Annotated in this window: 47 protein-coding genes, 1 tRNA gene, 3 pseudogenes and 1 riboswitch (2 of these 52 running past the window's edge); of the genes and pseudogenes, 38 read left to right on the top strand and 13 right to left on the bottom strand. The window is 39.4% G+C overall.

Annotated elements, in window-relative coordinates:
- The 12 genes and pseudogenes from ACMX2I_RS17155 to thiC form a co-directional block, all read left to right on the top strand.
- Positions 1–4846 carry the 3' portion of an SDR family NAD(P)-dependent oxidoreductase gene (locus ACMX2I_RS17155; protein ID WP_414957627.1) on the top strand. The gene continues 3818 nt to the left of window position 1, outside the view, so only the last 4846 of its 8664 coding nucleotides appear in the window; the start codon falls outside the window, past its left edge; its stop codon occupies positions 4844–4846.
- Positions 4839–6677: pseudogene (locus ACMX2I_RS17150) on the top strand (beta-ketoacyl reductase); the annotation flags it as partial. The gene ACMX2I_RS17155 and the pseudogene ACMX2I_RS17150, both read left to right, overlap by 8 nt.
- 129 nt (positions 6678–6806) lie before the next feature.
- Positions 6807–8285, top strand: a pseudogene (locus ACMX2I_RS17145) (type I polyketide synthase); the annotation flags it as partial.
- A gap of 36 nt (positions 8286–8321) precedes the next feature.
- Positions 8322–13547, top strand: a complete 5226-nt coding sequence (locus tag ACMX2I_RS17140) for an alpha/beta fold hydrolase (RefSeq protein ID WP_414958349.1) — start codon at positions 8322–8324, stop codon at positions 13545–13547.
- 476 nt (positions 13548–14023) lie between these two features.
- Positions 14024–14878: an ABC transporter ATP-binding protein gene (locus ACMX2I_RS17135; RefSeq protein WP_394716896.1), complete on the top strand. Its 855-nt coding sequence runs from the start codon at positions 14024–14026 to the stop codon at positions 14876–14878.
- Positions 14875–15582: a hypothetical protein gene (locus tag ACMX2I_RS17130; protein ID WP_394716897.1), complete on the top strand. Its 708-nt coding sequence runs from the start codon at positions 14875–14877 to the stop codon at positions 15580–15582. Before ACMX2I_RS17135 ends, ACMX2I_RS17130 begins: the two co-directional genes overlap by 4 nt.
- Positions 15579–16301 carry an ABC transporter permease gene (locus tag ACMX2I_RS17125; protein ID WP_394716898.1) on the top strand — a complete coding sequence of 241 codons (723 nt, stop codon included), beginning with the start codon at positions 15579–15581 and terminating at the stop codon, positions 16299–16301. Before ACMX2I_RS17130 ends, ACMX2I_RS17125 begins: the two co-directional genes overlap by 4 nt.
- 1042 nt (positions 16302–17343) lie before the next feature.
- Positions 17344–18885 (top strand): DHA2 family efflux MFS transporter permease subunit, encoded by a 1542-nt coding sequence (locus tag ACMX2I_RS17120; RefSeq protein ID WP_414957625.1) that lies wholly within the window; start codon positions 17344–17346, stop codon positions 18883–18885.
- Positions 18886–19216: 331 nt separating this feature from the next.
- A protein-coding gene (locus tag ACMX2I_RS17115; RefSeq protein WP_414957623.1) for an IS3 family transposase occupies positions 19217–20565 on the top strand; the annotation gives its coding sequence in 2 pieces (ribosomal slippage) (positions 19217–19661 and positions 19661–20565; 1350 coding nt in all).
- A 274-nt stretch (positions 20566–20839) separates the two neighbouring features.
- Positions 20840–21043 carry a hypothetical protein gene (locus ACMX2I_RS17110; RefSeq protein ID WP_333518390.1) on the top strand — a complete coding sequence of 68 codons (204 nt, stop codon included), beginning with the start codon at positions 20840–20842 and terminating at the stop codon, positions 21041–21043.
- A gap of 293 nt (positions 21044–21336) precedes the next feature.
- Positions 21337–22038 carry a Type 1 glutamine amidotransferase-like domain-containing protein gene (locus tag ACMX2I_RS17105; RefSeq protein WP_414957621.1) on the top strand — a complete coding sequence of 234 codons (702 nt, stop codon included), beginning with the start codon at positions 21337–21339 and terminating at the stop codon, positions 22036–22038.
- Between the two features lie 59 nt (positions 22039–22097).
- Positions 22098–22205: riboswitch (TPP riboswitch) on the top strand.
- 131 nt (positions 22206–22336) lie between these two features.
- The gene (gene thiC / locus ACMX2I_RS17100) at positions 22337–24109 is read left to right on the top strand and encodes a phosphomethylpyrimidine synthase ThiC (RefSeq protein ID WP_394716902.1); all 1773 of its coding nucleotides are present in this window, start codon (positions 22337–22339) and stop codon (positions 24107–24109) included.
- A 238-nt stretch (positions 24110–24347) separates the two neighbouring features.
- Here thiC and katA read toward each other — a convergent pair whose 3' ends face one another.
- On the bottom strand, positions 24348–25799 hold the full coding sequence (gene katA, locus ACMX2I_RS17095; RefSeq protein ID WP_414957619.1) for a catalase KatA: 1452 nt from the start codon (positions 25797–25799) through the stop codon (positions 24348–24350).
- A 428-nt stretch (positions 25800–26227) separates the two neighbouring features.
- On the opposite strand from katA, the gene ACMX2I_RS17090 reads away from it, so the two are divergent.
- A complete protein-coding gene (locus ACMX2I_RS17090; protein ID WP_414958348.1) occupies positions 26228–26764 on the top strand; it encodes a hypothetical protein in 537 nt (178 codons plus the stop codon).
- Between the two features lie 113 nt (positions 26765–26877).
- The gene (rpsN, locus tag ACMX2I_RS17085) at positions 26878–27147 is read left to right on the top strand and encodes a 30S ribosomal protein S14 (RefSeq protein ID WP_061188229.1); all 270 of its coding nucleotides are present in this window, start codon (positions 26878–26880) and stop codon (positions 27145–27147) included.
- Between the two features lie 17 nt (positions 27148–27164).
- Here the strand turns inward: rpsN and ACMX2I_RS17080 are convergent, their stop codons facing one another.
- The gene (locus tag ACMX2I_RS17080) at positions 27165–27638 is read right to left on the bottom strand and encodes a hypothetical protein (protein ID WP_087993702.1); all 474 of its coding nucleotides are present in this window, start codon (positions 27636–27638) and stop codon (positions 27165–27167) included.
- A 1-nt stretch (position 27639) separates the two neighbouring features.
- Entirely contained in the window at positions 27640–27840 is a 201-nt protein-coding gene (locus tag ACMX2I_RS17075) for a helix-turn-helix transcriptional regulator (protein ID WP_087993737.1), read from the bottom strand.
- Positions 27841–28033: 193 nt separating this feature from the next.
- Here ACMX2I_RS17075 and ACMX2I_RS17070 point away from each other — a divergent pair.
- Positions 28034–28107: transfer RNA gene (locus ACMX2I_RS17070), tRNA-Gly, on the top strand.
- A 90-nt stretch (positions 28108–28197) separates the two neighbouring features.
- On the opposite strand, the gene ACMX2I_RS17065 is transcribed toward ACMX2I_RS17070, so the two are convergent.
- On the bottom strand, positions 28198–28821 hold the full coding sequence (locus ACMX2I_RS17065; RefSeq protein ID WP_414957617.1) for a hypothetical protein: 624 nt from the start codon (positions 28819–28821) through the stop codon (positions 28198–28200).
- Between the two features lie 82 nt (positions 28822–28903).
- On the opposite strand from ACMX2I_RS17065, the gene queG reads away from it, so the two are divergent.
- The 14 genes and pseudogenes from queG to ACMX2I_RS16995 all read left to right on the top strand — a co-directional run.
- Complete coding sequence (gene queG, locus ACMX2I_RS17060) at positions 28904–30064, top strand: tRNA epoxyqueuosine(34) reductase QueG (RefSeq protein WP_414957615.1); 1161 nt, start codon at positions 28904–28906, stop codon at positions 30062–30064.
- A gap of 67 nt (positions 30065–30131) precedes the next feature.
- Complete coding sequence (locus ACMX2I_RS17055) at positions 30132–31061, top strand: amidase domain-containing protein (RefSeq protein ID WP_414957614.1); 930 nt, start codon at positions 30132–30134, stop codon at positions 31059–31061.
- Between the two features lie 37 nt (positions 31062–31098).
- On the top strand, positions 31099–31581 hold the full coding sequence (gene trmL / locus ACMX2I_RS17050; RefSeq protein ID WP_087993706.1) for a tRNA (uridine(34)/cytosine(34)/5-carboxymethylaminomethyluridine(34)-2'-O)-methyltransferase TrmL: 483 nt from the start codon (positions 31099–31101) through the stop codon (positions 31579–31581).
- 118 nt (positions 31582–31699) lie between these two features.
- Entirely contained in the window at positions 31700–32341 is a 642-nt protein-coding gene (locus tag ACMX2I_RS17045; RefSeq protein WP_414957612.1) for a YhbD family protein, read from the top strand.
- Positions 32332–33045, top strand: coding sequence for a bactofilin family protein (locus tag ACMX2I_RS17040; RefSeq protein WP_414957611.1), 714 nt, complete (start codon positions 32332–32334; stop codon positions 33043–33045). The genes ACMX2I_RS17045 and ACMX2I_RS17040 overlap by 10 nt, the downstream gene beginning before the upstream one ends.
- 34 nt (positions 33046–33079) lie before the next feature.
- Complete coding sequence (locus ACMX2I_RS17035) at positions 33080–33244, top strand: hypothetical protein (RefSeq protein ID WP_414957609.1); 165 nt, start codon at positions 33080–33082, stop codon at positions 33242–33244.
- 353 nt (positions 33245–33597) lie between these two features.
- A complete protein-coding gene (gene prkA, locus ACMX2I_RS17030) occupies positions 33598–35493 on the top strand; it encodes a serine/threonine protein kinase PrkA (RefSeq protein WP_148964361.1) in 1896 nt (631 codons plus the stop codon).
- 178 nt (positions 35494–35671) lie between these two features.
- Complete coding sequence (gene yhbH, locus ACMX2I_RS17025) at positions 35672–36850, top strand: sporulation protein YhbH (protein ID WP_289346754.1); 1179 nt, start codon at positions 35672–35674, stop codon at positions 36848–36850.
- Positions 36851–37009: 159 nt separating this feature from the next.
- On the top strand, positions 37010–37447 hold the full coding sequence (locus ACMX2I_RS17020) for a MarR family transcriptional regulator (protein ID WP_414957607.1): 438 nt from the start codon (positions 37010–37012) through the stop codon (positions 37445–37447).
- A gap of 39 nt (positions 37448–37486) precedes the next feature.
- Positions 37487–38152: an HlyD family secretion protein gene (locus ACMX2I_RS17015; RefSeq protein ID WP_148964363.1), complete on the top strand. Its 666-nt coding sequence runs from the start codon at positions 37487–37489 to the stop codon at positions 38150–38152.
- 40 nt (positions 38153–38192) lie between these two features.
- Entirely contained in the window at positions 38193–39791 is a 1599-nt protein-coding gene (locus ACMX2I_RS17010; RefSeq protein WP_414957605.1) for an MFS transporter, read from the top strand.
- 22 nt (positions 39792–39813) lie between these two features.
- Positions 39814–40344 (top strand): NAD(P)H-dependent oxidoreductase, encoded by a 531-nt coding sequence (locus ACMX2I_RS17005; RefSeq protein WP_087993714.1) that lies wholly within the window; start codon positions 39814–39816, stop codon positions 40342–40344.
- A 13-nt stretch (positions 40345–40357) separates the two neighbouring features.
- Entirely contained in the window at positions 40358–40732 is a 375-nt protein-coding gene (locus tag ACMX2I_RS17000; protein ID WP_414957604.1) for a hypothetical protein, read from the top strand.
- Between the two features lie 166 nt (positions 40733–40898).
- Positions 40899–41327, top strand: a pseudogene (locus ACMX2I_RS16995) (transposase); the annotation flags it as partial.
- Between the two features lie 882 nt (positions 41328–42209).
- Here ACMX2I_RS16995 and ACMX2I_RS16990 read toward each other — a convergent pair.
- The 4 genes from ACMX2I_RS16990 to ACMX2I_RS16975 form a co-directional block, all read right to left on the bottom strand.
- Positions 42210–43385, bottom strand: coding sequence for a transglutaminase-like domain-containing protein (locus tag ACMX2I_RS16990; RefSeq protein WP_414957602.1), 1176 nt, complete (start codon positions 43383–43385; stop codon positions 42210–42212).
- 46 nt (positions 43386–43431) lie between these two features.
- Positions 43432–44367 carry an HTTM domain-containing protein gene (locus ACMX2I_RS16985; protein WP_414957601.1) on the bottom strand — a complete coding sequence of 312 codons (936 nt, stop codon included), beginning with the start codon at positions 44365–44367 and terminating at the stop codon, positions 43432–43434.
- 18 nt (positions 44368–44385) lie between these two features.
- Complete coding sequence (locus ACMX2I_RS16980) at positions 44386–45018, bottom strand: DUF5819 family protein (RefSeq protein WP_148964370.1); 633 nt, start codon at positions 45016–45018, stop codon at positions 44386–44388.
- A gap of 65 nt (positions 45019–45083) precedes the next feature.
- Positions 45084–45431, bottom strand: coding sequence for a hypothetical protein (locus ACMX2I_RS16975; protein WP_148964371.1), 348 nt, complete (start codon positions 45429–45431; stop codon positions 45084–45086).
- Between the two features lie 1093 nt (positions 45432–46524).
- Here ACMX2I_RS16975 and ACMX2I_RS16970 point away from each other — a divergent pair.
- Genes ACMX2I_RS16970 through ACMX2I_RS16950 form a run of 5 tightly spaced genes read left to right on the top strand, consistent with a single transcriptional unit; the run spans position 46525 to position 50227 of the window.
- Positions 46525–47286 (top strand): hypothetical protein, encoded by a 762-nt coding sequence (locus ACMX2I_RS16970; protein ID WP_414957600.1) that lies wholly within the window; start codon positions 46525–46527, stop codon positions 47284–47286.
- Between the two features lie 2 nt (positions 47287–47288).
- Positions 47289–47654, top strand: coding sequence for a GntR family transcriptional regulator (locus ACMX2I_RS16965; RefSeq protein WP_087993717.1), 366 nt, complete (start codon positions 47289–47291; stop codon positions 47652–47654).
- 1 nt (position 47655) lies between these two features.
- Positions 47656–48354, top strand: a complete 699-nt coding sequence (locus ACMX2I_RS16960; RefSeq protein ID WP_414957599.1) for an ABC transporter ATP-binding protein — start codon at positions 47656–47658, stop codon at positions 48352–48354.
- A gap of 21 nt (positions 48355–48375) precedes the next feature.
- Positions 48376–49293, top strand: coding sequence for an ABC transporter ATP-binding protein (locus ACMX2I_RS16955; RefSeq protein ID WP_087993719.1), 918 nt, complete (start codon positions 48376–48378; stop codon positions 49291–49293).
- Positions 49286–50227 carry an ABC transporter permease gene (locus ACMX2I_RS16950; RefSeq protein WP_253268965.1) on the top strand — a complete coding sequence of 314 codons (942 nt, stop codon included), beginning with the start codon at positions 49286–49288 and terminating at the stop codon, positions 50225–50227. Before ACMX2I_RS16955 ends, ACMX2I_RS16950 begins: the two co-directional genes overlap by 8 nt.
- 89 nt (positions 50228–50316) lie before the next feature.
- On the opposite strand, the gene cspB is transcribed toward ACMX2I_RS16950, so the two are convergent.
- Entirely contained in the window at positions 50317–50520 is a 204-nt protein-coding gene (gene cspB / locus ACMX2I_RS16945) for a cold shock-like protein CspB (RefSeq protein ID WP_087993721.1), read from the bottom strand.
- Between the two features lie 433 nt (positions 50521–50953).
- On the opposite strand from cspB, the gene ACMX2I_RS16940 reads away from it, so the two are divergent.
- Positions 50954–51784: a MetQ/NlpA family ABC transporter substrate-binding protein gene (locus ACMX2I_RS16940; RefSeq protein WP_394716917.1), complete on the top strand. Its 831-nt coding sequence runs from the start codon at positions 50954–50956 to the stop codon at positions 51782–51784.
- Positions 51785–51786: 2 nt separating this feature from the next.
- On the opposite strand, the gene ACMX2I_RS16935 is transcribed toward ACMX2I_RS16940, so the two are convergent.
- Positions 51787–52866 (bottom strand): GGDEF domain-containing protein, encoded by a 1080-nt coding sequence (locus ACMX2I_RS16935; RefSeq protein ID WP_394716918.1) that lies wholly within the window; start codon positions 52864–52866, stop codon positions 51787–51789.
- A gap of 171 nt (positions 52867–53037) precedes the next feature.
- Between ACMX2I_RS16935 and tcyP the strand changes: the two genes are divergently transcribed.
- The gene (tcyP, locus tag ACMX2I_RS16930) at positions 53038–54429 is read left to right on the top strand and encodes an L-cystine transporter TcyP (protein WP_087993724.1); all 1392 of its coding nucleotides are present in this window, start codon (positions 53038–53040) and stop codon (positions 54427–54429) included.
- Positions 54430–54677: 248 nt separating this feature from the next.
- Here tcyP and ACMX2I_RS16925 read toward each other — a convergent pair whose 3' ends face one another.
- From ACMX2I_RS16925 to ACMX2I_RS16915, 3 genes are all read right to left on the bottom strand, one after another.
- Entirely contained in the window at positions 54678–55247 is a 570-nt protein-coding gene (locus ACMX2I_RS16925) for a DUF2812 domain-containing protein (RefSeq protein WP_414957597.1), read from the bottom strand.
- Complete coding sequence (locus ACMX2I_RS16920; RefSeq protein WP_289346766.1) at positions 55222–55551, bottom strand: PadR family transcriptional regulator; 330 nt, start codon at positions 55549–55551, stop codon at positions 55222–55224. The genes ACMX2I_RS16925 and ACMX2I_RS16920 overlap by 26 nt, the downstream gene beginning before the upstream one ends.
- A 608-nt stretch (positions 55552–56159) precedes the next feature.
- The gene (locus ACMX2I_RS16915; protein ID WP_394716922.1) at positions 56160–56600 is read right to left on the bottom strand and encodes a hypothetical protein; all 441 of its coding nucleotides are present in this window, start codon (positions 56598–56600) and stop codon (positions 56160–56162) included.
- A 149-nt stretch (positions 56601–56749) separates the two neighbouring features.
- Between ACMX2I_RS16915 and ACMX2I_RS16910 the strand changes: the two genes are divergently transcribed.
- Positions 56750–57328: a YhcN/YlaJ family sporulation lipoprotein gene (locus tag ACMX2I_RS16910; RefSeq protein ID WP_394716923.1), complete on the top strand. Its 579-nt coding sequence runs from the start codon at positions 56750–56752 to the stop codon at positions 57326–57328.
- Positions 57329–57450: 122 nt separating this feature from the next.
- Positions 57451–57671: the 5' end (the start) of a hypothetical protein gene (locus ACMX2I_RS16905; RefSeq protein WP_414957595.1), read on the top strand. 748 nt of this gene lie beyond the right edge of the window; only the first 221 of its 969 coding nucleotides appear in the window; it begins with the start codon at positions 57451–57453; the stop codon falls past the right edge of the window.

Raw genomic sequence — 57671 nt, 5'->3', positions numbered from 1 at the left:
CTTTGATGTTGATCTTTTGGATGACAGGGGCCAGGTGTTGGTTCGTGTGAGGAATCTTACAGCTAGGAGATATGTCTTTGATGAAAAGAACAGTCAACCTCAACCTCACCCTCTATATTTTAGAAAGGTCTGGGAGCCTGCACCGCTAAGTTTTGAAAAGAACACTTTACTAGGTAATTTATTAATCTTTGATGATAAAGAAGAGGTTTGGCAAGCGGTAAAATCTCACCCAAGTTTATCACAGGCAATATTAGTTAGACCTGGCGTGGCATTTCGAGAGGTTGAAAATAACGTATATGAGATTAGTTCAAATAAGTATAGTGATTATGTTCAACTGTTAAGCGTTCTTAAACAGAAAGGTATAACTCCAACTCAGATTTTATTTCTATTGGCTCACAGGGAGACTGCTGATACAAGTGACGATGTGTACAAACAACTCAGCTATGGAATTTATGCCGTATTTTACTTGAGTCAGGCGTTTAATAAACTTTGGACTTCACATCCACTACAGTTACTGTATGTCTATCAGTTAACTAATGGACTCTATGGACAATCGCTACATAAAGCGTTTGAGGCATTTGCCAAATCGATTAGCCTTGAACAGAAAAAATACTTGTATCGATCATTGGCCATGGAATCCATAACTCCTGAAACGGTTCTAGCAACAGCATTGCCTGAATTACAAAGCGCTTCAAAGCAGTTAGATGTTCGATATATGAAGGGACAGCGCTTAGTTAAGCAAATGAGGGAGTTTGCTTTAAATACAGTTGAAGATGGAAATTCTCCTTGGAGGAAACATGGTGTTTATCTAATTACTGGTGGACTAGGAGGAATAGGGTTTATTTTTGCCAAGTATCTCGCAAAAGAATACAAGGCCAATCTTCTACTGACTGGGCGTTCACCTTTAACAGAAAAAGATAAATTGAAAATCGAAGAGATTCGTACTTTTGGATCAGAGGTTACCTATTATCAATCTGATGTTTCTAATCGTCAACAAGTAGAACAGTTGATGGTAGATATTAAAGAAGAAAGAGATTCTATACACGGTATTTTACACTGTGCTGGTGTAATAAAAGACGACAAATTAACGAATAAGACAAGTGATCAAATTGAACAAGTACTTGCTCCTAAAATATTTGGTACTGTATGGCTCGATAAATTAACTAAACAGGAAAACTTAGATTTGTTTGTACTCTTTTCTTCAACTGCTTCTGTTACAGGTAATATAGGACAAAGTGATTATGCTTATGGTAATTCTTTTATGGACCATTTTTCTGATCATCGTGAACAGTTACGTAAAGCTGGACAACGTAATGGAAAAACGTTGTCTATTAACTGGCCGTTATGGAAGGAAGGCGGTATGAAAGTAGAGCAGCAAATTGAAACAATGATGACAAAGACATTAGGTATGGAGCCACTAGAAACGAAGACTGGTATCCAGACAGTCGTAGCCGGTATAGGACAACAGAACAATCATTTTGCCGTCCTTGTAGGAAAACGGGAAAAAATGAAAGCGTTAATCGGTGATATAAACGAAACTAAGCAAGCTGATGAAACTGTATCAACAAAAGGAGATACGAATTTTGAATTAGATACAGATTCACTAAGGCAGTATTTCGAGGATGATGTATTGGGAATTGTTGCTAATCTATTAAGAATAGATAAGGAGCATATATTTCTAGATGAAAATTTTAGTGAATTTGGATTTGATTCTTTAACTTTAACAGATTTGAGTAATCAATTAAATGATAGATTTCAGCTAGAGCTAATGCCCTCGATCTTTTTTGAACATCAAACGTTAAGTTCAGTTGTCGACTTTATATTGGAACACCATAATGATTCAGTATTAGAAATGTACCAGGAAAAAATAGATAAACCTACTTTGTCAATTGATAGTGGACAAAATATCTCTGAAGCTCCAGATTCATTACTAGCTAATCAGGATGATGGTGATTGGTTACCGGGAGAAGTGAATCCTGAGAAGACCCAACGCAAAAGATACTCTTTGACGAATGAACCAGTTGCAATAATAGGGATGAGTGGAAAAATGCCCCAGTCGCATGATTTAGATGATTTTTGGAAACACATTGAAGAAGGGAAGGATCTTATTACTGAAATCCCTGAAGATCGATGGGATTGGAAAGAAATTTATGGTGATCCCGCTACTCAATCTAATAAAACGAATATTAAGTGGGGGGGATTTATGAAAGACGTCGATAAATTTGATAGCCTATTTTTTGGTATTTCTCCGAAAGAGGCAGAACTGATGGATCCTCAGCAAAGAATTTTAATGGAAACAGTGTGGAAAACAATTGAGGATGCAGGGTACAAGGCATCGGATTTATCTGGAACAAAGACGGGCGTTTTTGTCGGAGTTGCAAGTACGGATTATGGTTATTTACAGGAAAACAGTGAAATACAGGCTCAAACGTCAACAGGGATGTCCCATTCAATATTAACAAATAGAATTTCTTACTATCTTAACCTACATGGCCCAAGTGAACCAATTGATACAGCTTGTTCCAGTTCATTAGTTGCCATTCATCGAGCTGTTGAACAAATCCAGAGTGGACAATGCGATTTAGCTATCGCTGGTGGCATAAACGTGATGGTAAGTCCAAAATTATATATATCCTTTAACAAAGCTGGTATGCTCTGTGAAGATGGTAAATGTAAAACTTTTGATAAAGATGCTAACGGTTATGTCAGAGGCGAGGGTGTAGCGACACTATTATTGAAACCTTTAAGCAAAGCTGAAGATGACGGTGATCATATTTATGGTGTAATTAAAGGAAGTGCAGTAAATCACGGTGGCAGAGCCAATTCTTTAACTGCGCCGAACCCAAATGCACAATCCGATCTGATAGTTCAAGCATGGGGAGAATCAAATTTAGATCCATCGACAGTGTCTTACATTGAAGCACATGGTACAGGAACACCATTAGGGGATCCAGTTGAAATTAATGGACTAAAAAAAGCATTTGATCAACTATACAAGGACTGGGGAAAAAGGATGCCTGAAAAACCTTACTGTGGACTGGGTTCTGTCAAAACTAATATCGGTCACCTTGAAACAGCAGCAGGAATAGCAGGTGTGTGCAAAGTACTACTAGCCATGAAAAATAATGTCTTACCTGCTTCCATAAATTTTAACCATTTAAATCCATACATTAAATTGGATGACAGTCCATTTTACATTACCGCCCAAAAGGCTAATTGGGAAAGGATGAAAGATGAATATCAACAACCGATTCCTAGACGTGCGGGGATAAGTTCTTTTGGATTTGGGGGGGGAAATGCGCATGTCGTCATAGAGGAATATCAACCGAAATCGTCAAGACATTTAAACGGAGATAATGAGGGCCAGATCATTATTTTATCAGCTCAGAATGAAGATTGTTTGAAAGAATATGCGGCTAACCTGGCAAATAAATTAAGTGAAAGTGGCAATTTGAGAGAAATTGCTTATACGCTACAAATTGGGAGAGAAGAGATGGACGTACGTCTTGCCTTAGTTGTTGATAGTATTGCAGAGCTGAAGGAGAGATTGAATCGATTCTGTACGGAAAGAGAATCTGTTGACCAATTAAATTACGGAATTGTTACCGCTCAACAGACCAAACACTTATCGGCATCAAAGGAAATTAAACAAGATGAATTTCTAAGGCTGATGAAAGAAAAACAGTATGACAAACTGGCCAAACTTTGGATTGCAGGGGAAAAAATTGATTGGAAACAATTGCATGAAGGACACCAATTATATCGTGTTTCATTACCTACTTATCCTTTTGAGAGAAAACGTCATTGGCTGCCAACACCGGTTTCCGTAAACTCTCAAAACAAGAATTATCCGAACGATATAGCAAGTCTACATCCTCTTATTGATCGAAACGAATCGACTATTTCAGCAATAAAGTTTGTCAAGCATTTAAGGGGAAGTGAGTTTGTAGTCTCCGACCATGCACTTAATCAACAAAAAGTTCTTCCTGGTGTAGCCACTTTAGAGATGGCTTTATTTACTGGTAATAAGGCCTTGGAGAATAAGATTGACAAGATAACCAATATTGTTTGGTTACATCCGGTTACAGTGTCTGAAAACCAAATTCAGGACATATTTGTATATATTCACGGGAAGAACGATAAGTGTGAATTTGAAATATGTATGAAAGGCAAAGAAGGCCAAGAAATCCTCCACTCCCAAGGAGAGCTACCCATAAAAACTGATTCTTCAGTTCCCGCTACTGAATGGATAGACTTGGAGGATATTAAACAAAGGTTATCCTATTCAATGACTCGTGAACAATGCTATGAAGCTTTTAAGGAAGTAGGATTAACCTATGGACCAAGTTTTCAAGGAATTCAAAAACTATCCTATAATGAGTCGGAATCTTTAGCCTTAATTGAATTGCCAGACGAACTCCGGAGTAATTTTGGCAAGTTTGTTTTACATCCTTCTCTTATGGATGCAGCTGTCCAATCCGTTATTGGAATTTTAGGGCTCGCCCAGACTAAAGCAATGTCTGTTCCGTATGCACTGGAAGAAGTGCAAATAATCAGTGAACCAACTCAGAAGTGTTACGCTTATGTGAAATATGCAAGTGAACAGTCGACCAAGAATCATCATACGTTTGACATATGGATTCTTGACCAGAGCGGGCAACTACTGGTTAAATTAATAAACCTTTCCGTACGTTCCTATCAACAAGAAATAATTGCTACGACTCAAGGTCAAAGGGGCAATGTTGACAATCACGTTGTAATTAAAGAATTGCTAAAACAATTGGAACTTGGACAAATAGATGCTGATGAAGCCAATAAAATAATGGAGGAGATATCGTATGAGTAACGCTATTGCTAATCGGAAAGAGATACTTAAAATGATACAGAATAAAGAATTGTCAGCAGCTGAAGGCTTCGAGCTATTGACTCAAAGTAAGCAAACAATCCAGCCTAATGATAATCTTTATTTCGAATCGATTTGGAAAAAATCAACTGTTGGGCCAGAAGAGGACATGCTTCAATCAAGAGCAGAAAACATTTTAGTTTTTGATTCAATTGGTAACCTATCAGAAATGGTGATATCTCAATGTGCAAAAAAAGATGTTGATGTATCGGTTACGGTAGTGAAACCCGGAGAAAGTTATCATCAGCAAGCAGAAAATATTTATATTATTAATCCAGGAAAAGAAGAAGATTATCACCAATTGTTTCAGGACATAGTTAAACAAAAAATGATGCCAAGTACGATCCTTCATCATTGGTCCGATGAGGGAAATTTCACCGAGAAGACAGATATTAGTAGACAATTGGAACAGAGCATTTATTCGATGCTATACCTTAGTAAAGTTCTGATGAAACACTCACCCATGAGGAATATCAATGTATTGTATGCTTATCAATTTAGCCAGGATCACTTAAAGCCACAATATGCTGCAGTCAGTGGTTTTGCAAGAGCAGTAAATAAGGAAAATCCCCATATCTTTATGAAAGTAGTTGCGATAGATTCAGCAGATAAGGAAGAATATACGAATAACATTATTCAGGAACTTGGTATGGCGGATTATTCTACAGATATTAAGTATGTAGCAAATCAGAGATTTGTTAGACATTTAAATGAGTATACACCTAAGCAAAAGGAACGAGAACAGTTGCTACTGCAAGAAAAAGGTGTATATGTCATAACTGGTGGCACAGGCGGACTTGGAATGTTGTTTGCTAAATATCTGGCACGGTTAGTACAAGCAAGGCTTGTACTAACCGGTCGATCAGCATTAACTCCAGATAAGCAAAAGAAATTGGAAGAACTTAAAGAGTTAGGTGCAGAAGTAGTATATATTCAAGCTGATATTTCTAACAAAATAGAAGTCGATGCTTTGATCAAGGAAACAAAATCTTTATTTCATAGTATTAATGGTATTATTCATTGCGCAGGGGTTACACGGGATTCTCTAATTATTAATAAGAGCAAAGAAGAGATGGATGAAGTACTGGCAGCTAAAGTATATGGCACGATTTGGTTAGATGAAGTGATTCAATCTCAAAACCTTGATCTGTTTATTATGTTTTCTTCTGTTACTGCTGAGTTTGGAAACGAAGGACAAGCTGATTACTCTTATGGAAATTGCTTTATGGATGGCTTTGCAGAACAGCGCCAAAGGATGGGAGTTGCGGGGAAGCGCTTTGGTAAAACTATTTCAATTAATTGGCCGTATTGGAAAGAAGGTGGAATGAGGGCTAACGAACAATCACAAGAATGGTTGGAGGAAGGGATGGGACTCGTTCCATTAGAGACTGAGCAAGGATATCAAGCATTTGAACACATCATAGACTATGATGCTTCACAAGTGATGGTTTTAGTAGGTGAAAGGGAAAAAATTTACGAGGCTATTAGAATGGTAGAAGGTAAACAGCGTTTGGAGAGTCCATTGTCTATTTCGCCAAACACTGAGACAGTGTCCTCATTGGATAAAAAAGAATTACGACAGAAGACCGCAGCATACTTACATAATATTCTTTCTCAAGAAACCAAGATACCAAATCATAAAATTAAACCGGATGATCCGCTTGAAAAATATGGAATAGACTCTATGATTATTATGAACTTGACTCGGACATTAGAGCAAAATTTTGGACCTTTATCTAAAACCATATTTTTCGAATATCAAACACTGACAGAACTATCAAATTACTTCGTTGATCATTATGCTAAAACTTTAATTGAAATACTAGATATTAAGGTTCAAAATCAAATTAAAGTTTTAGAACAAGGTCCTGTGTTTTCCCAGTCAGATCTGAAGAAGCGAACTGAAAAAAAACAGAGTAAAAAAGTCGAAACTTCCCGAACAAGTCATGAAAATAATGAGGAGATTGCTATTATTGGTATTAGCGGCCGTTTTCCAAAAGCTAAAAATCTTAATGAGTTTTGGAAAAGTTTGGAGCAAGGAAGTGACTGTGTTACAGAAATTCCGGAAGAAAGATGGGACTATAGAAAATACTTTGTAGAAGGGAAAAAGAAAAAAGGTAAGACGTACAGTAAGTGGGGTGGCTTCATTGATGACATGGATAAGTTTGATCCTTTATTTTTCAATATTTCACCCAAAGAGGCTGAACTAATGGATCCTCAAGAACGTCTATTTTTAGAAACTGTTTTTCACACAATTGAGGATGCTGGTTACACAAAGCACCGTCTCCAGAGTGAAAAGGTTGGGGTTTTTGTTGGCGTAATGTATGGGCAATACCAATTATACGGTGCGAGTGAGGCACAACAGCAGAATGGCTTTGTTCCTGCATCGTCATATGCTTCCATTGCTAATCGAACGTCTTATTATTTTAACTTCCAGGGACCAAGTATTGCTTTGGATACAATGTGTTCATCTTCACTCACTGCAATTCATTTAGCGTGTATGAGCATCCACAAAGGAGAAAGTAATGTCGCGGTAGCAGGTGGAGTTAATTTGACTGTACATCCTAATAAGTATTTGCAATTAAGTGAAGGTGAATTTACTGCTAGTGATGGGCGTTGTCGAAGCTTTGGTGAGGGTGGGGATGGTTATGTTCCCGGGGAAGGAGTTGGGGCAGTCCTTTTAAAACCTCTAAAGAAAGCAATAGAAGACAATGACTATATATACGGTGTCATTAAGGGAAGTTCTGTGAATCATGGTGGGAAAACTAATGGTTATACTGTTCCTAATCCTAATGCCCAAGGGAATTTAATTATGGAAGCATTACAAAAATCAAATGTATCTCCAGACGAGATTAGTTATATTGAAGCCCATGGAACAGGCACTTCATTAGGAGATCCAATTGAAATATCTGGATTGACCAAGGCGTTTCATAATTTATCGAAGAAAGACAAGTTTCCAATAGGATCTGTTAAATCTAATATTGGTCATTTGGAATCAGCAGCAGGAATTGCTGCATTAACTAAAGTCTTATTACAGATGAAACATAAGAAGATTGTTCCTTCTATACATTCAGAACCACTTAACCCGAATATTGACTTTGAACACTCTCCATTCTATGTACCTAAACAATTGGAAGAGTGGGCTCAGCCAACTGTACTCAAAGATGGGGAGAAGGTAACAGTTCCTCGAATAGCAGGTATAAGTTCTTTTGGGGCAGGAGGCTCTAATGCACATTTGATTGTACAAGAATATGAACAGGATATTATATCTAATCAGATAGGTAATGATCCGCAGTTGATTCTCCTTTCTGCTAAAGATAAAGATAGGTTAAAGAAAAAAGCTCGCCAATTGATAGAATTTCTAACTAATGAAGATACACCTTCAAATACTGGAAATCATACGGATAAAATAGTTACAATGAGCAGATTGCAAGCAGAAATCGTGGATATTGTTTCAAAGGTAATGGGTGTGGTGAAAAAAGATATTGATATAAATGAAAATATTACAGATTATATTACGGATCACATGAACTTATCTGAGATTATCCACCATATCAATCAAATTTATGGTATAGAAATAGACTCTACCATTTTTTCCGAACCTTCTTCAATCCAAGCACTGTCAGAAACGTTGTATAGTGAATTAAATATCAATGATATCGATCAAAAGGATCAGAATGAGTCCGTGAATCTTAAAAGTGGCAATAACCTTTTTCTCGGTGATATTGCCTACACGCTTCAAGTAGGACGAGAAAAAATGGATGAACGATTAGCCCTTGTTGTATCTGGTATAGATGAATTAATAGATAAGCTTGAACAATTTTGTGCAGATCAGATTTATGGTGAGAATATATTTGTCGGAAATGTTCAGGATTCTTTTCGTTCTATTAGTGTGTTTGAAGGAGAAGCGGGAGAAGCTTTTGTAAAGAATCTTACTGTTAACAAGGAGCTAAACAAACTTGCGGAATTATGGTTAGCTGGTGTAGAGATTGTTTGGGATTTATTACACCAAGGCACTGGAAGACGAATTCCTCTGCCACATTATCCATTTAAAAAAGAACGCTACTGGATCCCACCTGTTGAGAAACAAGGAGCCGTGGAAAAACTTCATCCATTGATTGAACGCAATAGTTCAACACTTAATGAAATGAAGTTCAGTACACGCCTATATGCTCATGACGGTTACAATTTTGAACACACAATAAATAATCAACAAATCTTCCCTAGTCTTGCAACTTTAGAAATCGCTTTTGCAGCAGGTAATCTGGCAAATCAACAAATGGTTTATCAATTGGAGGATGTAGTTTGGGATCAACCCTTAGCTTTTAAGGAAGGGTTACTAGACATGGAGGTTACTCTATATCCGCTTGGAGAAACGGTAGAATTTGAGATAGCTGAAGTGAATGATGAAATCTTAAAAGTCTCTTCACAAGGGAAACTCACCTATGGTGATCATCAAGAAACGGATCTAGAAATGGTGGATCTAAAAGCCATTGTTAATAGATGTCAAGAAATAAACACCAGAGAGTTATTCGAACGTTTAAAGGACCAAGGGGTAATATACGGGGCTGGTTATCAGGTCATTCAAAACTGTTATATAGGAGAGAATGAAGCCATTGTTCAACTAGATATTTCAGAGGAACAGACTGAAGAAATCCTTGAATACACGATACATCCAGCTTTACTAGAAGGGGCATGGCAAGCTGTTCAGGCGTTACTTATTCAAAACCAGTCAACAGATAACTATGTTCCATATAAATTGAGTAAAGTTGTATCAACAAGGAAGCGCTTATCAAACAAATGTTACGTTCATGTACAACAAGTAAATCAGGGAGATGATAGTGATAAAGTATTCAATATCCAAATGATTAACGAGGCAGAACAAGTTATTATTACGATAAGAGGTCTTATTGCTCAATTATTTGTTACGGATGTGGTGAAAGAAGATATTTCACCTCAAATGGTAGAATCAGTAGCATCTAACTCTCGATCAATTGAAAAATTGCAAAAAATGGTTGCAAGTGATATTCAAAAGTATGCTGCCGATATTTTGAAAATGGAGCCTGAACAGCTAGATATAAACACTGAATTTGATAAATATGGCTTTGATTCAGTGGGAATAAAGGCTTACGCTGATCAATTGAGTGATGCGTATAATGTGGAGATATTACCTACTATTATTTTTTCAGCTGCTGATATTAAAGGTTTAAGTCAGCAATTGATTATAGATTATGAAAGCGAAATCAGATATCATTATGAACAAAAAGAAGCACCTAAAGTACAAAAAGTACAAAAGATTAATGAGCCCAAAGCAATGTTAGAGCCTTTATCTAAGCGCTATAAAGATGGTGTGCGCTCCACAACCGACAAAAGCTCTAGGCAATCGGAAGATATTGCTATCATTGGGATGAGTGGGATTTTTCCTGGTTCAAAAAATCTGGACGAATTTTGGAAGCATCTTGAATCGGAAACCAATCTTATCACAGAAGTGCCGAGAGAACGCTGGGATTGGCGTGATTTCCATGCGGATTATTCTGATGGTCATATTACCACAAAGTCAAAATGGGGAGGGTTTATTCCGGATGTTGATAAATTCGACCCCCGTTTCTTCAAAATATCTCCACTGGAAGCAGAAATGATGGACCCACAACAACGGTTATTCTTGCAAGTTGTGTGGCATACGATTGAAGATAGCGGCTATAAGGCATCAGATTTATCCGGTAAAAATATCGGTCTGTTTGCAGGTGTTCAATTTAGTGATTATCAGAAATTGCTTGCAAGCGAAGGAAAAATGAATCCGCAAATGGGATTAGGAAATGAACACTCCATTTTAGTAAATAGAGTCTCACATTTCCTCAACTTCCACGGACCTAGTGAGCCATTAAACACAGCTTGTGCAAGTGCTGGGACAGCAATACATCGTGCCGTGAACTCCATTCATATGGGAGAAAGTGAACTTGCTATTGCAGGCGGGATATGTTTGAATCTAGCACCGCATACGATGATAAGTTCTGATCAACTTGGTATTTTATCACCAGATGGGAAGTGCAAGACGCTAGATAAAAATGCGAATGGCTACGTTAAAGGTGAAGGTGTAGCAGCTGTTCTGTTGAAACCGTTAAATCAAGCGATAAAAGATCATGATAATATTCACGCTATCATTAAAGGCACAGCAGTAAATCATGGAGGAAAAGCAGCCTCCTTAACTGCTCCAAATCCTAAAGCACAAACCGATCTCCTTGTAAAAGCATATGAGGAAGCTCAGATAGATCCTTCTACTGTAAGCTATATTGAACTTCATGGAACTGGAACAGAGTTGGGTGATCCAATTGAAATAGAGGGAATAAAAAATGCTTTTCAGCGTCTATCAGAAAATCAGAAACAACCAATTAACAAGAAATATTATTGTGGTCTTGGATCAGTAAAAACAAATATAGGTCATCTCGAACCAGCTTCAGGAATTGCAGGCTTGTTAAAGTTAGTACTGTCCATGAAAAATAAAACATTACCAGGTATACTGAATCTAGAAGAAGTCAACCCTTACGTAAATACTAAGAATACCCCTTTTTACATTGTAGATAAAACACAAGAATGGAAAAGAATTGAAGATAAGGAAGGAAATGAGATTCCGCGCCGTGCAGGGGTCAGTTCATTTGGTTTTGGAGGTGCTAATTCACATATTGTTCTAGAAGAATATGGGAATCCGAAAAGAAACTATGAAACTAATAAACAGCACATCTTTATTTTATCTGCTAAGAACACAAATCAGCTAAAGGAATATGCCAAAAACATAACTCAGTATCTTGAACATATATTTACCAAGCAAAAGGAGCATAAATTTACCGATTTTATCTATACCTTGCAAGTCGGACGGGAAGAAATGGAGGAGCGTTTGGCGTGTGTCGTATCGGAAGCAAACGAGCTAGCTGACTTGTTACATGAGTTTGTTGCTGGAGGAACGGACAGAGAAAATCTTTATACGAGTCAGAAACAAATCAATTACAATGTGTTAGATCAAGATAGTGATCAAGATGATCACCGTTTTATTCAAGGGCTGATCAACAATCAAGATTGGGGTCTAGTAGCAGAACATTGGGTATCAGGCAAGGAAGTAGATTGGAAGTTTATGTACCCTGAAAAGAAGCCATTCCGTATATCATTGCCAACGTATCCATTCGCCAAGGAAAGATATTGGGCTGTTAGCAATAAAAAACCGGAAATAATCCCCCAAGGGAATAACATTATACAAAATCATCAAAAGAATGATCCGCATCAAAACAAAAAAACCAAAAATGGGGGTAACTTCTTTGATGTATTATCTACCTCTAACAACGAACATAAAAATATACTAAATGATGATGGAGTAGCAGCTGCTAAAGAGGTACTTAAAAATGAAGATACAGGATCTGAAGAATTACGCACAGTCATTGTTGAACTGAAAAGTATATTATCCAATGTATTAAAGCTAGAGGAACATGTAATTCAAGAAGACCTTAATTTGGGAGAGTATGGGGTAGACTCTATCGTTTCGTCTGTTATTGTACAAAATATACAAGAAGAATACAATTTATCGCTTCCGTTATCTGTGATTGTAGAATATCCAACACTTTTAGAATTATCTAGACATGTAAAGGAGGAATTGAAGAGTGAGGGATTACTGCAAGACGGAAATACAGTGCAACCAAATCAACATTCAGTTCAAACACGAAATGTTGAACAGCACAGAGATAACCCAGTAAAAAGAGCGAAATTACCACCAGAACTCATCCCACTCAATGGCCGAGGGCATTATCAAAATGCATTTTTTGTCCATGGTGGACCTGGTTTAGCTGCATTTTATAATAATTTGTCAGCCGCCTTAGGTAACCAATACCCTGTTTACGTGTTTCAAGCAAGGGGTGTTGATGGAAAAATGATGCCAAGAGATTTTGAAGAAATGGTTAGTCATTACATGCAGTGTATTAGGATTGCTCAGCCTCAAGGACCATATATCATTGGGGGGTATTCTTTTGGAGGGGTAATTGCTTATGAGATGGCACAGCGTTTTATGCAGCAAGGAGAGGAAGTACAGAAGTTGATCTTATTTGATACATTTCCTCCTCACCCAGAAGCGAATGAAATATTTTATTCAAATAGTGATCCCAATAATTCATTTTTTAAATTGATGATGGGGAACGAATTTGCGAACGCACGAGAAAACAAAGCAGCGCTTATCCTTTCTGAAGATTTGGAAGGTGTTCACCCATCTTTACACATCGCGCATATTGCGAAGTTAGCAAAAGAAAGAGGAAATAGCCATCTAGCTGTTGAGGATATTTATAATTTTATTTCAGGTGCCTCCAGACTCAATGATTATGCAGGATCAACATATGATACATACAGACCTAAACCTTATTACGGTAATGTTCTGTATATAAAAGCAACAGATGGATTTGTTGGTGCGGATAATTGGATGGGACTAGACCCAGTTAATGTATATGGTGATTATAACTATACCAAACCTTGGCATGAATGGGTTAAAGGAAAATTAGATATTGTTGAAGTCCCATGCGACCACTTTAACATTCTTGAAGAACCTTCTTTAACTATTGTAAAGAGGTCGATTAAAGCTATTATTAAAGCTAAGAATGAAGTCATGTCCTAAATATGACCCAGAAGAGTCTGTGCTGACGCCTTAAAAAAGTTGAGAATAGTATGGCTAACCAACATGCTATTCTCAACTAAAATAACCAAAGAGAATTTTCAGGTAACAATTGACAAGTTAAATGAAGTAACCTAGAATAAACCTAATGTGAATAAATGAATTTTTTATTTTTATATTCATATTCTGATTACTGGAAATATAAATCACCAGTTGAAATAGGAATATAAATGTAATGAACTTGACCTTTAATAGCCACCATGAAAATGATAGAAACATGTACTTAAATGTTAATTAGTCGAAAACTGGATTATGAAGGTGTTTCCCATGTAAATGGGATGCGCTTCTAATTATAAAATACTTTAGTGGGTTTACATTTTTTTATACAGTTCAGAGTAGCGCACCATATATGATCACCTAATGACTATTAACTTACTTTTTTAGTTTATATAAAACCATCATTATAAAGGAGGGTATACGTGATTAACGTAAACCAGTTGTATTTTACTTATCCAGCGAACAAGCATAAAACTATCAGGGGGATGAGTTTTAGAGTAGAAGAGGGAGAAATCTTTGGTTTTCTAGGCCCTTCAGGCGCAGGAAAAAGTACCGCACAAAAGATATTAATTGGAATTCTTAAGGGCTATTCAGGAAGTGTAAGTGTTATGGGGAAAGAGATTAGTAATGTTAGTAAGGATTACTATGAGAAAATCGGAGTGTCTTTTGAATTACCTAATCTGTACAATAAATTTACTGCATTAGAAAATTTAAATTTTTTCAGTTCTTTATATCCTGGATCAAAAGAGGACCCGAAACAATTACTAGAATCTGTTGGACTTGAACAACATGCTCATAGCAGAGTCTCAAATTTTTCAAAAGGAATGAAAATGAGATTGAACTTAGTACGTTCGCTTTTGAACAAGCCGGAACTTATCTTCTTAGACGAACCTACATCAGGACTAGATCCAGTAAATATGGAGAAGGTAAAAGATATTATATTAAATAAGAAAGTGGAAGGAAAAACTATTTTTTTAACAACTCATAACATGAATGTTGCAGAAGAAATTTGTGACCGAGTTGCTTTTGTAATGGATGGCCAAATTAATGTGATTGATTCTCCACGCGCTTTGAAATTGCGTTATGGTCAGAAGAAATTACAGATTGAATACAGGGAAAACAATCAAATGAAGTCATCCATCTTTTCTATGGAAGGGCTAAGAGATAATCAAGAATTTATGAATATTATCAAATTAAAGGATATAGAAAGAATGCACACGCAGGAGGCCAAGCTACAGGATATATTCATAAAGGTGACAGGAAGGACAATTACATGAGACTTTTATCTGCTCTAAAATTTGATATTTTGTCTCTATATAGGTATCGAATAGTCCATACCTACCTAATTATCGCAATTGCTTATATCCTTTTTCTTAATATGGTGCCAGAATCAGTATCTGTGACTGCAAAAATTTTAGTGATATTTACAGACCCTGTTGTGATTGGATTTTACTTTATAGGGGGAATCATCCTTTTAGAAAAGTCACAGCATACTTTTGATAGTCTATTTGTGACTCCTTTTCGTATAGAGGAGTATATTATAACCAAAGTGTGTTCTTTCATTCTGCTAACAGTGGTAGTCTGTCTTATCATTATCTTTTTTACGACTGGATTTAAAATAAATATATGGCCCGTTTTATTAGGTGTCATTTTAAGCGCTATTCTTTTTACACTCGTCGGATTTACTTTGGCTGTTCGAACTAAAACTCTTAATGGATATTTTATAATTTCGGCTCTTTATTCAGCAGTCTTCTTTCTACCTTTGCTAGATTATCTTAACATTTTTCATACAAGGCTATTTTATATCATACCTTCACATTCAACTCTTATTCTTATAGAAGGTGGGTTTATAAATTTATCGGAATGGAAGATGTTATATGCAGTTGTCACGCTTATAATTTGGATTGGAATAGCTTATATTTTTGCGAATCGTTCCTTTTACAAATCAATCATCTTAAATATTGGGGGTGATAAAAATTGAAAACTTTTATAACCTTCCTTATTGGAGATATAAAAAATATTACACGTGACTCTATGTTATTAGGGTCTATGTTAGCACCTATTGCATTGGCATTATTCGTCAAACTATCCACTTCTTATTTTTCAGAATTTTTCAACGGGATTTCCCCATTTTCTATTGAACATCACTACACTTTTATAATGAGCTTTGTAATCTTATTATCACCATTTATGCTTGGGGTAATGGCAGGTTTAATGATTTTAGAAGAAATGGACAATAACGTTTTGTCCTATATAGCTGTTACACCGGTGTCAAAGTCAGGCTATTTATTATATCGCTTAATTGTTCCTATGTTGATTAGCACAATTTTAACAATTTTTATTATTGTATATACAGGACTTGTTGATTTTACAATTAGAATATTGCCTGTAGTCTTGATGGCAGCCATGATTACTCCTATAATGGCATTGTTTTTAGCAAAGGTTGCAAATAATAAAGTTGAAGGGCTAGCTATAGGGAAAGCGATGGGAGTAATTTTAATTATTCCTGTTCTAACATACATTGTAGAGTCAAAATGGCTTTTATTATTGGGTGTTTTACCAACATTTTGGGTTTCAGAAGCGTTCATGAAAAGTTATGGAAGGGCGTTTTATAGTAATATCTATGTATTAGTAGGTTTTTGTGTTCAGGTTATATATATATATATATTATTTAAAATGTTTAATCGCAAGTCAACATAAGAATTTCATCAAAGATAGATTAGCCATTGGTTCTAAGATCCTCTTCTTTCCGAATTAGAGCACCAACATTATATATAGTTGCCAACACGAATAACTACAATAAACATTCGGTGTTACTTTTAAATCCTTATTATTATACCAAGTCCAACTACGGGCTTGGGGGGGATTGGAAGTTTATGTGTAATTTACAAAACCTTTTGGGAATATTAAGGGGGGATAAGTGTGGTACAAGATATATGCCACTTAATAAAATTAGTTAGAGGGAATACAACTTTTAAGGCTTGCATAGTTATAGGTTACTGAACTCAATAGTTTAAATGATTTGATAAATATATTAACTCCTACTGAAATATTAGATTATAAGAAGTTGCAAGTGAACAAAAAAATTAACAGGTTATAAAGAACTAAGAAACTTTACCATAACGAAAAGGTGTGTTTAATCAACCTGGCTGTTGACATAGAGGAAATTTCTGATAAAACAGGTCGATTTTAATTTCTCCAATGCTTGTTCACGAGCTTAAAATACTAGATTTAATCTTGTGTAGAAATTTAGTAGGTTTAACATTAATGTGGACTCTAAAGTATTAAAAACGGGTTTAACTCCTTCTTTTTCTATTTATTCCATTAGTCAAATAAAAAAAGTAGATGGAGGTTATTTAAGCGAATTTACTAATTTCTCGCAATAAAAGGTGTTCAGTTGTATTTTAGGTTAATATATTATATTTGTTTGGCTAAAAAACTATTATGCATATTAATTTATCGAAAGTTCCTTCTTTATTTCTGATTATTTAATAAAAATTGAGTTGTATTAAATTGTTTTATTGACCATATTCTAATATTACATACTGAAGCCGTTGTACAGATTCACATAAAAGTACCGAACTCAATGTTAAAGGGTGATGTTTTATTAAAAACTTTATAGAATATGAAAAGCGTTATCAATTTATTGTAAGATACTTCACAATTCATGTGTATTATCGCACCATATTATGAATATAAAATAATATAATTTATATAGTCGTATACAGGAGGGGTGTTTTTAATGTCAAATTATAATAGTACAAAACATGGACAGTCAAAATGGTGGGCACTTATTGCATTAACTTTAGCAGCGGTTATGGTTGGATTGGATATGACAATCCTTAATATTGCCTTACCTACTTTATCAATTACTTTTGATGCTTCAACTAATCAATTGCAATGGTTTATTAATTCTTATACTTTAGCACTTGCTGTTTTTATGTTACCTGCTGGACTACTAGGTGATCGCTTTGGGCGTAAAAAAATACTAATTAGTGCATTTATAATGTTTGCTGCAAGTTCATTGCTTTGCGCATTTGCCACAAATACTGAACTTTTTATCACCGGCAGAGTATTATTAGGAATTGCTGCAGCTTTTGTTATTACTTTGTCTACTGCCATTCTCCCGGTTATTTTTTCAGTTGGGGAAAGATCTAAAGCAGTTTCTATTCTTATGATTGGCACCATGTTATCATTACCAATTGGTCCACTTTTAGGAGGGTGGATATTAGATTATGTATGGTGGGGATGGATTTTTTTATTAAATATTCCTATTATTATGTTAGCAAGCATAGCTGTGATTTTATTTTTGCCCGAATCTCGTGGTGAACAGAAATCTAGAGTTGACTTTGTTGGTATCTTGCTTTCTGGTATCGGATTATTTTGTGTTTCATATGGTATCATCGAGGCAGGAGCACGAGGATGGGATAATAGCTTAGCATTAATAACATTAATAACCGGATTTCTCTTAGTAGGACTTTTTGTTCTATGGCAGTATAAAACTAGATATCCACTTATTGACATGACTATATTTCGTACACCAGTATTTCGGTGGTCGATGGTATTGTCCATACTTGTTAATATATTGTTATTTGGTATGCTTTTCATCATCCCGCTATATCACCAAATTGTGATAAAGACGGATGCTTTTGGAAGTGGCTTGCGTTTGCTATTCCTTGTTGCAGGGTTAGTTATAGGTGGAATTTTGACAGAGATAAGCGTGTCTAAATTGGGAGAAAAAAAGATTATTGTTTCTGGCTTTTTTCTGATTGCGTTAGCAACGATAGCAGGAGCAATGACAACGATAGATAGTACTGAATGGTTTGTAGGGGGATGGTTAGCTGTTTTTGGCTTAGGTATGGGTTTGGCTATGCCAACTGTGATGAACCTAGCTTTAGGGGCTCTATTGAGTAAGCAAAGTGGGATTGGTTCTTCTGTTATACAAACAGGTAGACAGGTTGGTGGTGCTCTAGGAGTTGCAATTTTTGGGTCAATTTTAAATTCTGGATATCGAAGTAATTTACAGTTAGAACAATTCCCTGATGAAGTAAGAGCTGTTGTTCAGGAGAGCGTTACGGCAGGAGCTGTAGTTGTGGAGAATTTAACGATCCCGGAGCTACTAGATAACCTTTATCAGTCATTTATTATTGGAATGAATAATGTACTATGGATATGTTTTGCTATAGCGATATTCGGTATATTGGTTTCATTCATATTTCTACCAGCTTCTATTAAGCAAGATAAGATACATGCGCATAAAGAAGGGAAAAGTATTGGCAGATAAACTTAACAAACAAAAAGAATAATATCTTAATAGATAGTTACTATGTGAAATGAAACCTTGCTAATAGAAGTCCTTGTGTATTAGCTGGTTGACTACTGCAGAAATTGATAAAAATTAACATTTACACAAATTTATACATTACAATTATAAAACCCAGTATTATCAAGGGTTTAAGACCTATTTCGACTCCAACCACTGATATACTGAAAAAACCGTTTCTTCATCATGATATGCTCCCCTAAAGGTAGACAGATGAAATAAAAAATCTGTTTGCTTTTGAAGTGCACCCAAAATTTTAGACACAGCCTAAAATTTGGAGGTGCTTTTTCATTTGGCTAAATTTAAAAACGAAGAAAAAATCAACGCGGTCTTACGCTATATAAACGGCAACGAGAGTTTGCTTGGGATCGCAAATCATATTGGAGTGCATAAAAGGGTACTCCAATATTGGGTGAGAAAATATCAATATCACGGTGAAAAAGCGTTCTTAAAGTCATATACAAATTATCCAGTCCAATATAAACTAGACGTACTTCACTATATGAATGAATATGGGACGTCTATCTTGGAAACAGCTGCGATATTTAATTTACCTTCTGACTCAACGCTTTGGAACTGGCAGCACATAATGGAAACACAGGGATCAGACGCCTTAAAACAAAAGAAAAAGGGGCGCTCGTCCATGAAAAAGAAGACAGGAAAACAAGCACCAGCTCAAGGATCAATGGAAGAGTTACAGGCAGAAATTGAACAACTGCGCATGGAGAATGAGTATTTAAAAAAGTTGAATGCCTTAGTTCAAAACAAGGAACAATCACCAAACAAGACAAAGCGCAAGTAGTCTATGATTTAAGGCATAAGTATCCGGTGAAAGCACTTCTCAGGCTCGCAGGTATCCCACGCAGCACCTACTATTACTGCGTAAAGCATTTTGATCGCCCTGATCGAGATGCCGACATGAAAAAGATGGTTCAACTTATTTTTAAAGAACATCAAGGCCGGTATGGATACCGCCGTATTCGTGATGAACTAAAGAATCGGGGACGAAAGGTCAATCACAAGAAGGTGCAGCGCATCATGAAAGCCCTTGGACTAAAATGTATGGTTCGAAAGAAAAAATATCGTTCGTATAAAGGAACAATCGGCAAAGTGGCGCCTAACATTCTAGCGCGCAACTTTAAAGCTGAAAAGCCAAATGAAAAATGGGTCACGGACATGACGGAGTTCAAATTATTTGGGCAGAAGCTGTACGTATCGCCCGTATTAGATCTGTTTAATGGTGAGATCATTACCTATACGATTGGTTTAAGGCCTGTTTATTCCCTTGTTTCGGTGATGCTTGATCAGGCATTCAAGCATTTGAAAGATGGGGACAAGCCCATTATGCATTCCGACCAAGGCTGGCATTACCAAATGAAGCATTATAGGCAAGCCTTAAAAGAACGCGGGATTACACAAAGCATGTCCCGAAAAGGCAACTGTTACGATAACGCAGTGATCGAGAATTTCTTTGGTATCTTAAAGTCTGAATTTCTGTACCTAAAAGAATTTGAAAGTATCGAACACTTTAAGCAAGAACTTGAACGATATATTGACTACTACAATCAAAAACGAATAAAGGCAAAACTAAAAGGCATGAGTCCGGTACAATACCGAACTCATGCCTCAAAAACTGCCTAATGAAAACCCGTGTCTAACTTTAGGGGGTCACTTCATTTGGGGGAGTTTTTTTATGGCTGGAAAATGGTTTTCAAAAGAAGAAAAATTGGACATTCTTTCCGAATGTAATGGGAAAATCCAATAATAATACCCTTGTGTTTGAAACCTTTCTTCTTCTTTTTTTCTCAACAGATATACGTAAGAAGGAGGAAAAAAGATTCGTTTGATTCATACTTTTTTCCTATATTAGTAAAGTCTTGGGACAGACTAAGAATAATTTAAAGCAAAGGAGCGGATTGAAATGAATAAAGAAAGTCTGGTTGCTGATGAATTACATAGAATGTTTTTGGCTGGTGAGCTGCAAATCACGGTAGAAGAGGATATAAACAATATTTCCGAAAGGCTGAGAAATGGTGATCTCAGTTTAGACTCATTAAGCGGTGAAGACGCGTTTATAAAAGAAACGGTAAACGAGGCTTTACAAAGAGTGGAGCAATAAAAGGAAGAGACGGTGTCCCATAAATGAGACACCGTCTTTTTTTATGACTTTGCTACAGTTCTCTATGAAATCAACAACTGTAACTAATTGTTCATGCAACGCTTTCTGAGGTCTGGGTCTGCGAGTTCTGTTACTGCTCAATTTTTATTTTATGCTGGTTTTGGTTGCTGTTAGGTTTGATTCGGGCTATAAATCATCGTTAGGAATTTTATGTTCTAGCTCTTTCTGATAAAAAAATATTTAGCCTTGTGTCATGCTATAATGAATAACAAATTTTGTCGGGGAGTGGGATGATGAAACAGATTATTGCGATGGGTGGGGGCGGTTTTTCGATGGAGCCGGAAAATTTGTCCCTCGATCGATATATCATGAATCAATCGGCACGGAAGACGCCTCGTATTTGTTTTTTGCCGACGGCAAGCGGTGATTCCCAAAACTATGTTCAGCGGTTTTATCATACATTTCAAACACTGGATTGTGTGCCGTCTCATTTATCCTTATTTAAGCCGCCGTCAACAGATTTAACTTCTTTTGTTATGGAAAAGGACGTGATTTATGTTGGCGGGGGGAATACGCGGAATATGCTTGTGCTATGGAAGGAGTGGGGGCTGGATCTTATTCTCAGAGAGGCGTGGAAGAACGGTGTGGTTCTAGCTGGATTAAGTGCTGGTGCGATCTGCTGGTTTGCAGAAGGGGTGACGGATTCAGCCGGACCGCTGACAAGTATGAAAAGTTTAGGTTTTTTGCAAGGAAGCTTTTGTCCTCATTATGACGGTGAGAAGGATCGGAGACCGATATACCATCAGCTGATATGTAACGAATTCTTGTGCGAGGGCTATGCGGCGGACGATGGAGCGGCTCTCCATTTCATAAATAATCAGCTGTTTCAGACAGTGAGTTCAAGACCGGGTGCAAAGGTATATCGGGTGACGAGGGGTGAACATGAAATATTTGAAACTCCGCTGCCGGTCAAATATTTGGGACGAATTAGCTGAATATTTTATATATTACTCTTTTTTTTAGGTTGGTTTTATGTTAAGATGAGTCCGAAATCAATAGTTACTGGGGGTGCCCGTTTTCGGGCTGAGAGAGAAGGTAAGCTTCTTAACCCTTTGGACCTGATCTGGTTCGTACCAGCGTGGGGAAGTAGAGAAATTGTTTTTAATATTGTCGTGCTGGGCAATAATAAGTTTCTTTCTGACTGTAACCGGGTTCATTCATTTGAATCCGGTTTTTTGTGCTGGTTATGGGCTTGATTTTGTCCTTTCAAACGAAGAGAGGGGAAGATCAGTGATGCAAAACAATTCAGTGCAGCAAGCCAACATTTCCATTATGTCGAGTTTTTCGGGGAGCAAGAAAGTATACGTGGAGGGTTCTTCTGCGGACATCCAAGTGCCGATGAGGGAAATCGGCTTAAGTCCGACGACAGGATCGTTCGGCGAAGAGGAAAACGCGCCTGTGCGTGTCTATGATACAAGCGGACCTTATACGGATCCTGATGAGACCATTCATATTCAAGAAGGATTAAAGCCTCTCCGCCAAAAATGGATCAGTGAGCGCGGCGATGTCGAAGAATATGAGGGACGGGCGATCAAACCAGAAGATAACGGTTATAAAAAAGCAAACCTAAACGTAAGCTACCCAGGACTAAAGCGGAAACCGCTGCGGGCGAAAGCAGGTCAAAATGTCACACAAATGCATTATGCCAAAAAGGGGATCATTACACCTGAGATGGAGTTTATCGCAATCCGCGAGCATGTGTCTCCCGAATTTGTCAGAGATGAGGTAGCAAGCGGCCGGGCGATCATTCCTTCAAATATTAATCATCCTGAAAGCGAACCGATGATTATCGGCCGGAATTTTCATGTGAAGATTAATGCGAATATCGGGAATTCAGCGGTTACGTCATCTATAGAAGAAGAAGTGGAAAAAATGACGTGGGCCATTCGCTGGGGAGCGGATACGATGATGGATCTTTCTACCGGAAAAGACATTCATACGACGCGTGAATGGATTATCCGCAATTGCCCCGTGCCTGTGGGAACGGTTCCGATTTATCAGGCGCTTGAAAAGGTAAACGGCGTAGCGGAGGATTTAACGTGGGAGATTTACCGTGATACGCTGATCGAGCAGGCAGAGCAGGGAGTGGATTATTTTACGATTCACGCGGGTGTTTTGCTGCGGTATGTGCCGTTAACAGCCAAACGGACAACGGGAATCGTGTCACGCGGGGGAGCGATTATGGCACAGTGGTGTCTGGCTCATCATCAGGAAAGCTTTTTGTATACTCATTTTGAAGAAATCTGTGAAATCATGAAAGCGTATGATATTGCTTTCTCTCTTGGGGACGGGCTTCGCCCCGGATCAATCGCTGATGCCAATGACGAAGCGCAGTTTGCTGAATTGGAGACTCTCGGAGAATTGACGCAAATTGCATGGAAGCATGATGTTCAGGTGATGATTGAGGGACCAGGGCATGTGCCGATGCATAAAATTAAAGAGAACGTCGATAAACAAATGGACATTTGTAAAGAAGCACCTTTTTACACCTTGGGGCCGCTGACGACAGATATTGCGCCGGGCTATGACCATATTACTTCAGCAATCGGAGCGGCTATGATTGGCTGGTATGGAACAGCCATGCTTTGTTATGTAACGCCGAAGGAGCATTTGGGGCTGCCTAATCGTGATGATGTACGTGAAGGAGTCATTACATATAAAATTGCTGCGCACGCCGCTGACCTTGCCAAAGGGCATCCCGGAGCGCAAATACGGGATGACGCTTTATCGAAAGCCCGCTTTGAATTCCGCTGGCGTGACCAGTTTCATCTATCGCTTGATCCGGAAAGAGCGCTTGAATACCATGATGAAACCTTGCCGGCAGAAGGAGCGAAAACCGCTCATTTCTGTTCAATGTGCGGTCCGAAGTTTTGCAGCATGAGAATTTCTCAGGATATTCGGGACTATGCGAAGGACAAAGAGCTTAGTGAATGGGATGCCATCGAAGAGGGGATGAAAGAAAAAGCCGAAGAATTTGTAAATCAAGGCAGCCAGCTTTACAAATAAAAGATTGCCAGCGAACTAATTTCAGCATTTCTGATCGGGGCACCGAAGGCTCTTATCTTTTAGATAAGGGCCTTTTTTTGTATTAATGGGAATAAGATTTTGCCGTTTAAGCTCTGATTTTGAAAACAAACGAGAGGTTATGAAGTGCGATGCCCATGGAGGAAATTGATATGAAGCATACGAAGTGCGTAACTAAATAAAAAACCCGCTAATTGCACAGCGGGTTTTTGCATCTCTATTAAGCATCTTTTTTAATCGGCAATCCTAGGCCTTCAGCCACGCGTTTTCCGTATTCAGGATCGGCTTTGCAGAAATGCTCGATTTGGCGAAGTTTGATTTCTTCTTTTTCTACCGGCTTCATGGCGTTTACGATGTTTTCAACAAGGCGGGCACGCTCATCCTCGCTCATTAAACGATAGAGGTCACCGGCTTGTGTGTAGTGATCGTTGTGATCATAGCTTACGCTGTCAGCGATTCCTTCTACCGGATATGCTGCTTGTTTATCTTCAGGTGACTCTTTCGGGCCGCCGAAGCTGTTAGGCTCGTAATATACAGATCCGCCGCCGTTGTTATCAAAGCGCATTTGTCCGTCACGCTGATAATTGTTCACTTCGTTGCGTGCGCGGTTGATTGGCAGCGCTTGATGGTTTGCGCCAACACGGTAGCGGTGTGCATCATGATAAGCAAACAGCCGGCCTTGAAGCATTTTATCAGGAGAAACATCAATGCCAGGCACAAGTGTTCCAGGTGAGAATGTCGCTTGTTCTACTTCTGCAAAGTAGTTTTCTGGATTTCTGTCTAGCACCATGCGTCCGACTTCGATTAACGGATAGTCTTTTTGAGACCAAACTTTTGTAACATCAAACGGATCGAAGCGATACGTATTTGCATCTTCTAAAGGCATGATTTGCACATATAGTTTCCATGCGGGGAAATCACCGTTTTCTATCGCGTTGAAAAGATCTTCTGTATGATAATCTGGGTTTTCACCGGCAATTTTTGCAGCGGTATTAACATCAAGGTTTTTCACGCCTTGTTCTGTTTTAAAGTGATATTTAATCCATACGCCTTCGCCTTCGGCATTGGTCCATTTGAATGTATGGCTTCCAAAGCCGTGCATGTGGCGAAGTGTCGCAGGAATCCCGCGGTCAGACATCAGAATCGACACTTGGTGAAGCGATTCGGGTGAAAGTGACCAGAAATCCCATACAGCTGTAGGGTTTTTCAAGTGTGTTTTTGGATCTCTTTTTTGTGTATGGATGAAATCAGGGAACTTAATCGCATCGCGGATAAAGAATACCGGTGTATTGTTACCGACGATGTCATAGTTTCCTTCTTCAGTATAAAATTTAACGGCAAATCCGCGCGGGTCGCGAACTGTGTCAGCCGAGCCAAGTTCACCGGCAACTGTTGAGAAACGGATGAACAACGGTGTGCGTTTGCCGACTTCAGAAAGGAAAGCGGCTTTCGTGTATTTTGTTACATCGTTTGTTACTTCAAAATATCCGTGAGCGCCTGCTCCTTTGGCGTGAACAACACGCTCAGGAACACGTTCTCTATTGAAATGGGCCAATTTTTCGAGTAAGTGTACATCTTGGATTAAAGTTGGTCCGCGAGAACCGGCAGTCATTGAATTTTGGTTATCTCCAACCGGGGCGCCCCAGCTAGTTGTCAGTTTATTTGAACTCATGTGATCACCTCTTGGAATTTATAAGAACATAATATCATCTCTAAGTAAAAAGTCAATATTATTTTATAATCATTATAAAATAGTTATCTCTATTAAGCGATATCTAGTATTGAAAATGATGATAAACCCCTGTCATAACAGGCTTTAAAACAATAAAAATTTGTGTGATAATGATTTTTTCTTTTCTATTTGCGAAAAAAGCAGAGAAAGTGATAAACAGGCAGACAAAATCTCACTTAAATAGAGTTGGTTCATGACCGGTATCCTCACTTAGAAAAGTGTTTATTTTGCAGACTTGGCTTTTGCTTCTGCCAATAAGGCGCCGGTTTAAGTAAAACACAGCCCTTGAACACATGGTATGATATGTAAAGAAGGGAGCTGATTTTCTGAAAACATTGATAAGCACAACAATCATTTGCCTGATTGCTATGCTGTCAGCATGCGAAGATACAAAACAAATGGAAATCAAAGAGGCGGATATGTCAGATCTCGAAAAAAATAGAATGAATGTTGCAGCCTCACAAACCTTCACTGCCGAGGTCGCAAATATCAGCGATAGCATTTCTGGAGCTGAAATGTATATAGAGCATTATCAAAATGGAAAGCTTCTTGGAACCATTGGACCGGTAAGTGCAGATTACTCGGAGGAAAAACCCGATTCATTACAATTTGTTTGCTTTGAGAATGAGGAGGGAGAAGGTAAGAATAAAGTGAGCACCGTTCATTTTGGGATTGTGGATAAACAAGGAAATATTGCGGCTGATTCGTCGTTTCGGCGTGATGATAGCGCGGCACAGGAAGTGACTCAGAAGATTTCGTCGGCTGAACCGATTTCTTTCGAAAAACCTGTATTGATCGGCAGCAGTATTAAAGGGACTGACGAACCAATGCACACCTCTGAACACAAAAAAGAGCTCATTAAGCATCAAGATGCGCTACTGTATTATGTGGAATTGCATCATTAGAAACGGGCGGCTTCAGGCCGTCTGTTTTATAAAGCGGTATACTTGCTTTTTTGAATCGTGCGTGATACATTTTAAATCGTAATAATTTCGATTTAAAAAGGAGGCTATGTGACTTGGCTAAAAAATCAAAAGTGGCAAAAGAGTTAAAACGCCAGCAGCTTGTTGAACAATACGCTGATATTAGACGCGAGCTGAAAGAAAAAGGAGATTACGAGGCACTCAGCAAGCTGCCGAGAGATTCGGCACCGGGAAGGCTCCACAATCGCTGCATGGTAACAGGGCGCCCAAGAGGATATATGAGGAAGTTTAAAATGTCCAGAATCGCTTTCAGGGAGCTGGCTCATAAAGGCCAGATTCCCGGTGTGAAAAAAGCGAGCTGGTAAGAAAAAACTCCGGCCAATTACAGCGCGCCGGAGTTTTTTTCGTTTTTCTTGAAAGCGATGACGTAGGATAGGTGCTGGATGATCATGATGATAAACACAATAATAATTGGGAAAAACGGAATATGCGATTGAAAAAGCGGATAAAAAATGAGAAGAACCGCTGCGGCAGGAAGCGAGAAATAGACGGCGATATAAGACGCGCGGCATGCTTTTGCCGTCATCATCTGCTCTCTTTCATCCTGCTCTTCAAATTCATCAGGCAGGAGAAGCTGCTTTCGGGCAGGGCGGCTTTTCTTATGCAAGTACATATAAACCGCAGCCGCCGCAATAAACAGAATAAAGGGAGTGAGGTTTAATTCAAACACCATCTCGCCGCTCTTTGTACGGGAAAAGGCCGCTATGCCTTCAGAGGCTTTAAAGTATGCAATCAGCGTCCAGCATGCAAGGCCAAACAAAACTAGTTGAAAAGCTGCTTTTGTTTTCATGCTCATCTTAGTATTCCTCCTCTAACCAAAAGACATCCTCCATTTTCATGGAGAAAGCTTTGCAGATTTTTAGTGCTAACAACAGTGAGGGAACATAGTCGCCTTTTTCGATAGCTGCCACCGTTTGTCTTGTGACGCCGACTGTTTCTCCGAGTTTTTCCTGAGAATAGCCCAAACGCGCCCTCAGCTCTTTCACTTTATTTTTCATCATGACGTCTGTCCCCTTCACAATCTCATTTGATTATATTGTATAGTATACTTAACATTATGTAAATGTGACTTAACAACTTTACAAAAAGAAAACATTTTTTCGACAAAATTTTCATACTCCCTTGACGAAAAATCAATAAACGTGTAATATAAAAAAAGTCAGAGCAATACTGTTACTGACTATCACAAATGCGGGTGTAGTTTAGTGGTAAAACCTCAGCCTTCCAAGCTGATGTCGTGAGTTCGATTCTCATCACCCGCTCCATACATACGTTATTAACGCAGTGTTTCGTTTCTTAGATAAACGAAGTATTGCGTTTTTTTATGTAAAAAAGAACACATTATCTGTGTTCTTTTACGTAAGCCAATGTACTGTATGGGCGCCGCCGTGAATTTGTTCAAACATTTTCGTTAATGATGATAAGAGTTTAACAGCGCTGTTTTTTTTTATGGATGGCGGGAAAAAGATGATTTGCAGCATGTTCTTGGTCTCGTTAGTAACGGGAAAGCGATTGACGCTGTTTTTGAAATCGCCAAATATGCCGTTTTCATCAGAGAAAAGCAGGATGTTTTCTTTTTCTCCCAACGAGATTCGGACTGGCTCATGAAGCTTTCCGGCGTCATAAATCATAATGGGCAGAGAATATTTTAATGCGAAAAAATCGATGGTGTCATGGGCTGAATCCTTGCTTTCCAGGAATTGTTCTTTGGATATCGGGATCAGCATGTCCTCCATTGGAGTTGTTTCTCCCTCAAATGAAGGGGTAAGCTGTTTAAAAAGTTCTCGCCATTCCTTGACGAAGGGTTCATCGGATATTCCGCCGTCCGCATAATCAAAAAACAAGGATTCTTGAAATAGGCGAAGCCTGCCTTTCAGCATTTGCGGAGAGGAACCAACTTCGATATTCTCATAAATCACAGCCGCCGCGTGTAAGCCGGGCGCACGTTCAGTAATAACAGAATCAAGTTTGATATTCACAAGCATTCACTCCAGATACGGGATATCAACCTATTATAAACGCTGTATCGTTTTATCACAAAGAAAGGAGGCTGTGCAAAGCATGAACATTTATCAGCTCAAAGAAGAATTAATTGAATACGCGAAAAGCATTGGCGTGGACAAGATTGGTTTTACGACCGCTGATACTTTTGACAGTTTAAAAGACCGTTTGATTCTTCAAGAATCACTCGGCTATCTCTCCGGCTTTGAAGAGCCGGATATCGAGAAAAGGGTGACGCCGAAGCTGCTTTTGCCGAAAGCGAAATCAATTGTGGCGATTGCTCTCGCATATCCTTCCAGAATGAAGGATGCGCCGAGAAGCACGAGAACTGAGCGCAGGGGCATTTTTTGCAGAGCCTCCTGGGGCAAAGATTATCACGATGTGCTAAGGGAAAAACTCGATCTGCTGGAGGAATTTCTGAGGAGCAAGCATGAGGATATCAGAACCAAGTCAATGGTCGATACAGGTGAATTATCTGATCGGGCGGTTGCAGAGCGGGCGGGTATCGGATTCAGCGCGAAAAACTGTATGATCACAACGCCTGAGTATGGTTCTTATGTGTATTTAGCGGAAATGATCACAAATATACCTTTTGAACCCGATGTGCCGATTGAAGACATGTGCGGCTCCTGCACGAAATGTCTGGACGCCTGCCCGACGGGAGCACTGGTCAATCCGGGACAGCTGAATGCGCAGCGCTGCATCTCTTTTCTGACCCAGACGAAAGGATTTTTGCCTGATGAATTCCGTACAAAGATTGGAAACCGTCTGTATGGGTGCGATACGTGCCAAACGGTGTGTCCTCTTAATAAAGGGAAGGACTTTCATCTTCATCCGGAAATGGAGCCTGATCCTGAGATTGCTAAGCCGTTATTGAAGCCGCTCTTAACCATCAGCAACCGGGAATTTAAGGAGAAATTCGGACATGTCTCAGGTTCTTGGCGCGGGAAGAAACCGATTCAGAGAAACGCCATTCTCGCCCTTGCCCATTTTAAAGATGCTTCCGCACTGCCTGAATTGACGGAACTGATGCATAAGGACCCGCGTCCTGTTATCAGAGGAACAGCTGCATGGGCGATCGGTAAAATCGGAGACCATGCATACGCGGAAGAGCTTGAAAAAGCGCTGGAAAAAGAGAAGGATGAAGAGGCAAAGCTGGAAATTGAAAAAGGAATTGAGTTGTTAAAAGCTTCAGGCATGACTAAACAAGGCCTGTCCTGACATATGTATAGAACAGAAGGCAAAAACACTTGAGATGCATCCAAGTGTTTTTTCTCTATAACAAAGTATGGCGGGTGGGGTGAGCTTGAAGCACATATTAGAACAATTAGCGGAGGAGCGGCTGAGCTATCTGGTGAACGGGCATGCTATGAGACAGGAGTCTGAAGTCGGAGACCTAGAAGTCATGGAGCGAAAGAAGAAGCTTCTGGAAAAGCGTAAAGTTGATATCGTAAAAGCGAAAGCGAAGGCCGTCATCGGTCATGCGCGGATTGAGGATGACGGAACGACCTGCATGACGTATACCATCCATTATGAATACGTGTGTAAGGAGCAGGACGACAGCTTGTATATGGAAGAGCACATAGAGGAGCGGGTGGCTTTCCTTTATGATCACATTTTAATTAGTGATCAGGAAATTGAGAAAAAGCCGGCTGGATTTCATGAAGGGACCAGCATTATTGACTATTCTCAAGAGGAAAGAGAAGCGTTTGGCAGGGCATTTCAATACGATCGTCTCGGTGCTGTGCAATATGCCGAGAAATTTTGGAACAAGCGCAACCCGGCTTATAAAAATTTCAGCGATAACTGCACGAATTTTATTTCTCAGTGTCTTCATGCGGGAGACGCACCGATGCGCGGCCATCCAAACAGAGGGTCAGGCTGGTGGATGAAACAAAGTTCATGGAGCTACAGCTGGACGGTGGCTCATTCTATGAAAATGTTTTTGTCGAATTCAAAGGCCGGCCTGCGTGCAGTGCGGGTGAAATCAGCGGAAGAACTGATGCCGGGTGATGTGATTTGCTATGACTTTGAAGGAGACGGCCGGTTTAATCATACAACGATTGTCGTGGCGAAGGACAAAGGCAATATGCCGCTTGTTAACGCCCAGTCGTATGACAGCCGGATGAGATTTTGGTCGTATGAGGATTCTACGGCATACACGCCGTCAATACGATATGCCTTTTTTCATATCGTTGATGATACGACAAAAGCGTAATTAATGATATAATGATGGGCGGATAAGAAAAACAGAGGTGAACATTGTGGCATTACATGTCGTTTTATATCAACCAGAAATTCCCGCTAACACAGGGAATATTGCACGTACTTGTGCAGCAACCAATACAACGCTCCACCTGATTCGTCCACTCGGCTTTTCAACAGATGATAAAATGCTGAAGCGTGCCGGGCTCGATTATTGGGAGTTTGTTAACGTTGTCTATCATGATTCGTTGGAAGAATTGTTTGAGGCATATCAAAAAGGCCAGTTTTTCTTTATTACGAAATTCGGCCAGCAGCCTCATACATCATTTGATTACACTGAGCTTGACGAAGATTATTTCTTCGTGTTCGGAAGAGAAACAAGCGGTTTGCCAAAGGATTTAATTCAAAATAATATGGACCGCTGCCTGCGTCTTCCGATGACTGAGCACGTTAGATCATTAAACCTGTCCAATACCGCGGCGATTCTTATTTATGAAGCATTGCGCCAGCAAAATTACCGTGATTTGAAATAGAAGTAAATCCGCTCATGATAATGGGCGGATTTTTTTGCTGTGAGAGATGCTATGTTTTTTTGGGCTTAACAACGTAACAGTGTTATGTTACAATATACCCATCAAAGGAGCTGGACTTATGGAAGAACAATTAATCTCTAAAAAAGAATTACTTGAAAGAACATCGATTTCATACGGTCAGCTGTATCGGTGGAAGCGGAAAAACTTAATTCCTGAGGAATGGTTTATTCGCAAATCCACATTTACAGGGCAAGAGACGTTTTTTCCGAGGGGGGATATTTTACAACGTATTTCAATGATTCAAAAGATGAAGGAAAATTTGTCACTGGATGAAATGAGGGAAATGCTGTCGCCGAAAATGAAGGATGTCAGCATGACCGCTGATGATTTGATTCATAAAGGTTTGATTTCAATGACTGCTCTTGATGTCTTTTCAGAAGGCGGCGAGAATTCGGTTTTTTCTTCACGTGATCTGCTTTCGCTGTATGTGCTTGAAGGGCTGCTGCAGTCCGGAAATGTCAGCTTGGCGGAAGCCAAAATGGCGGCAGAGGTGTTAAAACGGCATAATACGGAAGAGATCAAGAAACAGACAGAGCTGATTATGCTGCGGAAGCTCGGTGTCACAACCTGTTTTATAGCAGCTGCAGCGGACAGCATTCTGTTTGAATCGTCCGTTAAGGTCGTGGAACGGGTAGATTTAGCTAAGGCGTCAGAGGAATTAAAAACAACATATATGCAGGAGGGCCATCAATGGATGTAATGGAAAAGCTGGTGATAAACGGATCAGGAAGTTCAAAGGGAGGAACGTTTCAATCAGTTGAGATTAACGGCAGCGGAACAGTGGCCGGGGACGTAGAGTGTGAGACTTTTTCTTTTAACGGAACTGGAAAAGCTGACGGCAGCGTCAAGGCGAAAGCGGTAACCATCAGCGGTTCAGGAAAGATACATGGAGACGTTGACACAGAATCTATTCGAATAAACGGAACAGGTTTTATTCAAGGAGATGTATCTACAAAACAATTGAATATCGCTGGATCCTCGACATTTGGCGGTACAGTCAAGGCTGACGGTATTGTCATTAGCGGAAAAGCGGTCATGGAAGCGGATTGTGAAACGGAAACCTTTCAATCGGAAGGGAAATGCAACATCAGCGGGCTCTTAAACGCTGACCAAGTGATGATTAAGCTTTCTGCCGGGGAAAGTAATGTGCGTGAAATTGGCTGCCGCCATCTTCAAGTGACTGGCAGAAAAGGGATGCTGACGTTGCTCAGACTGTTGCCGCAGCCTGTTTTAACGGCTGAACTGATTGAAGGGGACGTGATTGAGCTGACAAATACAAAGGCGAAAACCGTGCGAGGAAATAAAGTGATAATTGGCCCGGACTGCCAGATTGAAACAGTCGAATACAGCGGGGACTATTCGTGTGATCCGAGCGCATCGGTAAAAACATGCACGAAGATGTGAGGAGGACCGCTAAGGGGGATAACAAAACAGGGACATGTCAAATGGCATGGCGCCGAACACGATGCAGGCGGCGTATATCGCCATGTCAGCATCAAAGGTGAGGGGCTGTCTGCTGCGGGATGCAGCATCGGAACAATCGATTGCCATTAACAAATGCAAACGTGTGATTATTCAAAGGTTGCAGATAACAATCAAATAATAAAACATTGTTCTGTTACACAAAAAGGGTGCTCTTGTCAGGAGCACCCTTTTTTATTCTTTCCCCGGCTTGCTTTCGTACCCTGCGGTAAAAATTGATACTAAAAAAGTGACAATGACACCCATCATGATGATTGTATTCACCGTCTCTCCCCCTCTTCAATTTTTCCGTGCTGCCTGAGTCTGGATGATTCTGTTATTTTCTTTATTATGAACGGTCGCGGTCTGCCTTGTCAACGCCCGTGTAAGCATCTTTATTTTAAGAAACCAAAGCATGTATCACGAGATGGCGGCATAGATTGTATCAAAGTACCTTATTTGCATAGCGCATCAAACATGATGGAGGAGGTCCTTATGGATATATTAAAGAAAATTGAACAGTACAGAGAGGAAGAGCAGCGGCTGAAATGGGAAGGAACATTCGCCGATTATTTGGAGATTATTAAAGAAAATCCAATGGTCGCGCAATCTGCTCATTCTCGTGTTTTTAATATGATAAAAGACAGCGGGATAGAGGAGGTCGACGGGCGGAAGAAGTACAGCTTTTTTGACCGTGAGCTGTTCGGGCTTGAGGAATCACTGGAGCGTCTTGTGGAAGAGTATTTTCATCCGGCCGCGAAACGGCTTGATGTCAGAAAGCGGATTCTATTGCTGATGGGGCCTGTGAGCGGCGGTAAATCCACGCTGGTCACGATGCTTAAAAAAGGCCTCGAAGCGTACACGCTGACGGACAATGGGGCTGTCTATGCGATTAAAGGCTGCCCGATGCACGAGGACCCTCTACATTTAATCCCCCATCATTTGCGTGATGACTTTTACAGAGAATACGGCATTAGAATAGAAGGAAGTCTTTCTCCACTAAATGTCATGAGGCTGGAGGAAGAGTACGGAGGAAGAATTGAGGATGTGAAGGTGGAACGCATCTTCTTTTCGGAAGATAAGCGTACAGGAATTGGAACATTCAGTCCGTCAGATCCGAAATCTCAAGATATTGCCGATTTGACGGGAAGTATTGATTTCTCAACCATTGCGGAGTACGGTTCAGAATCAGATCCGCGCGCTTACCGGTTTGACGGAGAACTGAATAAAGCGAACCGCGGGATGATGGAGTTTCAGGAGATGCTGAAATGTGATGAGAAATTTCTCTGGCATTTGCTTTCATTGACACAGGAAGGGAATTTTAAAGCCGGGCGATTTGCGTTAATTTCTGCTGATGAGCTGATCGTGGCTCACACGAATGAAACGGAGTATCGCTCATTTATTTCTAATAAGAAGAATGAAGCCCTGCACTCAAGAATCATTGTGATGCCGGTCCCTTATAATTTGAAAGTGTCTGAGGAAGAGAGAATTTATGAAAAAATGATCGCGGAGAGCGATGTGTCGGATGTTCATATTGCCCCGCATACGTTGAAGGTCGCTGCAATGTTCTCGATTCTCACCCGATTAAAAGAGCCTAAAAGGTCGGATATTGATCTGGTTAAAAAAATGAGACTGTATGATGGAGAAAGTGTGGAAGGATATAATTCTGTTGACGTTGAGGATATGAAAAAAGAATATCATGATGAAGGCATGAGCGGCATTGATCCGCGGTACGTGATCAATCGGATTTCTTCAACGATTATCAGAAAAAATATGGAATCGATTAATTCACTTGATGTTCTACGTTCCTTAAAAGAAGGTCTTGATCAGCATCCTTCGATTTCAAGCGAGGACAGGGAGAGGTTTTTGAATTTTATTTCTGCCGCCCGCAAGGAATATGACGACATTGCGAAAAAGGAAGTTCAAAAAGCGTTTGTGTATTCATATGAAGAATCAGCAAAAACACTTATGGACAATTACCTTGATAACGTAGAGGCTTATTGCAATAAAAACAAGCTGCGTGATCCTTTGACGGGAGAAGAAATGAACCCTGACGAAAAGCTGATGAGATCAATCGAAGAGCAGATCGGCATTTCGGAAAACGCCAAAAAAGCGTTCCGTGAAGAAATCTTAATTCGCATCTCGGCCTATGCGAGAAAAGGAAAGCGGTTTGATTACAATTCTCATGAAAGACTGCGTGAAGCGATTCAGAAAAAGTTGTTTGCTGATCTGAAGGATGTCGTTAAAATTACGACTTCAACCAAAACGCCGGATGAGCAGCAGCTGAAAAAGGTAAATGAAGTCGTGGCCCGTTTAATTGATGAGCACGGCTACAACTCGACGAGCGCCAATGAGCTGCTGAAATATGTCGGCAGCCTGCTGAACCGATAAGCAACGTGACCCGTCCGAATAGGGCGGGTTATTTTGTCCCATTTTCTAAATAGTTTGTCAATTAACCGTGCTTTTGTGCATATGATGAATATAAATCTTTTCGAAGACTTGTTTCATAATCCCGCACAAGCAGGAATACGTATGTATCACGACCACAAATGGTTAAGGAGGGGAATTCATGTCCCAAAATGACAGCGGCCATTTTTTGATTTCTGAGGAAAACTGGTCCCTCCATCGCAAAGGCTTTGATGACCAGCAGCGTCACCAGAAAAAAGTGCAGGAAGCGATCAAAAACAATCTTCCGGACCTCGTGACTGAGGAAAGCATTATTATGTCCAATGGAAAAGATGTAGTGAAGATCCCGATCCGTTCACTGGATGAGTATAAAATTCGTTATAACTATGATAAAAATAAACACGTAGGCCAAGGAGAAGGCGACAGCCAGGTTGGAGATGTCGTGGCCCGGGATGGATCAGACAAAAAACAGGGACCCGGAAAAGGGCAGGGCGCCGGTGATCAGGCAGGCGAAGATTATTATGAAGCAGAAGTTTCATTAATGGATTTAGAAGAAGCGCTTTTTAAGGAATTAGAACTCCCGAATCTCCAGCAAAAAGAGCGGGACAATATCATTCATACAGATATTGAGTTTAATGATATCCGTAAGACAGGGTTAACTGGTAATATAGATAAGAAAAGAACAATGATGTCAGCTTTTAAACGAAACGCGATGTCAGGAAAGCCGTCGTTCTATCCGATTTACCCGGAGGACTTGAAGTATAAGACATGGAATGACATAACAAAGCCCCAGTCAAAGGCTGTCGTCTTAGCGATGATGGATACAAGCGGCAGTATGGGTGTTTGGGAAAAATACATGGCCAGAAGCTTCTTTTTCTGGATGACCCGTTTTTTGCGGACGAAATATGAGACTGTAGAAATTGAATTTATTGCCCATCATACAGAAGCGAGAGTCGTTTCGGAAGAGGACTTTTTCTCAAAGGGAGAAAGCGGCGGAACAATCTGTTCTTCCGTATACCGAAAGTCGCTTGAGCTGATTGATGAAAAGTACAATCCCGCCCGCTATAATATTTACCCGTTTCATTTTTCTGACGGTGACAACCTGACATCTGATAACGCGCGCTGTGTGAAATTGGTCAATGATATTATGAAGAAAGCGAATCTTTTCTGCTACGGCGAAGTCAATCAGTACAACAGGCATTCAACGTTAATGTCTGCATACAAAAATGTGAAAGACGATAAATTTAAGTACTATATTTTAAAACAGAAGTCTGACGTTTTTCAGGCTTTGAAGAACTTTTTCAAAAATGAAGAATCTGGCGTAAGCCACCAATTTTCGTAATGAAAAGCCCATTTAAGGGCTTTTTTTAATTTAATAAAAGTAAGAAAACGGTTGCGGAAAAAATACGAGAAAAAAAGATATTTTTCCTTTGACAAATCTCCTTTCATTTATTAATATTTTATCTTGTGAACTATTATTGAGGATTGAGGTGAAAAGGAGTTGACTGAATCAGAACGTGCTTTGCTCACTTTTGAACAGCTCTTCGATACGTCTCGGGCAATTTATAAAAAACAGAAGAAGATATTGGAGATTGTGCTTGAGCCTTTTGATATTACAGTCCTTCAATACTTGCTGATGTTTAAAATTCATCAAAGCGGAAGCACCCCGTTAAGCAAGCTAGCAATGTCGCTTGATCTTAAGCCTGCTTCTGTGACGCGGATGACGGATATTCTGTATAAGCGCCAATTGATGAATCGATATGACAGTCCGGATGACCGCCGTATCGTCATGATTCAGTTAACCGAAGAGGGGGAAGAACTGCTAGAAAAAGCCGCTGTACATTATGCGAAAATGGGTGCGGGGTTGTACCAAAAGCTTGATACATCCCAGCTTCAATATTTGCGTAAGATTGCTGAAGGCTGTTCAGAAAAGCGGTAATGAAAAACTTCTCACATATTTTCACCACCATTCCGCAAAATGATAGAGGATGAAACGAAAGGAGAAAACAAAATGAACAGAGGACGTTTAATTCTGACCAACATTATCGGTTTGATTGTTGTTCTTGCAATTATAGGCGGAGGTGCTTATTACTATTATCAAAGCACTAACTTTATCAAAACAGACGAAGCGAAAGTAGCCGGCGATATGGCTGCTATTACAGCTCCAGCAGCAGGCAAAGTATCTGACTGGGATCTTGAAGAAGGAAAAACAGTCAAAAAAGGCGACACAGTTGCAAAAATCAAAGGTGAACAATCTGTTGACGTAAAATCCATCATGGATGGAACAATTGTGAAAAACGAAGTGAAAAACGGACAAACTGTACAAGCTGGCACAACAATTGCCCAAACCATTGACATGGATCACCTGTACATCACTGCGAATATTAAAGAAACAGATATTGCGGATGTTGAAGTAGGCAATAGTGTAGACGTTGTCGTTGATGGAGAACCTAACACAACATTTGACGGTACTGTAGAAGAAATCGGTTATGCGACAAATTCAACATTTGATATGCTTCCATCTGCAAATTCAAGCGGCAACTATACAAAAGTAACGCAAAAAGTTCCAGTGAAAATTTCAATCAAAAACCCATCTGATAAGGTGCTTCCTGGTATGAATGCATCTGTTAAAATTTCTGAGTAAAACAGATCAGTCATCAAACCATGAAAGGAGGTTGTCTTAGATGGCTACAGGCAAAGAAAATAAAGCGAAAAGCCCAATGTCATTGCTGATTGTGCTAATGGCGGGTTTATTTCTGGCAATACTGAACCAAACGCTGCTTAACGTCGCAATGCCGCACTTAATGACTGAATTTGGTGTAAGCGCAACGACGATTCAGTGGCTCACAACAGGTTACATGCTTGTTAACGGCGTTTTGATTCCGTTATCAGCCTTCCTTATTACACGATTTGGCCAACGGAGTCTCTTTCTCGTCGCCATGTTCTGTTTTACACTCGGTACGTTAGTCTGCGGTATCGCACCTAACTTCTCCACAATGCTGATCGGCCGTTTGATTCAGGCCGTGGGCGGAGGAATCTTGCAGCCGCTCGTTATGACAACTATTCTGTTCATCTTCCCGCCTGAAAGCAGGGGGAAAGGAATGGGGATCTTCGGACTTGCGATGATGTTTGCTCCGGCGGTCGGCCCGACTCTTTCCGGGTGGATTATTGAGCATTACACATGGCGCATCATGTTTTACGGACTTGTGCCGGTCGGCGCAATTGTTATTATCGTGGCTTTCTTCATCTTTAAAAATATGGTGGAGCCGCAAAAAATCAAACTCGATACGCTTGGAGCGATTCTTTCCATTGTCGGATTCGCCTCCTTACTATACGGAGTCAGTGAAGCAGGTTCTGACGGCTGGACAGATCCGATTGTCCTGTCTACAGTTATTATCGGTGTCATAGCAATTGTTGCTTTTGTTGTTCAGCAATTGCGTCATGACGATCCGATGCTTGATTTCAGAGTGTTTAAATACGACATTTTCTCACTATCAAGTGTCATTAATATTATTATTACAGTAGCACTGTACACTGGTATGTTCCTGCTGCCGATTTACCTGCAAAACCTGGTCGGCTTTACGGCACTTCAATCCGGGCTGCTTCTGCTGCCGGGTGCGATCGTCATGCTGATCATGTCACCGATCTCTGGTATTTTGTTTGATAAATTCGGTCCGAGACCGCTCGCGATTATCGGACTTCTCGTTACAGTGGTCACAACCTATCAATATACACAATTAACGATTGATACATCATATGTACACATCATGCTGATATACTCAATCCGTGCCTTCGGTATGTCACTCTTAATGATGCCGGTTATGACAGCGGGGATGAACCAGCTTCCTGCCCGTCTGAACAGCCACGGTACGGCGATGAGCAACACGCTTCGCCAAATCAGCGGATCAATCGGTACAAGCTTAATTACGACGATTTATACAAACCGTACGACATTCCATTATTCACAAATTGCAGATAAAACAAGCACGGCGGACCCGAACTTCCTCCATGCGTTCCAAAATGCGGTTTCGAATATAATGGTGAATATGAATGTACCCTACGAAACAGCGAAAACGTATGTTTACTCTCATATTTATAAACATGCAACACTCGATTCAAACGTCATGGGGATTAATGACGCTTTTATGTGGGCAACATTGTTCTGTGTGGCAGGTTTAATTCTAAGTCTGTTCCTGCGTGACGTCAGAAAAGATAAATTGCGGAAAAAGAGAAAAGAGGAGCTTTCATTGCTTCCGGCTCCTAAAGAAGTGAAGGAATCTTAATCTGTACAAGGAGGTTTCCTGAATGAAAATTTATGTAGTGTATGACAGTGAAGGTGAACATACAAAGGCTCTTGCAGAAGCGATTGCTGAAGGCGCGAGAGAAAACGAGGCGGCTGAGGTGCTGATCGATCATGTCGATCAGGCTGATATCCGTAAACTAAAAGAGATGGATGCGATTATTTGGGGGTGCCCTGGGCATTTCGGAACAATCAGCTCCGGTCTCAAAGCTTGGATCGACAGACTTGGCTATTTGTGGGCTGAAGGCGAGCTGATCAACAAAGTCGGCGCTGTTTTCTGCACAACGGCAACAACACACGGCGGCTTGGAAATGACAATGCACAATCTCATCACGCCGATGTTCCACCAAGGCATGATCGTTGTCGGCCTGCCTGGCAACGTGCCTGAAAACGCACTGTACGGCTCTTATTACGGTGCAGGCGTCACCTGTCCGGTTGACAGTGACGAGTTAATGTCTGAGGAAGGTATTCAGCTTGGGCGCGCCTTAGGAAGACGCGTCAGCCAAGTCACAGGAAACCTAACAGCAGGTCAGTAAAGGAGAGGTTGAAATGGCCATTATTATCGCAATTATTGCTGCTGTCATTGTCATTGCGGGTCTTATAACATTTAACGTCCGCAACGCCTCTCTTGGACCTGAGAAGCAAGAAACAACCGAAAGAATCTCCCCTCCAGAAGAGGAAAAAAACGAAGCGCAATACCCTGCTGAAACAAGGGCTGCCGAGCATATGCCAGCCGTTGTGAAAAACGATTCCCCAAAAGAGAAACGTGACGCAATGGGTGATGATATTTACAGGCAGGCGCTGCAAAAGTTTAAGCATTGTGAGGAAGATCAGTCAGAAGAAAAGGTCACTGAAGAAAGTGACAAAATGCAGGACAGCAGCTATCGTGATGCGCTGCTCTCCATGAAAAGTAAGAATAAGTAATAAAAAAGGCAAATCCGTTTACTCATGGCGGATTTGCCTTTTTTCTGTTTGCATGTATGAATTATATTTTTTTATCAAATAAATCCATGGAATATATTGTATTCTTAGTACCTTTTTAAAAACTGTCTACTTGACAGGGGTCACTTCAAAAGACGGTGTCATTCTCATGTTCCACACAAGAAATTCTTCTCAAAACGCAGCCGAATTTGTTCTGATTGACCAACTCGTCGAAGAGAATCATTTGCTTCGAAAAATTGATAAACACATGATTTCTCTTTTATCATTAAAAAGGTTAAGCCTTACTACAGCGAAAACAAAGGCTGCCCCTCACTCGATCCGCTGATTTTATTCAAAATGATGTTTATCGGCTACCTCTACAGTATCCATTCAGAAAGACAGCTTTTACTACAATATGGCGTACAGATGGTTTTTGGGACTGAATATCAATGACTCAGTTCCGCACCACTCCACCATCAGCTGGAACAGACGCACACGCTTTAAAGAAACAACTATTTTCCTAGACATTTTTAATGAGATCGTTCTTCAAGCCATCAATCATGACATGGTGGACGGACGTGTCCTATTCACCGAAACTGACCGAAAAGGTTACCGGTCATATAAATCAAATCCTGAAACCAGCCGCATGTCAAAACATGAAGAAGATTGCCACATATCTAGCCAAGCAAGCTAGGCATGTAGGAGCGCTTTTTCTGTATCCGAAACCTAATGAAAATCTAAAGAAACAGCACAAAACAAAAAAGCTTTTAGAAAAAACATCGTTTTCCAGCAATCTGAACCAACATTCTGATGGTTGTTTTCTGCTTCGATAGCTACATGTATATATAGACAACTATATCCCTTGTAACTCAAGAGGCTACAAAAATTTAAAGACTTTTAAACACATTTATATTCACACCCAAAACGTTATTTGAACGTATTTTACAGACAAATGACCATTTTGAGTATTCAAAATGAGAGGTGAAAAAATGAAGGTATACTTCATGCATACAAAAAAATTAAAATAAAAAAATGTGGCACCTACGATGATTGGTGAGTGCCACATTTTTTTATTCTGCGGGGTAAGTCTCAGCCCTATAGTTATTATATTATTATAGTCGATTGACAGATTACGGAAGTAGAAAGTATGTAGAGAATAATATGTGATGATAAAAACATTCTTTTTAGCTTTTTCTGAGGGAACATGAAAGAATCAGATTTTAAAATTCTTTTTCTATTAGTCTCTAAGTTTTATACACTCTGTCCATTAGTTGCTCGGAAATTAATTAGTCTGGATGAAGTACTATATTTTTTTATGTCCGGCTACTATGAAAGTTTGTAATATAAAAATAAAACGTCTTTATTTATATTAATAAGAACAATAATTTTTATTACTGTCTTCATACATTGCATTCACCTTCATATAAGCACCCTCATACAATCTTTTCGTTTAAGTTTTTTCTTAATAATAAATGTATAATCACAATAATTCATTTATTGTAGATAAAAGAGAAAGAATCATAATAACTAAAAAAATGCTAAATAAGAATGGTCGCTCTCTCCTTAAAACAAAACATGAAAACAAGGCAACAAAACTAAACTTAAACAAAAATTCAAGATAATTATTACTATTAATATAATTTACACCCATAGTAGCTAGGGCGATCATTGCTAAATATTTCTTTGATTGTGCCAAGAAACCTCGCCAGCCAGTCTCCTTTACTTTCCAGGTGCCCAGAAGGTTTTCCACACCAATAGATGTGTTAGGTAGGAAATTTTGTGTATCTATCTTCACATACGCTGGTTGAAGGTAAGGGGCAGCACCCTTCAAGGACTCCTGTCCCCAATAAAAGGCTCTATCATTAATTTGCAGAGGTTCAATAGCTATGGATTTACCTTTGCTATCGCTGAATGCAGGCATAAGTTTGATTTCACTATCTCGAGAGAAAACAACCCGCTGTCCTTCTGTTTTACCAAAGTATTTTTCCCACCACATAGTTCGTAAATCGCTATATAAAAACCTCAGTATATTATGTTTCCGCAGATTAGCCATACTTACATCAACAGCAATCCACCCCTCATCCTCTAAATATATTTCATTCCACGCATGGCCATTCATTTTTCCGAATGACCAACTTCCAAATAAAGTTCTTGTGGGAATTCCCAGAGACCTGCACAAGGAAGAAAATAAAAAGGAAAACTCAGCGCAATCTCCATTTTTATATCGAAGGAAGGATTTCACTCCTCTGCTCTTAGGAGGATACTTATACTTGTAATTGGTAACAATATATCGAAAAATCGCTTTTGCTTGATCTCTTTTACTGTTTATCCCTATTGTAATATCCCGTGCAAGATCTAAAGTCTCTTTATTAACAGGTGAAAGAATCGTATCTCTTAAATAGTATTCTTCCTCTTCCTTGCTTAAAGGTATCGTTTTCTCTTTTGAGGTATACCATTCTCGAGTATATTGAAAATGCAATGTATCATTTTTATGTAGAATGAAGTAACCTAGATTTTCACCAGTAGGCAATCTATGTAGTTGAGATGGTTTTAATGTTTCCTGGCCCAATCCATCAGGAATAGGGAGCCAAAGTTCAATTGTTTGATCTAAGGAATTTTTATAAAAATAATCGACAATAAACGGTTTTTTCCTCATTTAATCTCATCTGCCTTCATTAATATTTTCATTATACTTTATTTCACTAGACCGTTTTTGAAGTAGGGTGTATTACTTCTTCTTTCGTTGTACTTTTTATTTTATTTTTAATATAGTTATAGATATTCTTGTAATCTTTATCACTAATAAGTATTGCATCTATAACGATTATAGTTAGAGAGAAGGTTATTAATCCCATTACTACTGCAATTCCTAAGTGTAAAGTAATAAGTAAGGCAAGTGCTATATACTTTGTTACCTTATTAAATAGCAAGAAGGGAAATGCTACCTGCAAAAGTATAGTGAAATAGGTAGAGGAAACTATTAAAAAATCAGAAGAGATAATAATATTGCTTATCCAAGGCAAGTTAAACTCTTGGACTTGCAAAATATAGTATATTGCAGTACCATTTTGCCAAAGCTCTCCCATTACTTTATATAATGAAGAGTTTAGATATAAGATACATAATTGCACAATTATAGATAAAACTCCAAAGTTATGAATAATACTTAGATAATAGTTATTGCTAAATTTCCCCTCTTTTTTTAACATTTTATCTACAGAAAGATATTTATTAGTTTCGATAAAAAACATATAAATTAAAGTTATTGACATAATATTGTCTCCACCATCTAAAATTACGGGATTTTGCTGGTCTATTGAATAAAGAAATATAAAATTAAGAATAGTAACAATTCTGGTTTTGTAACCAACTGTAAATAAGATGGCTGATAAAATACCTAAATGAAATATTATCTCAAAGTAAACTGTAGAATCTCCTAAACTATACAAAGTAAAAGGCCTTACTTGTTCTGAGTAATCTGTTTGAGACATTCCATTTGGTCCCCATATAAAATATCTCTGTCTATAGTTTATAGCGTATGTATATAAAATTATTAAACCAAATCCTATTCTTAAAATACTTGCACCAATCAGAGACTTTTTATCTGAAGCTACAATCATAATTTTTTTTAATAACAATACTATCCCCCGCTTCTTTTAATTATAGTATTTCTTCCAATCATATGTAATATAAGTTTGTTCTCTTTCATAATTTTGATTGTTTCGCTTAGAAAACGGTATAGGTTCTGTTCTTAACACTCTAACTCTCAGCTCTTTTATATCTATGTTTTTAAAATAGCTATTTGCGTAATGTTGCCCAAGGTTATATAACATTTGAATACCGTCTTTCTGGTGATCAGTTAATTCTTTATTGTTCTTATCTTCTGAATTTGGATTCTCCATCGATTTTTTTAGTTCTATTTTATTCATTAATTCATTTTCATTTACGGTCTGCATATAAGCGCCTGTTCCAAGTCTTACTAATGTATTTATAGGTGAAAGTCTATTTTTGTGATTTGCATTGTATAATGGAGTTGAAATATCAATCCAATTAGATTCTTCACCGCCCTTATCCCGCACTTGAACATAAATGTATGTGTCCCTCGATAAAGGGTTTGGAGCGAACAGTTGCCAGTTTTGAGCGAAAAATGGATGCATATATGAAATTATGGGTTTATTAATTTTATTTTTAATTGGATTAAATGGAAGAACATAAATAGCAGTTATAGAAAAATGAGAAACAAAAAAAATACATACAACAATAAAGAAAACTTTTTTCAATTTTAACATTCTCTCCTCTCTAAAAGGAGCCTCATTACTGATAGAGGCCCCTATTTATGATCTTCATTTTCAAATCAGTCAAATACTACCTCTGCGTCTTCTGGTACATATTCAGAATTTGTGGATGAGCCTTTAGCTTTTTTATACGCATCCGCTCCTGCGGCTGCTAAAAATCCTCCACCAAAGGCTGCAGACCCCCACTTAGCTACTTGACCGGCTGCTTTCACCCCAGCTTCAGCCACTCTGGCAGCTTGTCCAATTGCAGCAAGTGCAGGTAGATACTCTGGTTCCACTACAGATGATTCTTTTGCATTTTCAAAGTTCATCCGTTCAATTGGTTGAACCGTTGAAGCAGAAACTGAGGATACACCAACAAATGCACAAATAAGAATTAGGCTAGTAGCTATTAATATTTTTTTCATTTTCAACCCTCCTTTCTGTAATTTTATTCATATTTTGTTAAAAACTTGATGTTAACATATACATTATCATATAGTGGATAAGCAAGACAATTGATTTTCTGAAAAAAACAAAAGTATGAATTGTATGGTTGTAATGTGTTAATTATATGGTTGTTAAAAAACGTAAACGAGCAAAGCTTATGCAATCTACTTTAACTTTCAAGATTTGATTAGAAGGTGGTTAAGATATTCCCCTTTTCTATTTATTTTTTTTCTTAAATCTTAGATGAAGAAAGCATGACAGATAACGTCATGCAATATAAAAAAATCCAATACCTTTTACTGATGATAAGCCACTTGGTTCTTACCGTCATGACTTTCGTGAGAAACGAGTATAATCTATGAGTTTAATAAAATCTTGGTGGATTGCTGAAGATAACCATCAGTTAAGATCATGATACTCCCCAACCGTCATGGTTCGAACGCTCAAAGCATTGCAAAACTATGAATAGGATAAAGAAATACTTACAGGAGTGAAGTTCTCATGGAGCTGTATCAGCCCCTGATTTTAGTTGTTCTAAAAAAGGTTATGGATGGTTACTCCGAAAGAATTGGGACATAGAGACAGGACGACCACCAAAACAAAAGGTCTTGTGGACACTCGACTTATGCCATTGATACCAACTTACCTGTATTAGAACGATTAGAAAATTAGCTTAAAGACTTTCAGGATCCGTACCTTTTTTCGGTATCATTTCAGTTCGTGTGTGTTTTTCAGATGACGAAAGGAATTATCTAGTCTATTACTAATTCTTATGGCAATCGCTTCAATCTGCTGCTCAAAACAATATATGGAAGCCATGGATTGTCAGCCGAAACTTTGATTTGCCTCTGACTCAACATTTTTCATAAATCTATTTAGAAAAATAGCAATATTACATACACGAGCAGAAAAAAGGCAAATCCGTTTACTCATGGCGGATTTGCCTTTTTTCTGTTTGCATGTATGAATTATATTTTTTTATCAAATAAATCCATGGAATATGTTGTATTCAGGTTTGAACTAGTGTACTATGGTACTCATACACCGAAGAGGCTTCCGGGAGGGAAAGACATGGATTCTTTTTTAGGTCTGTTAAAGAAAGATATAAAGCTTTCGAGAATATGGCTGCTAGTATGGATTTGCGGAATCATTTTCTGTTTGGTGACAGGTCATATCATAGCTTCTCGCACGAAAGAACCACTTGTCATTTTTGGTTTCTTTGTTGCAGTTGCTTTTTTTCTGCTGTTCTTAACCCCTGTTTTTGTGTTTTATCATCTTCATAAAGAGGGGAAATCACAGCTTTGGCTGTATAATCCAAATGGCGGTTTCAGGCTGCTTTCTTCCAAATTGGCAGCATCTTTGCTCTATCAATTTCTGATTCAATTGGCATTAACCGCTTATGGCATATGGATTCATCATATGCTCTCTGTAAAAAAACTGCTGGAGCATCAAATTGATTTAACAAGTACAGCGGTTTTGCTGAATATATATGGTCTTATTTCCTCGTTATATATGTCAGTAACGATAGTTGTCTTTTGGACTGTTTTTCATTCACTTAAGAATTGGCGCGCAATGCGATGGGCTGCGATGGGGCTGCTGGCCACAGTGTGGTTCTTTCTCGATAAATACCTCATAAGCCCATTATTAGAATCTCAAAAGCACTTCTGGCCTGTAACAGTTTATTGTAATTTTGATTTTCACTTCCGTGACGTTTGGAGATTGGAATTAAAACCGATACATCTACCTGTGCTTGGGTTTCCTATCGCTATTGTCATCACAATCTTGCTGCTTATCGCGGCTTCAAAACTGCTTGATCGTAAAGTAGAGGTGTGAAGATGGACAATCATTTCCAATCCTCGAAACCGATTTATCTGCAGATTGCTGACCAGATCTTCTATCGGCTGGTCAGGAAGGAACTGCTTCCGGGAGACAAGCTTCCTTCTGTAAGAGAAATGGCGATTCAAACCAAGGTAAATCCCAATACAATTCAAAGAACATACAGTGAGATGGAAAGGCTGGGTATTGTGGAGACAAGAAGAGGTCAAGGGACGTTTATTGCGGAGAAAGCAGACATCGTAGATGAGCTGAAAGACAGGCTGACACGAGAAGTGCTGGAAGGCTTTGTGAAGCAAATGACAGAGCTGGGGTTAACGAAAGAAGAAATGGTTGAAGGGATTAAAACATTCACTGAGGGAGGCTGAAATGGAAATCACTTTAGAACGTGTATCAAAAAAATACGGCAGCCACACCGCCGTTCAAGATGTATCGATCTCCTTATCATCCGGACGGATTTATGGTCTGATCGGTCCGAACGGCAGCGGTAAATCAACGACCTTAAAAATGATGGCCGGCCTTCTGTTTCCTACGTCAGGGTTGGTAAAAGCGGATGAAAAGCAGGTTACGAGAGATATGGTGCGCCACACGGCTTATCTGACAGAGCTTGATATGTTTTATCCGCATTTTACTGTAAAAGACATGGTGAAGTTCTATCAATCTCAATTTTCTGATTTTCAAGAAGACCAAGCTTATAAGCTGTTGAATGAAATGCAGCTCGATCCGGAAAAAAAGATCAAAAAGCTGTCAAAAGGAAATCGGGGCAGGCTGAAAATCGTTCTTGCTTTAGCAAGAAGGGCATCCGTCATCTTGCTGGATGAACCCTTTTCCGGGCTTGATCCGATGGTGAGGGATTCCATCGTAAACAGCTTGGTTTCGTACATTGATTTTGAGCAGCAGATTGTCGTGATCGCTACGCACGAGATTGATGAAATAGAAACCTTGCTTGACGAAGTCATCGTGCTGGCAAATGGAGAGAAGGTTGCGCAGCGTGATGTGGAGGACATTCGTGAGCAGGAAGGCATGTCTGTTTTGCAATGGTTCAGATCGAAAATGGAAGTTTACTAGAAAAGATAGAGGAGGAACATGATGAAGACAGTGTTGGAATTGAAAAATGTGACAAAGAACATCAGAGGGCGAACGATCATTGATCATCTTAGTTTTACAATTCGAGAAGGCGAAGTATTCGGTTTTTTAGGACCGAACGGAGCAGGGAAAACGACAACTATCAGAATGATGGTAGGATTAATGAAACTGTCAAAAGGTGATGTGCTCATTTGCGGCCAATCGATCACGAAAGAGTATGCCAAGGCGATTAAGCATATTGGAGCGATCGTAGAAAACCCAGAGCTGTATAAATTCTTAAGTGGATATAAAAATCTCCAGCAATACGCAAGGATGGTCAAGGGCGTCACGAAGGAAAAAATTGATGAAGTCATTGAACTAGTCGGTTTAACAGACAGAATCCATGACAAGGTGAAAACATATTCTCTTGGAATGAGACAGCGTCTTGGCTTGGCACAATGCCTTCTGCACGATCCGAAAGTGCTGATTTTGGATGAACCGACAAACGGCCTTGATCCGGCGGGAATCAGGGAAATCAGAGATCATTTAAAAAAGCTGACGCGAGAAAGAGGAATGGCTGTCATTGTTTCAAGCCACCTGCTCTCAGAAATGGAACTGATGTGTGATCGAATTGCGATTTTACAAAAAGGGAAGCTTATCGATATTCAAAATGTCAAAGATGAAATCACTGATGAAAAAGATACATATTTCTTCAACGTTGAGCAGCCGAACGAAGCCGCTTCTGTTCTAAAGGAGTATGATGTGGTGGGCAAGACAAACGGTGTAGAAGTCAAGCTGTCTAAAGACGAAGTCCCTGCGGCCATTGAATTGCTGGTGATGCAGCAAATCCGGATTTATGAAGTAAAAGTAATGGCGAAATCATTAGAGGACCGTTTCTTAGAAGTAACAGGTGAAGCAAAAGAGGAGGTTCAACATGCTTAATTTGATTTATAATGAATGGGTCAAAATTTTCAGCCGTGCCGGAACATGGGTGATGATCGGGATTCTGGCTTTGACCATGATTGGCTGGGCATTCTTAACAAACCATTTTACGTCCGATGAAGCAAATCCGAAATGGAAACAAACGCTTCAAGCGGAAAATGCCGCATTGAAGAAAGAAATCAAAGAAGATCCTTCACTGAAAGATGGCTATGAAGAAACGATTACAGTCAACAACTATCGTATTGAACATAACATCCCCGATGACACTGGGTATACTGTATGGTCTTATGTAACAGATTCAGCGAATTTTACGATCCTGACCGGTCTATTCACCATTATTATCGCAGCTGGAATTGTCGCGAACGAATTTAATTGGGGAACGATTAAGCTGTTAATGATCCGCCCGCTCAGCCGTTTTCAGATTTTACTCTCAAAATATATTACAGTTCTCCTGTTTGGGTTCTTATTGCTGTTTATTTTATTTATGGGGTCTGCTTTATTAGGGTTGATCTTCTTCGGGACAGGCGGCGACACTGCTGCGAATGTTCATTTAATTTACAAGGACGGCCATATCTTTGAACAAAATATGATGGGATATTTGGCAAAAACATATCTCTCGGAATCTGTTGCAGCTTTAATGATCGCAACGATGGCATTTATGCTGTCGGCTGTCTTTAGAAACAGCTCGCTGGCAGTAGGTTTTTCCATCTTTTTATTGGTAACGGGTACGACAGCCACTGCATTTATTGCGATGAAGTTTGACTGGGCAAAGTATATTTTATTTGCCAATGTCAGCTTAATGCAATATGTAGAGGGATCACCGTTGGTAGAAGGGATGACGATGACTTTCTCTGTTGTTATGCTGGCAGTTTACTTTGTTGTCTTCCTGTTGCTGGCTTTCGGAATCTTTATGAAACGGGATATTGCGAACTAATGTAAAAAGCTGTTTTGCTTAAGCAAAACAGCTTTTTTATCGAAAAAAACTGCAGGTTTGCGCCTGCAGTTTTTCATATCAATTTATGCTTACGCTTCTTTAGTAACGTTAGCAGCTTGTGGTCCACGGTTGCCTTCAACGATTTCGAAAGAAACTGTTTGGCCTTCTTCTAAAGTTTTGAAGCCTTCGCCTTGAATAGCAGAGAAATGAACGAATACATCGTCTTGACCTTCTACTTCGATGAATCCGAAACCTTTTTCAGAGTTGAACCATTTTACTTTACCTTCTAACATGAAATTTCCTCCTAAAGCGATCATAACGCTTAAATTCACTATTCTTGCTCTTAACAAACTTTCAAGACGAAAACTCTTACAAAACTTTCTTCTTAAAGATAGTTCGAACAAAAATAATTACCTTTACTCTACCAGTAATCTTCAGAAAAAACAACTGCTAAACGAAACTTTTTCGTGAAATACCATATTTATTTTTCGATTTGATATTTATTCACTGAAATTCATCTGCTTTCTCGATACGTGATCATACGTTTGCCTGAGATATCTTCTTTTAGGGAAGAGAATATAATAGGAATTGACAACCCTACTGGATATGAGTAAGGTAAAACGTATCAATATTGCAAATGACAATGTTTATCAACTAAAGAGAGCGTTTGATTTTTATGTCTGATATTGCTTCATGCTCTAATACATAGATAGGAGTATGGTCACAATGAAAAAGTGGCTTATATGCAGTTTTGTTTTTATTCTACTCGTTTCATTCACTGCATGCTCACCGTCGGCAGAACATGAATCGATAAAAATCGGAATTGCTGAGTCTGACGAGGCAATATGGAACTATATTGCTGAAAAGGCAGAAGAGAAGGGGCTGGATATTCAACTGATTCTTTTTTCTGATTATGCGGAATCTGATATCGCGCTTGCAAATAAAGAAATTGATGCCAACGCCTTGCAAACCATTTCATATTTTCAGTCGTTCACTGAAAAATACAAACATAAGCTGGCGCCGCTCGGTACGACATACATAACGCCTATGGGCATTTATTCAAAACGATATGGCCGAGTCCAAGATATACCGCGAGGAGCTGTTGTTTCCGTTCCAGATAAAGTGTTTGATTTTGGAAGGGCGCTTACGATGCTTCAGGAGGCGGGGTTGCTAACGCTGAAAAACGGATTTAACGGAACAGGTTCAGCCGATATGATCAAAGACAATCCGAGACACCTGAAATTGAAAGCAGTCCGGCAACAGGATGCTGTGAGAGGTGCCGACGTGTTTGTCATGAAACCTTCTGAAGCAAAAAAAGCGGGGCTGAGCCCGGAAAAACATGCCATAAAGAGCGGCGGGCTCATGTCCAAGGAAGAGATGAATTTGATTGTTGTCAGAGCGGAGGATCAAGATCGGGAAGCACTGCAAACCATTATCGAGCTCTATCAAGCTGATGATACAGCGGCATTTATAGAAAAAAAGTATCGGGGAGACCTTGTCCCGGCTTTTCTGCCTTTGAAACGTCTTTCAGATTGGAAGAATGAATTCGAACATTGAATTCATTCTTTTTTTTCTGAAAAACACACTTTGTTCCGTCCCGCTTCTTTCGCTTTGTACAACATTTGATCGGCAAGAATCGGCAAAGATTCTGGATGCTCTGTATTATTGGGATAATGAGCAGCCCCCAGTGATATCGTAACTGACAGCTCATCGCCGTTTGTTAATGCAATCGGTGTATCACTGACAGCGCGCCTGATCCGTTCCGCGATTTGGGCTGCTTTATCAAGCGTACAGTTTGGCAGGAGCACGGCAAATTCTTCACCGCCAATCCGTGCGGCAGGATCAGAATTTCGGATGCTCTGCTTCAGCCGTGAACCCAGCTCTTTCAGCACCTGATCACCTTCATGATGTCCGTACTGATCATTGATGGTTTTAAAATGATCGATATCTATATAAATCAGTGCGAATTGGAAATGCGGGGTATTGGCCGCCTGTTGATACAGGGCTTGTGAGATTTCTTCAAATTTTCTTCGGTTATAAATGCCTGTTAAAAAGTCAAAGTGCGCCTGAAACTTATATTGTTTAAAAAGAAGATGTGCATTTGTTTCATGATCAATGATATATAAACTGAGCATGCCGCCCGCTAATGAGGTGGCCCAAAAATACAAGTGAAGTTCAAAGGAATGTAAATCTATAAGAAAATAAAAGGAAAAGGAAATCATACTGTTTGTGATCATTAAAAGATAGAAAGCATGTTTTAATTGAACTTTTTTTCTTCTGGAAACAATGAGTGACGGGATGGCAGCGATACAAATGATAATAACCGAGTATATTGCAGATGTGTTCATCGTAATCAGCATGCGGCCTGCGGTAATCATAATCAAGGCCGTTGCCGTTGAAACCCATCCTCCATAAAGAGCGGCAATCATAATAGGGATATTTCGAAGATCAATGATTGAATGCTGATAGTTCAGTCCGAAAAACATCAGAATAACCCCGAGCAAACCGCAGGCCAGTCCTTTAACAGCTTGGAAGGGCATGCTGTCTTTTTTATGCACTAACCTTTCTTTAAACAGGTGGGTGAAGAGATAATTAAATGTGATTAAAATGGTCAAGTTTACAAACAGTTCTTTCAGCAAATGTTATCACCTTTATATAAGGTACTAAAGATGGAAGAGAAAGAAAAGAACAAAAAAGGGATTATATAAGGTTTTTTTACTGGAATCATAAGCTGGAATAATTCGCACTTGACCTATCGGAATTAGTGTAATATAGTAAAAAAGAAAATTTGAAGGGAGAGTTTACCTGCTTTGGAGACTTTACTAGTCGTATTACACGTATTTATTTTATTGTTACTTATCTTAGGGCTTTTTGCTATGCAGAAAAAACACGTTTCCTTCTCCAAACGTGTATTTACTGCGCTGGGGCTGGGGATTGTATTCGGATTTGCGCTTCAGCTGATTTACGGCCCGACTTCAAATATAGTCATTCAAACAGCCGACTGGTTTAATATTGCCGGGGGCGGATATGTCAAATTGCTTCAAATGGTTGTTATGCCGCTCGTCTTTATTTCAATTCTCGGTGCATTTACAAAGCTGAAGCTGACAAAAAATCTTGGGAAAATCAGCGGTTTAATTATCGGGATTTTAGTTGCAACAACAGCTGTAGCTGCAGCTGTCGGTATTGCGTCCGCGCTCTCTTTTGATTTGCAGGCGATCCAAGTAGACCAAGGAGATACTGAACTTTCACGGGGGCAGGAGCTTGAGCAGAAATCAGAGGATATGGCAGCGAAAACATTGCCGCAGCAGATTGTTGAACTGCTGCCGGGAAACCCGTTTTTAGATTTTACAGGAGCTAGACCGACTTCAACGATCGCTGTCGTTATTTTTGCTGCTTTCCTTGGAATGGCATTCCTCGGCGTAAAACGTAAACAGCCGGAACAGGCAGAAACATTTAAAAAGCTGGTTGATGCCGTTTATGCCATTGTCATGCGTGTCGTCACCCTCATTTTGCGCCTGACGCCTTATGGAGTGTTGGCGATTATGACCAAAACGATCGCGACGAGTGATATTGACAGCATTTTAAAACTAGGTATGTTTGTAATTGCTTCGTATGCCGCGTTAATCGCAATGTTTATCATTCATTTGCTGATGCTGACGCTCAGCGGCTTGAACCCGATCGTTTATTTGAAAAAAGCGCTCCCTGTACTTATATTTGCATTTACATCACGATCCAGCGCGGGTGCTTTGCCGCTGAATATTAAAACACAGAGAAGCTTGGGTGTGTCGGAAGGAATCGCTAACTTTGCAGGTTCGTTCGGTCTTTCGATTGGCCAAAATGGATGCGCCGGCATTTATCCTGCGATGCTGGCGATGATGATTGCCCCGACGATCGGCCAGAATCCGTTTGATCCGGTGTTTCTCATCACAGTTATCGCAGTCGTTGCCATCAGCTCCTTCGGTGTTGCCGGAGTTGGCGGCGGAGCGACATTCGCGGCGCTTCTTGTTTTATCATCATTAAATATGCCTGTCGCGCTCGCCGGTTTATTAATCTCAATCGAACCGTTAATCGACATGGGGCGTACTGCTCTGAATGTCAGCGGCAGCATGACATCAGGTCTTATTACAAGTAAGATCACAAAGGAAATTGATTCAAATGTATTCAATGATCAATCCAGAGTGATTGAAGCTGAAGAAGCGTAACAGCGTGTAACCCGCTTCGTTTTGATGTTCATTTCAATAAAAGAACCCATGAACCCTGTAATGTAAAGGGTTCATGGGTTCTTTTTTATGCTTTTATTCCACTGTGCAAATGTAACTGGGTTCAGAAGGATTTCCTCTTGAACATGATCAAGACATTCTTGAAGAGGCTTTCGGCGATATGTTGTGATTTCTAAATTTCGGCCACGAATGAAAGAAAAGCGCCTGACTGTGGTAAATACATGGCCTCATTATTTTTCTTTTAACATTGAATACTTTCGATACGCTTTATAGAAACTGATGGCAAAGAAAGCAAACATAAGGGCGGGAAGCGACCTCAAAAGAGCAAATGGAGTTTCAAATAAAAATGCTTTACAAAACCATGCACCTTTCATACTCCAAAGACCTTCAGTTAAATATAAACCTGAATCCTTGTAAATCATATAAGAAAAAAACAAACACAGTAAACCGAAACCAGAAGAATAATTTATCAATCTTTTATAATAGTGACACTTTGATTGGCGATCCGAGAAGATTTCATTTTGACCATCATCCTCTTTTTGCCAATATCGTATTCCACTAAGCCAGGAGCCATTTATATACATCCAACCGAAATCCTCATATATCCCTTTGTATTCGACCAACTTTTTCTTAGGCAAATAATCTTGACAATCCAGTCGCATCACATAGCTCTTGTCAGTTTTTTCGAAAGTGTATATGCCTAATCCATTAATATTGGTACAACGATAACCCTTTTGTAATTGCTCGTTCAGCCATTGCTCCTCTTTTTCAATATCAATAAACATCTTCATTTTCTTCATTCGATTCACTTCCTTCGTACAGGGATAAAATATGCAATAACCTGTTTTGTTCCATTTTCAAAATGGTGCTTCCTTCCGCAGTGATCATATAAACTTTTCTCCGGCCTGACTCTCCAACAGGTTCAATCCAACCATGCTTATTCAAGTTTTCAATCGCGCCGTATAGTGTACCGGCTGCTAACATAACAGTCCCGTTACTTATCTTTTCTATTTTCTGCATTACGGCATAGCCATGGAGTGGTTCACGCAGAGCTAATAAAATATAATGCATCGTTTCAGACAACGGTAATAATTTATGTTTCATACCCTCACCCTTTCTTCAGTTCAACTGTATAGTTCAACTTAATAACAACATAATACAGTTCAACTGAATAGTCAATACATTTTCAAAAAGTAAAAAGCTTGATAATAAGGGGGGATTCAATCTAAAAAGTCGCTTTCCTTACGTAAGGGAAAGCGACTTTTTGTATGAATTATTTAGCGGGCATATGTATATTTTGATTCAATGAAAATGAATGAACATTTAGAATGCGATTGAAGTGCGCAGTTTTTCATCAGAAACAGGCCTTCCAACGTCAAGTGAATATGATATGTTGAGTGTTGAAGCAAGAAACAACATAAAAAGGGACAGATTATTAATGAAACTCAGACGGATTATATCGGCAGTAACATTGTTAACTAGTGTTCTTGCTTCACCTTTTGATGTGGGGAGTAACATGAGTCGATAAAGATTGCTTTGGCTTCAGTGGCAGCATAAATAAAAAATCCTTCAAACGTTCATTCACGCAAGAAGGATTTTTTAATGCTACCAATTGTACTCCAAAACAGGCAGAAAAATAAAAAACAAGAAAATTGAAAAGCAAAATTAACCATTTGAACCATTGTGCAATCCATCTTGGATGACACGTTTTTTTAACGGCCGGGTTCTAAGTCCTCCAGGATTCCCATCATGGTGTTATCATCCATAACGTTCATTGCGCTTTGGTCGAAATGAACGGGTTCAGCATAATGAGACTGTCTTTTTTTCGCAGCTGACTCGGTTTGACTCTTTTGAGACTGTGTGTGCTGGTGCTGTGTTTTTTGCTGTTCGGCATGCTGATGCTGCCGGCCATTTTGCTGCTGGCTTTGATGTTGTGAACGTTCCTGTTTATCGCCGCCGCCCAATACTTGTTTGACCATGTTTCCTACATTAGAAGCATCAAACATCTTATTATCAGAATTCCGTCTGTTCATTTGTCCTGTGATAAACCCGCTGAATCTTTTACGGATCTGAGGCGATAAAGCAGCAATAAGCATAGTTGAGCCTATCACCAATGCTGCGGGACTGATTCCTTTTCGCTGATTGAACAACATAATCCCTCCTTCTTAGTGTATTCATATTTTCCCCCTCATTAGACAAATTAACCGTTTTATTTCCCGGGAAAGCATTTCCTTCAGATTTACATGCATATTTAAAGCGATTTAGAAAAACCTATAGGTAAAGTGATAAAGGAGGAATTCACATGCTTGGAAAAAAACAAGTCCTTGCGTCCATGCTTCTTGTCCCTTTGCTTATGACTGGCTGCGGTATGGCCAATCAGGGTGAGGGCAGACGTGATAATGCAAATCCAGAAAACGTTAATTACCGCAATCCAGTGAACGATAACGGCAGAGGAAATATTAACGACGTCAATAACAATCGTGACAATGTCGATAATAATGTAACAGACAATGTTAACGACAACGGCAATAACAATGGTAATGAGAATCAACAATTAGAAGTTGCTGACGATGCTGCTGATAAAATTTCTGATATGAAAGAAGTAGAGCAAGCAAATGTCATCGTTGCAGGAAATCAAGCGTATGTTGCAGTTGTATTGAAAAATGGAAAAGAAGATGTTGGACAGGATCTGAAAAAGAAAATTTCCGATAAAGTAAAAGACACTGATAAAAATATGGATAATGTTTATGTTTCTGCCAATCCAGACTTTGCTGACCGAATGCAGGGATATGGCGATCGGATTCAAAATGGCGATCCGGTTGCAGGATTCTTCGATGAATTCAGTGAAACTGTACAGCGTATATTCCCGCAAGCCGAATAAGGATGAAGAAAGCAGCCGCACAATTTGTGCGGCTTTTTTGGCGTTAATGGCACACCGCAAACTCTTGCTGCATAGAGTGAAAATAAAAGGTACAAGACGGACCGGCTCAGGGAGGGAGACGTTTGCGGGGTGGCATAGAAAAGCGTGCGGCATCCGCTCTATTCCTGTGCGGAGTCCTTGTGATGTTGGCTGTAAGCTCGGCCATCGTATCCAGCACGTTGTATATCCTGTCTTTGCCAGGGCAGGCATCTGGTATAACGAAAGAACAAGTGACGAAGCACATGAAGAAAGAGTCATTCAAACAAGCCGATATTTATTACACTTCCAAGGAAAAGTCCATACT

Origin of the sequence: Bacillus sp. SW14 (genome assembly GCF_047608225.1) — a bacterium.
GTDB lineage: Bacteria > Bacillota > Bacilli > Bacillales > Bacillaceae > Bacillus > Bacillus subtilis_G.
The sequence above is the reverse complement of the archived record's forward strand: the minus strand, read 5'-3'. Positions and strand labels throughout refer to the sequence as shown.

Excerpts from the sequence above, each read along its gene's own strand:
- ACMX2I_RS16940 (WP_394716917.1), top strand. The coding sequence starts at position 50,954 with ATGAAAAAGTGGCTTATATGCAGTTTTGTTTTTATTCTACTCGTTTCA.
- ACMX2I_RS17055 (WP_414957614.1), top strand. The coding sequence starts at position 30,132 with ATGGCGGGTGGGGTGAGCTTGAAGCACATATTAGAACAATTAGCGGAG.
- queG (WP_414957615.1), top strand. The coding sequence starts at position 28,904 with ATGAACATTTATCAGCTCAAAGAAGAATTAATTGAATACGCGAAAAGC.
- ACMX2I_RS16910 (WP_394716923.1), top strand. The coding sequence starts at position 56,750 with ATGCTTGGAAAAAAACAAGTCCTTGCGTCCATGCTTCTTGTCCCTTTG.
- ACMX2I_RS16970 (WP_414957600.1), top strand. The coding sequence starts at position 46,525 with ATGGATTCTTTTTTAGGTCTGTTAAAGAAAGATATAAAGCTTTCGAGA.
- ACMX2I_RS16925 (WP_414957597.1), bottom strand. The coding sequence starts at position 55,247 with ATGAAGAAAATGAAGATGTTTATTGATATTGAAAAAGAGGAGCAATGG.
- yhbH (WP_289346754.1), top strand. The coding sequence starts at position 35,672 with ATGTCCCAAAATGACAGCGGCCATTTTTTGATTTCTGAGGAAAACTGG.
- ACMX2I_RS17000 (WP_414957604.1), top strand. The coding sequence starts at position 40,358 with ATGGCCATTATTATCGCAATTATTGCTGCTGTCATTGTCATTGCGGGT.
- thiC (WP_394716902.1), top strand. The coding sequence starts at position 22,337 with ATGCAAAACAATTCAGTGCAGCAAGCCAACATTTCCATTATGTCGAGT.
- cspB (WP_087993721.1), bottom strand. The coding sequence starts at position 50,520 with ATGTTAGAAGGTAAAGTAAAATGGTTCAACTCTGAAAAAGGTTTCGGA.
- ACMX2I_RS17035 (WP_414957609.1), top strand. The coding sequence starts at position 33,080 with ATGTCAAATGGCATGGCGCCGAACACGATGCAGGCGGCGTATATCGCC.
- ACMX2I_RS17090 (WP_414958348.1), top strand. The coding sequence starts at position 26,228 with ATGCTGTCAGCATGCGAAGATACAAAACAAATGGAAATCAAAGAGGCG.
- ACMX2I_RS16915 (WP_394716922.1), bottom strand. The coding sequence starts at position 56,600 with ATGTTGTTCAATCAGCGAAAAGGAATCAGTCCCGCAGCATTGGTGATA.
- ACMX2I_RS16920 (WP_289346766.1), bottom strand. The coding sequence starts at position 55,551 with ATGAAACATAAATTATTACCGTTGTCTGAAACGATGCATTATATTTTA.
- ACMX2I_RS17005 (WP_087993714.1), top strand. The coding sequence starts at position 39,814 with ATGAAAATTTATGTAGTGTATGACAGTGAAGGTGAACATACAAAGGCT.
- ACMX2I_RS16975 (WP_148964371.1), bottom strand. The coding sequence starts at position 45,431 with ATGAAAAAAATATTAATAGCTACTAGCCTAATTCTTATTTGTGCATTT.
- ACMX2I_RS17040 (WP_414957611.1), top strand. The coding sequence starts at position 32,332 with ATGGATGTAATGGAAAAGCTGGTGATAAACGGATCAGGAAGTTCAAAG.
- ACMX2I_RS17120 (WP_414957625.1), top strand. The coding sequence starts at position 17,344 with ATGTCAAATTATAATAGTACAAAACATGGACAGTCAAAATGGTGGGCA.
- ACMX2I_RS17140 (WP_414958349.1), top strand. The coding sequence starts at position 8,322 with ATGAGCAGATTGCAAGCAGAAATCGTGGATATTGTTTCAAAGGTAATG.
- ACMX2I_RS16950 (WP_253268965.1), top strand. The coding sequence starts at position 49,286 with ATGCTTAATTTGATTTATAATGAATGGGTCAAAATTTTCAGCCGTGCC.
- ACMX2I_RS16990 (WP_414957602.1), bottom strand. The coding sequence starts at position 43,385 with ATGAGGAAAAAACCGTTTATTGTCGATTATTTTTATAAAAATTCCTTA.
- ACMX2I_RS16960 (WP_414957599.1), top strand. The coding sequence starts at position 47,656 with ATGGAAATCACTTTAGAACGTGTATCAAAAAAATACGGCAGCCACACC.
- ACMX2I_RS17105 (WP_414957621.1), top strand. The coding sequence starts at position 21,337 with ATGAAACAGATTATTGCGATGGGTGGGGGCGGTTTTTCGATGGAGCCG.
- katA (WP_414957619.1), bottom strand. The coding sequence starts at position 25,799 with ATGAGTTCAAATAAACTGACAACTAGCTGGGGCGCCCCGGTTGGAGAT.
- ACMX2I_RS16965 (WP_087993717.1), top strand. The coding sequence starts at position 47,289 with ATGGACAATCATTTCCAATCCTCGAAACCGATTTATCTGCAGATTGCT.
- ACMX2I_RS17010 (WP_414957605.1), top strand. The coding sequence starts at position 38,193 with ATGGCTACAGGCAAAGAAAATAAAGCGAAAAGCCCAATGTCATTGCTG.
- ACMX2I_RS17075 (WP_087993737.1), bottom strand. The coding sequence starts at position 27,840 with ATGAAAAATAAAGTGAAAGAGCTGAGGGCGCGTTTGGGCTATTCTCAG.
- ACMX2I_RS17015 (WP_148964363.1), top strand. The coding sequence starts at position 37,487 with ATGATAGAGGATGAAACGAAAGGAGAAAACAAAATGAACAGAGGACGT.
- ACMX2I_RS16955 (WP_087993719.1), top strand. The coding sequence starts at position 48,376 with ATGAAGACAGTGTTGGAATTGAAAAATGTGACAAAGAACATCAGAGGG.
- ACMX2I_RS17045 (WP_414957612.1), top strand. The coding sequence starts at position 31,700 with ATGGAAGAACAATTAATCTCTAAAAAAGAATTACTTGAAAGAACATCG.
- ACMX2I_RS16980 (WP_148964370.1), bottom strand. The coding sequence starts at position 45,018 with ATGTTAAAATTGAAAAAAGTTTTCTTTATTGTTGTATGTATTTTTTTT.
- prkA (WP_148964361.1), top strand. The coding sequence starts at position 33,598 with ATGGATATATTAAAGAAAATTGAACAGTACAGAGAGGAAGAGCAGCGG.
- ACMX2I_RS17130 (WP_394716897.1), top strand. The coding sequence starts at position 14,875 with ATGAGACTTTTATCTGCTCTAAAATTTGATATTTTGTCTCTATATAGG.
- ACMX2I_RS17080 (WP_087993702.1), bottom strand. The coding sequence starts at position 27,638 with ATGAGCATGAAAACAAAAGCAGCTTTTCAACTAGTTTTGTTTGGCCTT.